General features: G+C 51.2%; 41 protein-coding genes (1 of these 41 only partly in view). 16 read left to right on the forward strand and 25 right to left on the reverse strand.

Translation table 11 applies throughout. The features are described 5' to 3' along the window. From speE to GAP13_RS02435, 13 genes are all read right to left on the reverse strand, one after another. Positions 1 to 350, reverse strand: the 5' end (the start) of a protein-coding gene (speE, locus tag GAP13_RS02375) for a polyamine aminopropyltransferase (RefSeq protein WP_158905801.1). Its footprint begins 571 nt before the window's first position; 350 of the gene's 921 nt are visible here — the first part of the coding sequence; it begins with the start codon at positions 348 to 350; its stop codon lies off the left edge, out of view. Between the two features lie 27 nt (positions 351 to 377). After that, positions 378 to 1,205 carry an adenosylmethionine decarboxylase gene (speD, locus tag GAP13_RS02380; RefSeq protein ID WP_158905803.1) on the reverse strand — a complete coding sequence of 276 codons (828 nt, stop codon included), beginning with the start codon at positions 1,203 to 1,205 and terminating at the stop codon, positions 378 to 380. A gap of 102 nt (positions 1,206 to 1,307) precedes the next feature. Then, entirely contained in the window at positions 1,308 to 2,429 is a 1,122-nt protein-coding gene (locus tag GAP13_RS02385; protein ID WP_158905804.1) for an ABC transporter ATP-binding protein, read from the reverse strand. An 8-nt stretch (positions 2,430 to 2,437) separates the two neighbouring features. After that, positions 2,438 to 4,129: an ABC transporter permease gene (locus GAP13_RS02390; protein WP_158905806.1), complete on the reverse strand. Its 1,692-nt coding sequence runs from the start codon at positions 4,127 to 4,129 to the stop codon at positions 2,438 to 2,440. Between the two features lie 7 nt (positions 4,130 to 4,136). Further along, a complete protein-coding gene (locus tag GAP13_RS02395; RefSeq protein ID WP_222126125.1) occupies positions 4,137 to 5,144 on the reverse strand; it encodes an ABC transporter substrate-binding protein in 1,008 nt (335 codons plus the stop codon). A 79-nt stretch (positions 5,145 to 5,223) separates the two neighbouring features. Further along, the gene (locus GAP13_RS02400) at positions 5,224 to 6,459 is read right to left on the reverse strand and encodes a serine hydrolase domain-containing protein (protein WP_158905808.1); all 1,236 of its coding nucleotides are present in this window, start codon (positions 6,457 to 6,459) and stop codon (positions 5,224 to 5,226) included. A 2-nt stretch (positions 6,460 to 6,461) separates the two neighbouring features. Further along, the gene (locus tag GAP13_RS02405) at positions 6,462 to 6,968 is read right to left on the reverse strand and encodes a GNAT family N-acetyltransferase (RefSeq protein ID WP_158905810.1); all 507 of its coding nucleotides are present in this window, start codon (positions 6,966 to 6,968) and stop codon (positions 6,462 to 6,464) included. Then, positions 6,952 to 7,980 carry an ABC transporter ATP-binding protein gene (locus GAP13_RS02410; protein ID WP_158905812.1) on the reverse strand — a complete coding sequence of 343 codons (1,029 nt, stop codon included), beginning with the start codon at positions 7,978 to 7,980 and terminating at the stop codon, positions 6,952 to 6,954. The genes GAP13_RS02405 and GAP13_RS02410 overlap by 17 nt, the downstream gene beginning before the upstream one ends. Further along, positions 7,977 to 8,993, reverse strand: a complete 1,017-nt coding sequence (locus tag GAP13_RS02415; protein WP_158905814.1) for an ABC transporter ATP-binding protein — start codon at positions 8,991 to 8,993, stop codon at positions 7,977 to 7,979. The genes GAP13_RS02410 and GAP13_RS02415 overlap by 4 nt, the downstream gene beginning before the upstream one ends. Positions 8,994 to 9,002: 9 nt before the next feature. After that, positions 9,003 to 9,833: an ABC transporter permease gene (locus tag GAP13_RS02420; RefSeq protein ID WP_158905816.1), complete on the reverse strand. Its 831-nt coding sequence runs from the start codon at positions 9,831 to 9,833 to the stop codon at positions 9,003 to 9,005. Between the two features lie 3 nt (positions 9,834 to 9,836). Then, on the reverse strand, positions 9,837 to 10,799 hold the full coding sequence (locus GAP13_RS02425; protein ID WP_158905818.1) for an ABC transporter permease: 963 nt from the start codon (positions 10,797 to 10,799) through the stop codon (positions 9,837 to 9,839). Positions 10,800 to 10,888: 89 nt separating this feature from the next. Beyond that, entirely contained in the window at positions 10,889 to 12,400 is a 1,512-nt protein-coding gene (locus GAP13_RS02430) for an ABC transporter substrate-binding protein (protein ID WP_158905820.1), read from the reverse strand. Positions 12,401 to 12,497: 97 nt separating this feature from the next. Continuing rightward, positions 12,498 to 13,739 (reverse strand): anhydro-N-acetylmuramic acid kinase, encoded by a 1,242-nt coding sequence (locus GAP13_RS02435; protein WP_158905822.1) that lies wholly within the window; start codon positions 13,737 to 13,739, stop codon positions 12,498 to 12,500. A gap of 353 nt (positions 13,740 to 14,092) precedes the next feature. Here GAP13_RS02435 and rbp point away from each other — a divergent pair, with 353 nt between their 5' ends. The 5 genes from rbp to GAP13_RS02455 all read left to right on the forward strand — a co-directional run bounded on the left by rbp (position 14,093) and on the right by GAP13_RS02455 (position 18,533). Next, positions 14,093 to 14,392 (forward strand): RNA-binding regulator, encoded by a 300-nt coding sequence (gene rbp / locus GAP13_RS02440; RefSeq protein ID WP_158905824.1) that lies wholly within the window; start codon positions 14,093 to 14,095, stop codon positions 14,390 to 14,392. Between the two features lie 184 nt (positions 14,393 to 14,576). After that, complete coding sequence (locus GAP13_RS13010) at positions 14,577 to 14,717, forward strand: hypothetical protein (protein WP_186338812.1); 141 nt, start codon at positions 14,577 to 14,579, stop codon at positions 14,715 to 14,717. A 287-nt stretch (positions 14,718 to 15,004) separates the two neighbouring features. Continuing rightward, a complete protein-coding gene (locus GAP13_RS02445; RefSeq protein ID WP_241864272.1) occupies positions 15,005 to 15,532 on the forward strand; it encodes an NADH-quinone oxidoreductase subunit NuoE family protein in 528 nt (175 codons plus the stop codon). Then, entirely contained in the window at positions 15,529 to 16,788 is a 1,260-nt protein-coding gene (locus GAP13_RS02450) for a complex I 51 kDa subunit family protein (protein ID WP_158905826.1), read from the forward strand. The genes GAP13_RS02445 and GAP13_RS02450 overlap by 4 nt, the downstream gene beginning before the upstream one ends. Next, entirely contained in the window at positions 16,785 to 18,533 is a 1,749-nt protein-coding gene (locus tag GAP13_RS02455; protein WP_158905828.1) for an NADH-dependent [FeFe] hydrogenase, group A6, read from the forward strand. Before GAP13_RS02450 ends, GAP13_RS02455 begins: the two co-directional genes overlap by 4 nt. Positions 18,534 to 18,618: 85 nt before the next feature. Here GAP13_RS02455 and GAP13_RS02460 read toward each other — a convergent pair whose 3' ends face one another. Together GAP13_RS02460 and GAP13_RS02465 are read right to left on the reverse strand one after the other, a co-directional pair. Next, a complete protein-coding gene (locus tag GAP13_RS02460) occupies positions 18,619 to 19,017 on the reverse strand; it encodes a type II toxin-antitoxin system VapC family toxin (RefSeq protein ID WP_158905830.1) in 399 nt (132 codons plus the stop codon). Beyond that, positions 19,014 to 19,268: a hypothetical protein gene (locus GAP13_RS02465; RefSeq protein ID WP_158905832.1), complete on the reverse strand. Its 255-nt coding sequence runs from the start codon at positions 19,266 to 19,268 to the stop codon at positions 19,014 to 19,016. The genes GAP13_RS02460 and GAP13_RS02465 overlap by 4 nt, the downstream gene beginning before the upstream one ends. Positions 19,269 to 19,447: 179 nt before the next feature. Here GAP13_RS02465 and GAP13_RS02470 point away from each other — a divergent pair, with 179 nt between their 5' ends. Continuing rightward, positions 19,448 to 19,600 (forward strand): hypothetical protein, encoded by a 153-nt coding sequence (locus tag GAP13_RS02470; protein ID WP_158905834.1) that lies wholly within the window; start codon positions 19,448 to 19,450, stop codon positions 19,598 to 19,600. After that, complete coding sequence (locus GAP13_RS02475; protein ID WP_222126126.1) at positions 19,597 to 20,064, forward strand: flavodoxin family protein; 468 nt, start codon at positions 19,597 to 19,599, stop codon at positions 20,062 to 20,064. Before GAP13_RS02470 ends, GAP13_RS02475 begins: the two co-directional genes overlap by 4 nt. A gap of 198 nt (positions 20,065 to 20,262) precedes the next feature. On the opposite strand, the gene GAP13_RS02480 is transcribed toward GAP13_RS02475, so the two are convergent. The 5 genes from GAP13_RS02480 to GAP13_RS02500 all read right to left on the reverse strand — a co-directional run bounded on the left by GAP13_RS02480 (position 20,263) and on the right by GAP13_RS02500 (position 26,714). After that, positions 20,263 to 21,336, reverse strand: coding sequence for an ABC transporter ATP-binding protein (locus GAP13_RS02480; protein ID WP_158905838.1), 1,074 nt, complete (start codon positions 21,334 to 21,336; stop codon positions 20,263 to 20,265). Between the two features lie 4 nt (positions 21,337 to 21,340). Next, positions 21,341 to 23,041, reverse strand: coding sequence for an ABC transporter permease (locus GAP13_RS02485; protein WP_158905840.1), 1,701 nt, complete (start codon positions 23,039 to 23,041; stop codon positions 21,341 to 21,343). Further along, positions 23,038 to 24,153, reverse strand: coding sequence for an ABC transporter ATP-binding protein (locus tag GAP13_RS02490; RefSeq protein WP_158905842.1), 1,116 nt, complete (start codon positions 24,151 to 24,153; stop codon positions 23,038 to 23,040). The genes GAP13_RS02485 and GAP13_RS02490 overlap by 4 nt, the downstream gene beginning before the upstream one ends. 118 nt (positions 24,154 to 24,271) lie before the next feature. Beyond that, positions 24,272 to 25,261 carry an ABC transporter substrate-binding protein gene (locus GAP13_RS02495; protein WP_158905844.1) on the reverse strand — a complete coding sequence of 330 codons (990 nt, stop codon included), beginning with the start codon at positions 25,259 to 25,261 and terminating at the stop codon, positions 24,272 to 24,274. A gap of 97 nt (positions 25,262 to 25,358) precedes the next feature. Beyond that, a complete protein-coding gene (locus GAP13_RS02500; RefSeq protein ID WP_158905846.1) occupies positions 25,359 to 26,714 on the reverse strand; it encodes a response regulator transcription factor in 1,356 nt (451 codons plus the stop codon). Between the two features lie 146 nt (positions 26,715 to 26,860). Between GAP13_RS02500 and GAP13_RS02505 the strand changes: the two genes are divergently transcribed. The 5 genes from GAP13_RS02505 to GAP13_RS02525 are packed head-to-tail and all read left to right on the forward strand — an operon-like array spanning position 26,861 to position 32,207. After that, on the forward strand, positions 26,861 to 27,604 hold the full coding sequence (locus GAP13_RS02505; protein WP_158905848.1) for a hypothetical protein: 744 nt from the start codon (positions 26,861 to 26,863) through the stop codon (positions 27,602 to 27,604). After that, positions 27,601 to 29,313 carry a hypothetical protein gene (locus tag GAP13_RS02510; RefSeq protein ID WP_158905850.1) on the forward strand — a complete coding sequence of 571 codons (1,713 nt, stop codon included), beginning with the start codon at positions 27,601 to 27,603 and terminating at the stop codon, positions 29,311 to 29,313. The genes GAP13_RS02505 and GAP13_RS02510 overlap by 4 nt, the downstream gene beginning before the upstream one ends. Then, positions 29,310 to 30,686: a radical SAM/SPASM domain-containing protein gene (locus tag GAP13_RS02515; RefSeq protein WP_158905852.1), complete on the forward strand. Its 1,377-nt coding sequence runs from the start codon at positions 29,310 to 29,312 to the stop codon at positions 30,684 to 30,686. The genes GAP13_RS02510 and GAP13_RS02515 overlap by 4 nt, the downstream gene beginning before the upstream one ends. Before the next feature lie 10 nt (positions 30,687 to 30,696). Then, positions 30,697 to 31,584 (forward strand): hypothetical protein, encoded by an 888-nt coding sequence (locus GAP13_RS02520; RefSeq protein ID WP_158905854.1) that lies wholly within the window; start codon positions 30,697 to 30,699, stop codon positions 31,582 to 31,584. Between the two features lie 56 nt (positions 31,585 to 31,640). Further along, on the forward strand, positions 31,641 to 32,207 hold the full coding sequence (locus tag GAP13_RS02525) for an NlpC/P60 family protein (protein WP_158905855.1): 567 nt from the start codon (positions 31,641 to 31,643) through the stop codon (positions 32,205 to 32,207). Positions 32,208 to 32,243: 36 nt separating this feature from the next. Here the strand turns inward: GAP13_RS02525 and GAP13_RS02530 are convergent, their stop codons facing one another. The 3 genes from GAP13_RS02530 to GAP13_RS02540 form a co-directional block, all read right to left on the reverse strand. Next, positions 32,244 to 33,371: a M23 family metallopeptidase gene (locus GAP13_RS02530; protein WP_158905857.1), complete on the reverse strand. Its 1,128-nt coding sequence runs from the start codon at positions 33,369 to 33,371 to the stop codon at positions 32,244 to 32,246. A gap of 345 nt (positions 33,372 to 33,716) precedes the next feature. Then, positions 33,717 to 35,192, reverse strand: coding sequence for a radical SAM protein (locus tag GAP13_RS02535; RefSeq protein ID WP_158905859.1), 1,476 nt, complete (start codon positions 35,190 to 35,192; stop codon positions 33,717 to 33,719). A gap of 91 nt (positions 35,193 to 35,283) precedes the next feature. Continuing rightward, positions 35,284 to 35,862 carry a TetR/AcrR family transcriptional regulator gene (locus tag GAP13_RS02540; RefSeq protein WP_158905861.1) on the reverse strand — a complete coding sequence of 193 codons (579 nt, stop codon included), beginning with the start codon at positions 35,860 to 35,862 and terminating at the stop codon, positions 35,284 to 35,286. Between the two features lie 258 nt (positions 35,863 to 36,120). Between GAP13_RS02540 and GAP13_RS02545 the strand changes: the two genes are divergently transcribed. The 3 genes from GAP13_RS02545 to GAP13_RS02555 all read left to right on the forward strand — a co-directional run bounded on the left by GAP13_RS02545 (position 36,121) and on the right by GAP13_RS02555 (position 39,188). Further along, entirely contained in the window at positions 36,121 to 36,807 is a 687-nt protein-coding gene (locus tag GAP13_RS02545) for a hypothetical protein (RefSeq protein WP_158905863.1), read from the forward strand. Continuing rightward, entirely contained in the window at positions 36,804 to 38,081 is a 1,278-nt protein-coding gene (locus GAP13_RS02550; protein WP_158905865.1) for a patatin-like phospholipase family protein, read from the forward strand. Before GAP13_RS02545 ends, GAP13_RS02550 begins: the two co-directional genes overlap by 4 nt. 186 nt (positions 38,082 to 38,267) lie before the next feature. Continuing rightward, positions 38,268 to 39,188 carry a lysophospholipid acyltransferase family protein gene (locus tag GAP13_RS02555; protein WP_158905867.1) on the forward strand — a complete coding sequence of 307 codons (921 nt, stop codon included), beginning with the start codon at positions 38,268 to 38,270 and terminating at the stop codon, positions 39,186 to 39,188. A 20-nt stretch (positions 39,189 to 39,208) separates the two neighbouring features. Here GAP13_RS02555 and GAP13_RS02560 read toward each other — a convergent pair whose 3' ends face one another. Both GAP13_RS02560 and GAP13_RS02565 read right to left on the reverse strand, forming a co-directional pair. Continuing rightward, entirely contained in the window at positions 39,209 to 39,637 is a 429-nt protein-coding gene (locus tag GAP13_RS02560; protein ID WP_158905869.1) for a GtrA family protein, read from the reverse strand. Next, a complete protein-coding gene (locus GAP13_RS02565) occupies positions 39,634 to 40,371 on the reverse strand; it encodes a CDP-alcohol phosphatidyltransferase family protein (protein ID WP_158905871.1) in 738 nt (245 codons plus the stop codon). The genes GAP13_RS02560 and GAP13_RS02565 overlap by 4 nt, the downstream gene beginning before the upstream one ends. A 219-nt stretch (positions 40,372 to 40,590) precedes the next feature. Between GAP13_RS02565 and GAP13_RS13235 the strand changes: the two genes are divergently transcribed. After that, positions 40,591 to 40,725 (forward strand): hypothetical protein, encoded by a 135-nt coding sequence (locus GAP13_RS13235; RefSeq protein ID WP_306769186.1) that lies wholly within the window; start codon positions 40,591 to 40,593, stop codon positions 40,723 to 40,725. Positions 40,726 to 40,919 lie beyond the last annotated feature (194 nt).

The following is a 40,919-nucleotide window of genomic DNA, read 5'->3' on the forward strand; positions in this document are numbered from 1 at the left end:
TACTGCTTCGAGAATGAGATGACCGCCTCATCGAGCTCAACCATGACGGCGTTCCTGACGGTTCCGAAGGTGAGCACTTCGCGCAGCACTCCTCCGTCACCACCGCCGATGACCAGCACGCGCTGCGGATCGGGGTGCGAGAGCATTGCTGGGATGACCAGCGATTCATGATAGCGCTCCTCTCCCTTGAGTGCGACCTGGGTAATGCCGTCGAGGAGGAGCACCTTGCCGAATTCGGGGCTCTCGGCAAGCTCGATTGTCTGCCATGCGCTCCGCACGCGCACGAGAACCTTAGTGATATCGTAAAAGAAGCCGCAGTGGGGATTGAGGCGCTCGATTATCTTTTTCATGTGGCAGCTCCTGCGCACCAGCGTGGCTCAGAGCCTGCCAGAGCGCATGTTCAGGTTCCTGCACTCGAAGATTTCCTGGATTTCGTGCAAGAGGGCGCGCCTGATCCGTTCCTTTTCCTTGGGATCGAGGCTGGTCACCTCGTCGCCGAACAGAAAATCCTTGAGGCGAATCTCCTTCTTGCGCATTTTGGTATGGAAGTTGTTGTCCGACAGGATATTGATGTCATAGGTGATGTAGCGCTCGAGGATGTCCTGGTCGATGTAGTCCTGTATGGATGAAATGTCATGGTCGATAAAGACCTTGCGCCCCTTGTGGTCCCGTGTGAAGCCTCGCACGCGGTAATCAATGATGACCACCTCGGAATCGAAGCTCTCGATAAGGTAATTGAGGGCGGAAAGCGGGGAGATCATACCGCAGGTCGATATGTCGATGTCGACACGGAAGCTCGCAAGCCCCGTCAGGCGGTGGTATTCAGGATAGGTATGGATGGCGATATGGCTCTTGTCGAGATGGCCGATAACGAAGGGAGCAGGTCCTGTCTGCTCTTTGTCGGACTTGATGTGCTCATCCGCTACAGGTGATCCTTCGTTGATGAGTGCCACGACGCTAGCACCACGCGGATCGTAATCCTGCGTGGAGACGCTTACCAGCTTCGCGTTGATCATGCGCGTGACATTCTCGACGATCTCTTCTAGACGCTTGGAATTGTATTCTTCATCGACATATTCGAGATACTCAATCTGCGATTCCCGCGAGCGGGCATAACAGATGTCATAGATGTTGAAGCTGATCGATTTCGTCAGGTTGTTGAATCCCTCGAGCTTGAGCGTCTTCCCTTTTACCCGTCTGACCAATCCGCAGCTCCTTCCCAAGGATTGCCGCCTCGAGCCGTTGCCGGTACAAGCACAGCAGGCGTACAGTATACACGTTCGAGGCGCCAAGGTAAAGAATTGGGCCTATTCGCTCTCGGGAGGTAGAAGATGCGCTGCACGCGGGCTGTAGCGGAGCACGACGCGGTCGCTGGTCCGCCAGAAGCCGGCATTGACGGGGTCATGCGACACAGCAAGGATGGGGCGTTCATAGCCCGCGTCAATCTCGTATTCGACGGTCGCGCCAAGGTAGACAGTCTTGTCGATGACGCCCTGCGCAAAGGCCATCCGGCCTTCTGCCGCGGGCGCCGCCCCCGCGCTGCTCTCGACCGAGAGTGACTCCGGCCGCACCATCAGCAATGCTTTGCCTCCTTCGGCAACCCCAGACGCGGCGGAAGCCGCTTCGTACCGGCTGCCATCTGTGCCGCGCACGATGTTCTTCTCCTGCTCCAGGCGCTCGACCGTAACAGACAGGAGATTCACGCGCCCGATAAAATCGGCCACGAACCGGTTCGCGGGGCGGGAGTAGATCTCGAAGGGCGAGCCGACCTGCATCATCTGGCCTTTGCTCATGACCACGATGCGGTCCGACACGGTCATCGCCTCGGCCTGGTCGTGCGTCACGTACACGCTCGTGATCTTGAACGTCTGCTGGATGCGCCGGATTTCCACGCGCATCTGCTCGCGCAGCTTGGCATCGAGGTTCGAGAGCGGCTCGTCGAAGAGCAGGACACTCGGCCTGTTCACGATGGCACGCGCAAGGGCGACGCGCTGCTGCTGTCCGCCGGAGAGCTGGTCTGGCCTTCGGTGCGCCAGGTCCGCGATGCCCATCACTTCCATGATCTGCCGCACTTCGCGGGTGATTTCGGCCTTAGGACGCCCTTTGAGCTCGAGCCCGAATCCCACGTTCTGCTCGACCGACATGTGCGGGAAGATGGCGTAGCTCTGGAAGACCATCGACGTGTCGCGCTTGTTGGGCGGATCGTTGCTCACGTTCTTCCCGCCGATCCAGACCTCGCCTATCGTGGGCATCTCAAAGCCGGCGATCATGCGCAGGGTCGTTGTCTTGCCGCAGCCCGACGGGCCAAGCAGGGTGACGAACTCGCCATCCTGTATTTCGAGATTAAAATCCCTGACTGCGACCAGCTTTCCTCCTTCGCGCTCGGGATCAGCAAATTCTTTTGTTATATTGACTAATCGAACACTCATGTAAGCTCCTAGAAATGCAGCATGGCTCCGCCATATTTGCTGTACTGCGATTTCAGCGCCACGCGGATAAGCGAAATCGCCGCGGCGACGATCAGGACCAGAAGGAGACTGTACGCGGCCGCCGCCCCCAAATTCCCCGATTCGACCTGCGCCATGATATGCACTGTCATCAGGTTCCACCTGGACGAAACAAGGAAAATCGCCGCGCTCACCGCCGTCATCGCCCGCACAAAGGCGAACACGAGCCCCGAAAAGAATGCTGGCAATATCATCGGCAGAGTAATTCTGCTGAATGTCTTGCGCGAATCAGCGCCGAGGTTCACTGCAGCCTCTTCGATGGAAGGATCGATAGACGCGAGCAGCGCCTTGCCCGACTCGATGCCCACGGGAATGTACCTAAATACAAAGTTCAGAAGCAGGATCGCGAGCGTACCGGTGAGGGCAAGCGGCTTATGGTTGAACGCGAGGATGTAGCCGATGCCGATGACCGTACCTGGAACCGCAAAACTCAGCATGCTCACGCCCTCGACAAACTTCCGCCCTGGGAACTTCACGCGCACCACCAAAAATGCAATGACCATGCCCAAAAGCCCTGCAAACGGCGTCGCGATGCCTGCGATCATGAGCGTATCCCTGACCGCCTTGAACCCCACCCCGAACACGAACTTGAAGTGGTCGAGCGTGAGGTGGTGATCGAAGCCCCACACCTTCGCGAACGCCCCCACCACGATCGAAAAATAGATCAGCCCCACGACGAGCGCCACAAACAGACAGAAGACAAACAGCGCAATTCGCGCCCCCGGGCTCACGATCTGGGTTGTCGATTGCTGGGGCTTGCCGGTTACCGTCGTGTATTTCCGCCGGTTCACCAGCGCCCTCTGCGCATAGAAGAAAATGAGCGAAGGCACCAGCAGGAGCACCGAAATCGCCGCCCCCTTCGGGAGGTCGTACATCCCGACAATCTGCAGGTAGGCCTGTACCGACAAAATCGGGAACTTGCTCCCCGCCAGAATCAGCGGGTTTCCGAAATCAGCCAGCGTCTCAACAAAGAGCAAAAGCACCGAACTCGCAATCCCGGGAAAGGCGAGCGGCAGAGTCACCTTCGTGAACACCTTCCAGCGCGAGCCGCCCAGGTCCAGCGCCGCGTCCTCGAGCACAGGGTTCATCGATTCAAGAACACCCTTGAGCGTCAGGTACGCAACCGGGAAGAACGTGACTACCTGCGCAAGGAATAGCCCATTGAACCCGTAAATCGGAAAATTTTGAATTTTAAGCAGGTTCCACGTAATGAGCCCGTTGTTCCCGAACAGCATGATTATGGCGAGGGCGCCGATGAACGGTGGCGACACAATAGGTATAATCGCCAAAATATTGAAGAATTTCGAAAGCGGCACCTTCGCCCGCGTCACCGCGAACGCGAACAGAAAGCCGATCAGCGTACCGACAAGCGCGGTCAGCGTACTCATCATGAGACTGTTGTAGAAAGCTTTCCGCAAATATGCCGAGCGGATGACATCCCGGTAGACGCCAAGCCCCGTCTTTCCCCCGCCCACATCGAGGCTTGCCGCGCCCACCGATATCAGAGGATACAAAACAAAAACAATCAAGGATCCGGCGACAAGGAGAATCACTCCCAGGAGCACCGGATCCCGGGCGGCACGCCTGAGCTCGGCGGCCGCCTTCGAGATTCCATGAGCCATCAATATCTCACTTTGCGGTAAGGACTTCGTTCACCCAGCGCTCGACAAGCCTCTTTTTCTGCTCGCCAGCCCAAATCGCATCGACATCGATGGTTTTGAGCGACTCGAATGCCGGCATGCCCGCACCGAGCGGAACACCGGGTAGAACCGGGTAGAAGTAGGTTTTCTTTTCGGTATATACCGATTGTCCCTTCGTTGTGGTCAGCCAGTCGACAAGCGTCTGGGCCGCTTCAAGGTTTTTCGCACCCTTCAGGATGGAAACAGCGGGCGCTTCGAACCAGACTCCTTCCTTCGGGAAGATGACCTCGATGGGGAAGCCCTTATCGATCGCTTCGAAGAATGCAGGCGTGAACTGAATGCCAATTGCGCACTGGCCCAGCTGCACTGCTTTGGATGGCGCGGTTCCGGATGAGGTATAGGTCTGGACATTCGGCGACAGCTTTTTCATGTAATCGAAGGCCTTGTCCTCGCCCATCATCACGACGAGGGATGCAACGATGTTATAGGCGGTGCCGGAGGACTGCGGCGATGGCATCTGGATCTGTCCCTTGTAGGCGGGATTCAGGAGGTCGGCCCAGCTCGTCGGCTTGGGAGCGCCTATACGGGCGAGCACTTCCTTGTTCACCGCGAAGGCCATCGGATTCATGTAGAAACTGCGCCAGTAGCCGTCGGGATCCTTGAATTCCTTGCTGAGCTTGTCGAAATTCGGGCCCTTGTAGGGCACTGTCAGCTTCTCTTCTTTGGCGATGATGTGGTTTTCGCTGGGAGCGCCGAACCAGACATCGGCCTGAGGATTGGAAGCCTCGGCCTTGATTCTTGCATATGCCGGTCCAGAGGAAAGCTGGACGAACTGCACGGTAATGCCGGTATCAGCGGTAAATGCGTCGAAAATTTTCTTGGCGTTCACCTCATCCACGCTGGAATAGACAACAAGCGTCTGCCCAGGCTTTGCGAATGCTGGAACCGCGATCGCAATAATTGCCAGCATGTAGAGAATCATGCGCCTTGCTTTCATGAATGCACCTCCAAAAAAAAAGGATAGTTTACACAGTCATTGTATGCTTAAACTGAAAAATCCGCAACAAAAACAATATTCAAATTGTAATGATTGCAAGCTCCGCAATTGCCTTTCTGAATGGATCGATATCGCGAGGCTCGGGGACATGCAGCCTGTTTGTGAGAATGCTCAGGCTAAGATGCCGGTTACGGCTTACAAAAAGATAGGCGCCGGTAAAGCCGGTGTGTCCACAGCCTTGCGGATAGCGGGGCCCGAACTGAAAACCAAGTCCCCGTCCGTTGCCGTGGTCGGTTACCGCTTCTTCGAGCAAGTCGTCTGCAATGTAATTGGCATTGTCGACCCCGGCGTACAGGTTCCCCAGCCGGCAGAGGTCCCGCGCTGTAGTAAAAATGCCAGCATGACCCGCCACGCCATGAAAGAAATAGTGGCAGTTGCCATCGTTCGGAGCGCTGACAATTGGCTGGTCTATAGACCTCCAGCCGGAAAAATGAAGGCCAAGGTCTGCTACCATTTTCATTTCGATGCGGTTGCCGAATTCTGTTGCAGCATATGTGGAGTCTCCGCCGGCTTCGAAAGCGTTCCGCGCACTGGATGCATCCTTCAAATAGGCACAGCGCTCTAGGCCAAGCGGAACGCATACCAGCTTGGGAATTGCCTCATGCAGCGGCAAACCGCTCACCGTCTCCACAATGAACCCTGCAAGCATGAAATTGATGTCCGAATAGATCGTTGTGTGTTGCAGCGGAAAGCGAGCGAGCACTGTTTCAAAAATAGAGTCGAAGGCGCTGTAGGGCTCCCCTGCTGGACTGGCGGCAGGGTTCTCCACAGGACTCCCCGCAGGGCTCCCTGCAATGCTCCTGGCAGACGCTTTTATAGACTCCCGCGCCGCGTAGAACGGATACCAATAATGAATGCCGCTACTATGGGTAAGCAGGGCGCGTGTCGATACCTTTTCGAGCACATCGGCAACGCGCCGGTTGCTCCCTGACTCTTCCGCTCCAAGCAATACCGCAAGCTTGCCATCTGCAACAGTCACGAGCGGCGCATCCAGATCGAGCCTGCCCTCGCTTACTAGCTTTAAAATGGCGGTCGTTGTAAATAGCTTTGTAAGCGAGGCAATATCGAATTGCGTTGTGGCACTCATCGGCGCCTGCAGCTGAGCAGTTTTTATGGCAGATCCGAAGGCGCCTTCATACAGCACCTCACCTTCCTGCTCGAGGCGAATCACCGCGCCGGCAAACCATTGATGCTCAATTGCGTCGATAGTGAGCCTTTGAATTTCATTCGACATCGAGGAGACTGTACTGCGCATTGCTATGCCTCCTGCCGCTTGTACATGATGAGCTCCGTAATGCCATCCTTTGCAAAATCAGGTAGTGTCCCGACTACGGCATAGCCATGTTTTTTGTAAAAATGAATAGCCCGATCATTGAAATCTGAAACAAGCAAAAACCATGCGCGCCCAGCTCCTCTTGTTCTCTCTTCGAAGGCTGAAAGAAGCAGGGAGCCTGCGCCGGTGCTCCGCCTGCTCGCATCGATAGCGATGAGCTTGAGATAGGGAGCCTGACCGAAGCCGCCCTTTGTGTCGATCCAGGCAAAGCCGATGATGTCGCTGGGTGCGCCATTCGAGCTGGACGCAGATTCTATTGCACCCATATCCCGCGCCACCAAAACCACATCCCCTTCCTGCAGGCGCATCTGTATACGAGCTGCAAGCGTTTCTTCCACGAACCCATAGCGCTGGCCGATTTCGCTGTCGCATGCAATCCGGGCGCATTGCGCAATGTCGCCGGGGACAGCATCTTCAATTTTTATTTGCATGCGAATCGCCCTCTCTTGCATATAAATGACAAGCTACCATATGCCCCGCCCCAGCTTCGCGAAGAAGCGGGCGCTGAGCGTTGCAGATATCCATTGCAGAGGGGCATCGCTCAAAAAATGGACAGCCAACGCGTTCTTCGCTCGGAGAAGGGACATCGCCTTTGAGAAGAATGCGCGATCTTTGCCGTTCCCGAGGAGGATCCGGGATGGGGACTGCCGAGAGGAGGGCCTTTGTGTACGGATGCAATGGCTCATGATAGAGCATTTCGGATGGAGCAATCTCAGCAATGGTGCCGAGGTACATGACCACAATCCGACCGCAGAAATATTCCACTACAGCAAGATTATGTGCTATAAAGAGATAGGTAAGTCCAAGCTCTGCCTGCAGGTCCTTCATGAGATTGAGGATCTGCGACTGGATAGACACATCCAGCGCGCTTACCGGCTCATCGGCGATAACAAGCTTCGGCGAGAGCGCAAGAGCCCGCGCAATGCCTATGCGCTGACGCTGACCTCCGGAAAATTCATGCGGATAGCGGTGAGCAAAGGTCCGGGAGAGGCCTGCTTTGTCCATCAAATCCAACACTTTTTTGCGAATATCCGCTTCGCTCAGATTAAGAGAACCGCGCCGTACCTGAATTCTGAGCGGCTCAGCGATCGAATCGAATGCTGTCATGCGCGGATCGAGCGATGAATACGGGTCCTGGAACACCATCTGGAAATTGCGTCGTTCGGCATACAACTCGCTAGGAGGCAAAGCGCTCAGGTTTCTGCCTTCGAACAGTATCTGTCCGTTTGTAATACGCTGCAGCTGCGCAATTGCAAGCGCAGTTGTTGATTTTCCGCAGCCGGATTCGCCTACAAGACCTACGGCCTCGCCTTTCTGCACCAAAAAACTCACATCATCGACGGCTTTGAGCCAGCCAATGCGCTTTCGTATAACAATTCCTTTTTCTATTGGAAAATAAACCTTGAGGTTCTTTACTTCGAGCAAAGGTTGTATGGTATTCATCGGTGTACTCCGGGAACATTGTCTGCATGGAGCCAGCAGCGTACTGTTCGTTTGTTGCCAGATCCGTCATCCATTTCGATCTGAGGCGGATATGACTGCGAACAGATGGGCATGGCATGTTCGCAGCGCGGAGCAAAGGCACACCCAGGAGGCAAGTCAACGAGGTTGGGAGGTGCTCCAGGTATGGAATACAACCGTTCGCTCCACGCCCTGTCGATGCGCGGCACTGATGCAAGCAGGCCCTGTGTGTAAGGGTGCTTTGGCTCTCGGAAAAGCGGGTCTACCGAAGCCTGTTCGACAATTTTGCCTGCGTACATAACGGCTACGGTATCACACATGCCGGCGACGACCCCCAGATCATGCGTCACAAGAATAACCGACATGGTGCGCGTATCAGAAAGGCGACGTATAAGGTCCAGAATCTGAGCCTGAATCGTCACATCGAGGGCGGTGGTCGGCTCATCCGCGATAAGAAGGTCAGGATTGCAGCCAATTGCCATAGCGATCATGACGCGCTGGCGCATGCCACCTGAGAACTGATGCGGATATTCCTGAGCGCGGCGTTCAGCATCGGGAATGCCGACCGCTTTCAAAAGTTCCACTGCCTTCTTTTCAGCCTCTTTGCGCGAAAGTCCATGATGCAGTTCGAGCGCTTCCGCAATCTGCAATGATACGCGCAAAAGTGGATTGAGCGAGGTCATAGGGTCTTGGAAAATCATGGAAATACTGCCACCCCGCACCATCTGCAGCTCATGCTCGTTTGCGGCAAGGAGGTTCTTTCCATAGAGCATAATTTCCCCCTCGGCGATCTGCCCCGGAGGCATGGGTATAAGGCGCAGTATCGAGAGGTTGGTGACGCTCTTGCCCGAACCCGATTCCCCGACAATGCCAAAAATCTCTCCTTTGCGCACATCGAAGGACACGCCATCCACTGCTTTGACTGTTCCTGAGGAAGTCATAAAGCGGGTGCTGAGATTGCGGACGCTGAGTACTGGTTCTGTTCCGATAATCATGCGCTCCCCCTACTTTATGTTCCGAAGGCGCGGATCGAGGATGTCGCGCAATCCATCGCCGAGCAGATTGAATCCAAGCACGAGGCCCATAATCGCAAGCCCAGGATAGATGGCCGTCCACGGCGCCAGCATCATTACTTTGCGTGCGCTGCTCAGCATATTCCCCCATGATGGATGCGGCGGCTGCACGCCAAGCCCAAGAAAACTGAGCGCTGATTCGAGCAGAATGGCGACGCTCAGCGAAAGCGAACTCTGCACGATGATAGGCATCATGATATTCGGCAAAAGATGACGTGAAAGCACAAAACGTCGGTCTGCGCCGCTCGAAAAAGCAGCCCTTACAAATTCATTGTTTTTGATGGCGAGCACAGCTCCGCGGCTCACCCGCGCGAATTGCGGGATGTATACAATGGAAATCGCAATTATCACGTTATAGGTATTTTCGCCGAGAATCGCCATCACAAAAATAGCAAGCAGCAGTGAAGGGAAAGAAAAGAGGACATCGGCGAGCCTCATGATCCAGTGATCCCACGCGCCGCCGAGAAATCCCGCCCATACACCCATAAACGTGCCGATGGTCGCGCCTATCGCCGTTGCCAATACCGCTATCAGGAGCGATATGCCCGTGCCTTTCATGATTCTACTCAGAATGTCGCGCCCGAATTCGTCTGTACCGAACAGATGCCCCGTCCTGAACGATGGAGATTCGAGAATATGCGCAACATCCATCTGCAAGGGGTCGAAAGGCAGCCAGAACTGAGAAATAATCACTATGAGCGTATACAGAGCGATGATTGCAAGGCCAACAAGTGCAATAGGATTTTTCAAAAGCCGCGCCATATGTCAGCCCTCCCTCGTCTCGAGACGAATCCGGGGATCCACTGCAGCATAGATGAGATCAGTGACCAGATTGACAAGAACAAAAAGCGTGGCAATGACGAGAACAATACCCTGTATCAGCGAATAATCCCTCTGGTAGATCGCATAGAGCGCAAGGCGCCCCATGCCTGGCAAGGCGAACACTTCTTCTATGACGATTGCGCCGCCAAGAAGATAGCCCGTATTGAAGCCGGCTACCGTAATCACCGGGAGAATCGCATTTCTGAGGGCATGCCGAACAATCACAATACGCTTGGCCAGCCCTTTTGCCTGCGCAGTCCTTATATAGTCCATCTGGAGCACTTCGAGCATGCTGTTGCGCGTGTAGCGCATGATAACCGCTGCCAACCCAATACCGATGGCAAGCGACGGGAAAAAGAGCATGCGCAAATTATCGAGCGGCGCCTTGAAAAGGCCGACATAGTTGCCCATAGGAATCCAGCCGCGAAATCCGGAAAACGCGATCACCATGAGCGATGCGAGCCAAAATTGCGGCAAAGAAAGACCCAAAAGACCCGTAATGCGAATCGACACATCGGTAACGGGATCATGCTTCAGCGCGGAGAGAATGCCGAGCGGGATCCCTATAATCAGCGAAAGAAAAAGTGCATAGAATGTCAGTTCTATACTTAAGGGAAGCCTCTGCAGGATATCGGGCAGAACTTCACGTCCAGTGCGAAGAGAATACCCCAAGTCACCCCGCAACAATCGTCCCAGCCATTCGACATAGAGCACAGGGACCGGCCTGTCCTCCCCAAAAATGCGGCGCAATTCTTCCATTTGTTCGGGAGTTGCTTCGACCTGTGTACCCAAATACATCTGCAGTGCCGAGCCTGGTATCAATCGCACAAGAAAAAACACAATTATGGAAACTCCAAGCAGTACAGGTATGAGCGAAAGCAGTCTTCTGAAAATATAGCGACCCATCAGTATTCATCCTTGCAAGATATGAAAGAATCGCCGGCATTGCCGGCGATTCTTATGAGCCGTAATGCTCACGGTCTAATGCAATTAGCCTATTTCTGCGTCTGGATCAGATAATAGAGACTCCCATAGCCTACCTGCTTGAATCCTTTGACTTGCTTGCTCAGAACATGTGTTTCGAATGGGCAATAGAGGAAAATGATAGGTGCTTTTTCAGCAAGGACCACCTGCAGCTCATCATAAACCGGTTTGCGCTCGGCATACGTGGTAAGCACTCGCCCTTTGTCCAGCAGGCGGTCCACATCGGCATCCTTGAAGAGGAAGTTATTGACGCCACCTGTTGAATGGATTGTGCGATACAGGAAGCGGTCGGGCTCACCACTACCGCCGCGCAGCTCGACCATCGAATCAAAGTCGCGCTTGACCCAGCGATCGATATAAATGCCCCATTCAACGACTTCAAGCTCGGCGTTCACACCAATTTTCTTGAGCTGATTCTGGATAACCTGGGCAACCGAAAGACCGCCTTCGAAAGAATTGGCGGTCACAATCTTGAATGTAAAGCCATTCGGGAAACCGGCTTCAGCAAGCAGCGCTTTTGCTTTTGCATAATCCGGAGTGTAATAGGGAAGTTTGCTGAGCGGCAAAGCCCATTGCGTTGCACCGGCAGGAATGGGGCCGGTCGGCTGTGCCATACCAAATTCCGCCACTGTTACAATTTCATTGCGGTCAATTGCGAGCGAAAGAGCCTGGCGCACGCGCGCATCATCGAAAGGCTTACGCGTCGTGTTGAAGCCAAAAGTCCGCACATTGATGCCCGGTTTCTGCATGACGACGATATTGCTGTCTCGCTTTGCAAGCAGAATGGTGCTCGCATCGTTAATCTGCGCCATATCGAGCGTACCAGCCTTGATCCCTGCAAGCAGCGAAGCCTGTTCCGGAATGACACGGAAAATGATCTTGTCGAGATATGGCAATCCTTTTTCGAAGTAATTTGGATTCTTGACAAGCGTCATGGAATTGTCAGGTATCCATTCCTTGAGCATGAAAGCGCCGGTTCCAACGGCTACTTTCTGAAGGTTCCCATATTTTTCGACCGCTGCCTTGGACACAATCGCGCAATTGTTGCTCGCAAGACCTTCAAGGAAGGAAGCGAGCGGCGCGGACAGAGTTACCTTGACCTTGTAAGGCCCGAGCACTTCGATCGATTTGATGCTAGAAATGTAGGATCGCCCCGGAGATGCAGTCTTGGGGTCCAGAATGCGATTGAGCGAAAATTCCACATCCTGAGCGGTCAATTCGGTACCATCGTGGAATTTGACGCCCTTTCGCAGATTGAAGATGTAGGTTTGGTTGTCGGGAATCTCCCACGATTCAGCAAGGTCTGGGACAATCTTGAGATTTTCGTCATGGCGAACCAGCTTGTTGTACAGCAGATCCACACGGCGATGGGAAGAGAATGAGGTGACAATATGCGGATCCAAGCCGATCGCCTCCTGATCCACACCAATCGTGAGCACCTTTTCTTCACCCGCGGCGAATACTGCAGGGACTATGCCCGCCACCATTGCCAGGGCGAGCCCAATGGCCAGTAATCGTTTCATACACGCCTCCCAAAAATGAATAACATTTTCGAAAAAATATTTTAATACAAATGCTGGGAGCGCGCCAGTGGCAATATGCAATAAATATACAATTTTCTTACAGTGTGAGAGAGCCCAGAATGACTTCGTGCGAAGCGCCCGTCACCGCAGGGAGATTCGAGGGGTGCCCCATGAGCGCTTCGTGTCCCAAAACGGCGAATGCAATTGCCTCGCGCGCGAGTACGGGAATGCCATAGTCGGCCGTAGTCCTCAGCGTAGCATGAGCTGGCAGCCGCTCGCGAATCATCGCCATAAGGCTAGGATTGAGAGCGCCGCCGCCGCCGACAATCACATCATCGATTGGCACCAGAGGAAAGACAAAATCCCGGTATGCCCGAACAATGGTCTCTGCAGTGAACGCGGTTGCTGTCGCTATGATGTCGGCATCAGAGAGCCCCAAAGCCCTACCGCGCACTGCAAATCTTGCTGCAAATTCTGCTCCGTACACTTCGCGGCCGGTACTCTTCGGCGGCTTGCGCGAAAAATACGGGTCTTCCAGCAGCGGCTCGAGAAGCTCATGGCTCACACGCCCACGAGCAGCAAGCAGTCCATCCTTGTCATACGCAAGCGCGCCATTGCTGAATCGCTTCGCAAGCTCATCCATCACCATATTTCCGGGACCGGTATCAAAAGCGAACACTGCTTCGTTGCCTGCGCCAGCCGGTATAACCGTCGCATTCCCGATGCCCCCGATATTCTGGACAATACGCCCCCTCTCTAAGCTTCCAAAAAGGAGCGCGTCTACAAAGGGAGCCAGCGGTGCACCCTCCCCTCCTGCTGCCATATCGCGCGACCGAAAATCATAGATGACAGGAATACCAGTGCGCTCATGCAAAAGCGGCGCAGAACCGATCTGCAGTGTCCCGCGAGCAGCAACTGACTGCCCTGATGGTCCCGGAAATGCTCGGGGCACGGGGGCATGCCACACCGTCTGGCCATGAAGACAGATTGCATACACATCCTGAGCCTTTCGGCCAGCCATACCAAGAAGCCCTTCCACCGCGCCTGCATACCATTCGGCGAGCGCGGCGTGAGCATAGACAAGCTCATCAATGCGAGCCGTCTCGGGCGAACAAAGTGCAAGCAGCCGCTTTTGCAGTTCCTGAGAGTATGGCAGAGAATAGTGCCCTTCCATCGCGAGCGACGCGATATGGCCGCGCTCATCAGTTATAATGCGCACAAGCACCGCATCGATGCCGTCAAAGGAGGTGCCGGACATAATGCCTATAAGAGCGCGCTCGTGCCTTGATTGATATGCTGATAGACGAAACAAAGAGCTTGCTGTTTTTTCTGATTCCATAGATAGGCCGCCTTATGGTGCATCATACTGTCCTTGCCGCCTTTCCGCAATAAAGACATCCAAAGTGTAGCAAGGTTCGCTGCCCTATGGACATTGTGCGAAAAAAATAGTACATTTTTGTTCAGAGAGATTGAAGAGACAACGTTACCGCACCTTTTCCGTAGCTGATCGTTCAAGTTCCTGCCGAAAAGTTCCTGCCAGACCGAGTATCCGAAAGCTTTCCAGATCATCAGGCGTTTTGCGTTCTGAATGATCGTCATCCGCTGCAGGCGGGTGCATGTTATTGAAATCCGGAATGTGCCGGGTCCCATCGAGGACACACCGCACAAGATTCCGGAAAAAAGGATGCCACAATGGGCAAGAAACTGTATGTAGGAAATCTTAGCTACAACACCACGGAAGATTCGCTGAAAGAGCGCTTCGAAGCATTTGGCCACGTTGAGTCAGTGCGTATTATCACCGACCGCGATACCGGCAGCTCGAAAGGCTTTGGCTTTATCGAAATGGGCACCGATGCTGAGGCGCAGGCAGCAATCGCCAGCACAAACGGCCAGGAAGTCGATGGCCGCATGCTCAAAGTGAACGAAGCCATGGACAAACCTCGCGATGATCGCAGCCGGGACAATCGCCGCCGCGGCTCCTATTCGTACTGATATTACTCGCGAATAGCCGACGCCAGCCGGACATCGTGCCGGCCAGGCGCTGAACGAAAACCGGTCGCCTGCACCTCCATGCACTGCGGCCGGTTTTTTTATGGCGGCGCAACTGCCGCTGAGGTACAGGCGCTATCGCGGAACGCCTGACACCACCAGATCCGCTCACAAGGGGGCCCGCTGAATGAAACCGAATTACTCCTACGAAAAACGCCAGAAAGAACTTGCCCGTCAACGCAAAAAAGAAGAAAAACTACAAAAGAAGGCCGAAAAAAAGGCCATAAAAGAGGCCGGTTCCGACTCCAGTGTTGAGCCCCCGGCCTAAAACGAATGACGCCTAATCGATAGGCCGATGCCGCCATTCCATTCAAAAAATATTCAATTTGTGTCAGCAATCCTTGCTTTTTTTATCGAATGCCCCTAAAATAAAAATGATATTTTAGATGACGGGTGGCTGTCTGCGTGTTCGTGGTGTTCATGTACGCCGCACCGAGGACTCTGCTGCTCCTGATTCATGAATGCCCGCCAAACACTCTCTTTCGCGCTGTGCTGGCAAAAAAAATTGTGCATCAAGCCCGAATTTTCCTCAAAGCCGCCCGGGAGGAGCATTCTATGGCTATGAACGGTAAGGGCAAGGCGGGAGAAACTGATGATGCAGTGGGCAATGCCTCAATTTCACCAAATACAACAGCGCCTAATACGCAAATAAAATACCGCGACACCCTCCTTTTCAGGCTCCATGAAGTACAAAACCGAACTCGTGGGAAAACATGGATCACCAAAGAGGAACTCGCTGGAATCGCGCAGGACTATGGAATCCCCTTAGCTGAACTGGACGGCATCGTCAGTTTTTACACAATGTTCTCGCGCGAACGCAGAGGCCGGCATGTGATACGGCTTTGCGATTCTCTTAGCTGCCGCATCTGCGGGTCTCTCGATATCTATCAGCATCTTCGCAAAAAACTTGGCATTTCACGCGGGATGACAACGGGCGATGGAGTATTCTCCCTTGAGATTGTCAATTGTCTTGGAGCATGCAGCACATCTCCCAATATTATGATTGACGATCATTTGATCAGCGGCCTCTCTTTAGCAGAAATCGACGCCATGCTCGATCGCCTGGCGAAGGAGGGGGTATGAGCAATATTCAGTATATTACTGGATTTGCGACGCTCGAAAATCCGCTCGATATCGATAGCTTTGTTGCAAAAGGCGGATTTTCCGGTTTGCACAGCGCACTTGCCAAGACACCAGCCGAGGTTATCTCCGAAGTCAAACGTTCAGGCCTGCGCGGGCGAGGTGGAGCAGGATTCCCGACGGGCCTCAAATGGGAGTCTGTTGCAGGCGATGATGAGCGGTATCTTGTGTGCAATGCGGATGAAGGCGAACCAGGTACTTTCAAGGACAGATTTGTGCTGGAGCACGCTCCTTTTCTGGTCCTTGAAGGCATGGCTATCGCTGCATATGCGACGGGTGCGCAGACTGGATATGTCTATGTGCGCGGCGAGTATCCTCATGTGGTTGCCAGTTTATCGTCTGCAATTGCAAGCGCTGTCAAAGCCGGATACCTGGGCGAACATATTCTCGGCAGCAATTTCTCGTTCAATGTTGAGGTGCGTAAAGGCGGCGGCTCCTATGTTGTCGGCGACGAAACAGCCCTTCTCAATTCCCTGATGGGAAACAGGGGTTATCCTTTTTTGAAGCCGCCCTTCCCCACAGAAAAAGGTCTCTGGGGCAAGCCCACTATCGTGAACAACGTGGAAACACTTGCCTATGTCCCATATATCTTTACGCATGGAGCGGAAGCATTTGCTTCGATCGGGAGCTCGGGCTCGCCCGGGCTCAAGCTTTTCAGTATTAGTGGCCATATTGCGCATCCTGGAGTGTATGAATTTCCGATGGGTACAACCGTACGCGAACTGGCTGCCGCAGCGGGAGGCATCCTGGGAAATTTAAAAGCGGTTCAGATCGGCGGTACAGCAGGGCCAATATTTGATACAGCGGCTCTTGACTATCCACTCGACTTTGCTTCGATGCGAAAAGCTGGGGGAGCACTCGGCAGCGGCGCCCTTGTTTTTATGAATACCACGGTCAATATGGCGCACGTGCTCGAGGTTACCATGCGGTTCTTTGCCGAAGAATCGTGTGGCCAATGTTTCCCCTGTCGGTATGGCACACGGCAACTTGCATTCATGGCCAACAAGATCGCATCAGGGCAAGGAAGACTGGAATATCTCGATCTGATGAGAGACACAACCCATGTCATGGTCGGCGCTTCGTTCTGCCCTTTTGGACAATCCATTGCTTTTCCGCTTGAGTCGCTTCTTGACCGGTTTGGCGATGAAATTGTGTCCTTCATAAAACAGCAGGAATTCCTGAAGGAGGCGGCGGTATGAAGAACGTGACACTCACAATCAATGGGAAAAAGATCACCGTCCCCGAACACACCACCGTATTTTCAGCTGCCGAAAAGGCTGGCATATCGATCCCGGCCTTGTGCCGCCACGAAGACCTCGAACCGAAGGGCGCCTGCGGCATGTGCATCGTGAAAATCGAAGGCCAGCCCGGTTACAAACGCTCCTGCGTGACAGCAGTCGAAGAGGGCATGGAAGTTCTTACCAGCACCGCCGAGATCAGGGATATCCGTCGCGGGATTCTTGAGCTTGTTCTCGCCGCTCATCCAGCAGATTGCCTCCAGTGCATCAAGCATGGCAAATGCGAGCTGCAAACCCTTGCCGAACGTTTCGAGATCCGCGATCTGCGCTACGACAGATATACGCGAGGGCTTCCTGTGGATCGCAGCTCCTTTGGCATCGTGCGCGACATGAACAAATGCATTGGATGTGGCCGCTGTGTACAGGTATGCAACGAAGTGCAGACTGTCGCTTCTATTTTCTTCCATGGACGAGGCTCGAACACCATTGTTTCTCCTGCGTACGGAACCACAATGGGCGACAGCGTGTGCGTGAACTGCGGACAGTGCATAGTGTATTGCCCTGTCGGCGCCCTGTACGAAAAAGAAGCCATCGAAGAAGTGTGGAAAGCGATCGATGACCCGGACAAGATTGTGGTGACACAGATCGCCCCTGCAGTTCGCGTTGCAATCGGCGAAGAATTCGGGCTGGAACCGGGCGAGCTCAGCATCGGCAAGCTGTACAGCGCCTTGAAAGCCCTGGGCATCGATGTCGTGTTCGACACCAATTTTTCAGCTGACCTTACTATTGTCGAAGAAGCCACGGAATTCCTCGAGCGACTGAAAGAGTCTGGACCATTCCCGCTCATCACGTCCTGTTCTCCTGGCTGGATAAAGTTCGGCGAAACCTTCTATCCTGAGCTTCTTGAAAATGTATCGAGCTGCAAATCACCCCAGCAGATGCTCGGAGCACTCATCAAAACGCACTATGCCGAAAGCCGGGGGCTTGATCGGAACAAGATAGTCTCGCTTTCGATAATGCCTTGCACAGCAAAGAAATTTGAAGCAGGCAGGCCCGAAATGCGCAGTTCTGGTGCTCGCGATGTCGACTATGTCTTGACGACAAGAGAGATCGCCCGGATGATCCGCCAGGTAGGCATCGATTTCAGAAATCTTCCCGACGGAACGCCAGATCCTCTGCTGTCACGGTACAGCGGCGCCGCTACCATTTTCGGCGCCTCGGGCGGCGTCATGGAGGCTGCCCTTCGGACTGCGTACGAGCTTGCGACTGGTAAGGCCCTCGAGAAGGTCGATTTTGTCGATGTGCGCGGCATGACAGGAGTAAAAGAAGCCGAGATCGATGTCGACGGCACTCCTATCAAGGTCGCGGTAACCAATGGCCTTGCAAATGCCAGAAAGATACTGGATCGCGTTGCCGAAGATAAGCGACGCGGGCGGTCAAGCTATCACTTTATCGAAATCATGGCCTGTGCAGGCGGCTGTGTCGGAGGCGGCGGGCAGCCTATACCAAACACATTAGCTCGCCGGGCTCGGCGCATCGAGGGGTTGTATCGCGAAGATCGCAGTCTGCCACTGCGCAAATCGCACGAAAACCCTGAAATTAGAGCACTGTACGCTGAATTCCTGGGCTCACCCGGAAGCGAAAAGGCACATGCACTGCTCCATACAAAGTATAGCCCACGAGAACAGTATCAATTTTCAGAATAAACATATCGGGCTTGCTGGTCTGCAGAACTTTGCATTGGATAGGCCAAGGAGCGCGCCGCAGAAAAATGCTCTCATGGAGGATACATCAATTCAAATATTCCCAGATACGCACGCCATCTATGTTTTTGAAATGCTCATCATAGGTAATGAGCTTTGAGCCATATTCTATTGCATGCGCTGCAATCCATATATCATTTAAGGGAATCATTCTACCTTTCCTGGCTAGCGCCGATTTCAATTCACCAAATATTTCCGCTGTTTCCATAGTGACATCAATAATCTTGATACTGTCTTTGCTCAGGAATATTTTTAGCTCCTCTTTGTTCTGAAGTACTTTGTCTCCTCCATAAAATCCTGCAAACAGTTCTCCAATTACTATGGTTGAAATGTAGACAACTTCGGAGTCAACCATATACGAAAGAACATGTTGGTCTCCCGCCATGAATGCAGTGTATGCATTTGTATCAAGTAGTATTTTTGTCATTTTGCCCAATCCGAATCATTCAGTTCTTCCAGATCAATTATCCGCTTCTCGAACGCAGCCCTTTCCTCTGGTTTCCATTTCCCGAATAGATCGGAAAACATTTCTTTTCTGGCAGCTTTATTATCAGATTGCAGTGCATTCTGGAGAATTGCCTTGACAGTACGATTTTGGCTTAATCCATATTCTTTTGATTTCTCTGATATTTTTCTATCCAGATCTGGGTCAATGCTGTGGATTGTGATTGATTTCATAAAAGCCTCCTGTTTGAACCATTTTCTGATATAATATAGTTCATTTTATGGTTAATAGCAATAAATGAGTAGATGGGTTTTTATTCTTTTTTCTTGTAAAAGCTGATTCATGCCGGCTTCTCCACAAAAATCGGCTCCTCGCAATTAGCCAAAGCGCACCGGATTGCATTATATTCGATATGGTCAAAGCAAAAAAGACGAAGGAGAAAATTGTGAAACAAAAGTTATTCATCGCAGCGGCGCTGGCGCTGGTCATGGTTGCGCTGGCGCTGGGCGTCGCAGGGGCGCAGACTCGCAAGCCGCTCGTGCCGCAGAAGGCAAGGGGAAAATGATGAAGCCAGCTATTGTGTATGTAACCCGCACAGGGCATTGCAGAACGCTTGCCGAAATGGTGTCGCGCGTTGTGGGCGGCAAGGTGTGGGAAATCGGTGACAAGGAACGCCGCAGCGGGTTCTTCGGATTCATACGAAGCGGCCGACAATCGACATTCAACATGGCTACACCCATCGAGGACCCCAACGCCGACTTGCGCGACATCGATACGCTCATCCTCGTTACGCCGATCTGGGCAGGAAAACTCGCCCCGCCTGTCAGGACATGGATGAGGTCGCATGTTGAAGAAGTCCGCGGCAAGCGCATTTTTCTTATCGCATCGAACAGCGGCGGGAGCACGGTCCGCCTTCAGCAGTCATTCGAAAAGGAATTTCTTCCGATCGATGAGCTGCTTTCGGTTCCCATTCAGCTGAGCGAGGAGCAAAAGCTGAATAAACTGGAAGCGTTTTTGGGCAAAAGCTGATTGAGAGCGCTGCGCGGGGATTATATTGCGCTTTTTCACCAATCAAAGGCGAATTTTTATTCACACCCAAGGCGACTGCAGCATTCATGATGCGCATTTTGTCTTCTTCCTCTTTTTCGCGCATTTCAGAACCCGCTGGACCCCGCCCTTCCACACTTCTATGCTCGCTTCTTTGTTATGAGCGGGTTCCGGAAGACTTCATTCCAGAGGATACCACAGCGTGCGGTTGATTCGAATTGTGCACAATGAGCCTTCGATAGGCCCTTGCACTCGCCTTGGCTTTTGAATCCTGATTTCGGCATTGCCTACGGCTACTTTATAATCGACTATATCCCCGAGATAGGTTCTTCTGGCGACCCTTGCTCTGATAGCTGGTGGTAACTGATTCGCCCCGGTATAGGGCTCCTCGACGAAGTCGACTTCGGAAGGACGGCATGCGAGAAATGCTTTTTTGCCTAATTCTAATGGAGCTTCAAAACTTGCTGTTTCATTGCTGCCGTCGATAACCGCTTTTCCTTCTTCTATATTGACAGGTATGAAATTGGAAAGCCCGATAAACGAAAAGACAAATTTGTTGGCAGGCTTGTTGTAGATTTCCAGCGGGTGACCAACCTGCTGGACTATGCCATGATCCATGACCAGCATGCGGTCGGATAGCGCCATCGCTTCTGCTTGATCATGGGTGACATAAATAATAGTAAAGCCGAATTTTTTCTGAAGGTCTTTGATTTCGAATCTCATCTCTTCACGGAGTTTGGCATCGAGGTTGGAAAGCGGTTCATCCAGCAGCATGACCTTGGGATTGATTGCGATAGCTCGAGCGAGCGCTATGCGCTGTTGTTCACCTCCCGAAAGCTTTCCCGGATAACTTTCTTCCCTGTGGGTGAGCCCGGTGCTCTGCAGGGCCATCTTGACGCGTTTTGCAATTTCATGCCGGGGAATTTTGCGGATTTGCAGGGGGAAGGCGACATTATCGTAGACTGTCAAATGCGGCCACACTGCGAATGCCTGAAACACCATGCCGAAATCGCGATGTTCAGGAGGCAGATAATATTTTTTAAAGCTCGAAGAAAAAACCTTGCCGTCAACAGAGAGCTCGCCCTCATCCAAATCTTCAAAACCTGCGATCATTCTCAATGTGGTGGTTTTGCCGCATCCGGAAGGCCCCAGAAACGAAAAACACTCCCCTTTTTCCACCTCGAGATTGAGCTTGTTCACCGCGATGACATCTCCGAACTTTTTTGTTACATCTACCAGTTTCAATTGTGCCATCGTTTTACTCCTGTACCTTGACTTTTGCCTGATCGAGCCGCGCGAGGAATTTTCTGATGATTGTTTCGCCTGCGAAAATGATCACGAGTGCTATGCTTGCAAGCGCAGCGGCGCGGACTGTTTCGCCATCCTCATTGAGTGCATAAATTGCTACGCCGATTGTCCGGGTAGTCGGGCCATACAGCAGGACAGATGTGGTCAATTCGCGAAGCGCTGGCAGAAAAATAAGGAAGAAAGCGCTTATCATGCCTGGCTTTATAAGCGGTATGACAATATTTTTCAGGCTCTGCCAGTGCGTGGCACCGCATGCCCGCGAAGCTTCCTCAAGTGAATCGGAAACTTGCGATAGTGAAGCTGAATTAGACTTGATCGAGAATGCCATGTATCGCGCAATATAGGCAACAAAAATAATCCATGGCGTGTTGTAGAGATTAATGCCGAACCTGCCGCTCCATGTAAGAATTACGCCCAACGCGATAACCGTTCCCGGCAGGGAAAACGGCAGAACTCCAAGGAATTGCAGAATAAATTTCCCGCGCACTTTCATTTTCACAATAACATAGGAAATCATGGTTCCAGCCAGCATGGTCACAAAAGCAGCCCCGAGCGAAAGATACAAGGAATTCCAGATTGCATCTTTCGTCATTTTCCATTGGAAAATTTTCAAATAGTTATTCCAGGTCATGTTTTTGAGCTCGAAAGAAAGGCCATAGGTCTTGAGCCCGCCAACAAGAAATATAGTGACTGTCGGAAGGATAACGGTAATGCCAATATACAGAATGCTTATGATGAGCAATGGAATTTTCAATCCACGCAATTTCATGACCATAGGGCGCATGCTCTTGCCGGCAATAATCTGATATTGGCCCTTTTTCAAGAGCATGTCCTGCAGTTTGAGTATGAGGGCAGCAGAGATGACAAGAATGGTCGAAAGTATTGTCCCCACTCTGATTGCATTAAAAGAGCCGCCAGATGCATAAATGCGCTCATAAATCTTGGTTGGTATATTGTAGATGCCTTTTTCGGTTCCTAGAATTGCAGGCACACCGAAATGCGCAAGGGAATACAAAGCGACAAGGAGAGCTCCTGCGAGAATGCTCGGCATGACAAGAGGCAGAGTTATTTTTCTCGTTATAGTAAAGAGATTTGCGCCCGATATGCGCGCCGATTCCTCCAATGTCGGATCCATGCGCTCAAGCGAGCCCTCCACCTGCAAAAATACAAAAGGGAACAGATACATGCTTTCGATAGCAATAATTCCACCTATGGTAAGAATATCAATTGGAGCCTTCGACAGGCCGAATATCGCCATCAAAAGCTTGTTGATATAGCCTGCCCGAGGAGACAGCAATACTTTCCAGGCAAGAGCGCCAATAAATGAAGGAAGCATGAACGGGACAAGAAACAGCGCTTTCATGGTCTTTTTCAGCGGCAAATCGGTTCGCGCTACAAGCCAGGCAAAAAATGTCCCCACGGTCGTAGAAACGAGTGTCGTACCAGCAGCGATAATGAGGGAGTTCAGAAGCGCCTGATAGGTGTCCGGATCGGACAAAATCTTGGCGATGCCTGCAATATTGAACTTGCCATTTTCAAAAAATGCGGTGATAAAAATGAGTATGACCGGAACTGCAACTATTACCACCAAAATAAGTATTGAAAACAAGAGCACTATATTGGCTGTACTTAATTTATTGCCTGTATTCATCGTATTGCCTCCCCATCTTCCGAAAACCATTTTGGCTCAGCAAACCTCACTCCGCATTCTTGTCCCTCTTCGATAAGCAGATCCTGAGCCATGGCTGCCTCAGTCTGCATCTGTGCTCGAATTGCTATACCACCGATATCGAGCAGATAATCCACAATCGGCCCAAGCAGGGACAACCTGACTATTTTTGCCTTTACCATTGTTTCAGGATGTATCGACCTGGACAGGATGACATCCATAGGCCGGCAGGCAAGCTTGCCTTTTGGGCCCGGAAATCTCTGGCTTGGGAAATCAGCCAGTGCCTGCAGGGGAAGCTCTGCGGCGCCCTGGACAGCATCAGTATCGATGAATGCTTGCCCAGATTTAATTGCAACAGGAATAAAATTGGGAATACCGAGAAACTGATAGACAAATGCATCGATAGGCCGTTCATATACCTCGTCCGGACTTCCTATCTGCCGTATGATACCTTTATCATCCATGACAGCCATTTTGTCGGAAATCGCGAGAGCCACTTCCTGATCATGCGTCACATAAAAAATTGTAGTACCCGTTTTGCGCTGCAACTCTTTTATTTCAAAACGCATTTCCTCACGGAGATTTGCATCGAGATTGGTCAGGGGCTCATCAAGCAGCATGACATCCGGTTTTGTTACCAAAGCACGAGCCAGAGCGACTCTCTGCTGCTGACCGCCTGACAGCTGATAGGGGTAGCGCTGTGCCAAACCAGCAAGATTTACCTGGTCTATTGCATCGCTCACTGCGGATTTAATTTGTTCGTGTGGCATTTTTGCTATTTCAAGCGGATAGGCTATATTCTCGTATACTGTTTTGTGCGGCCACACTGCATAATCCTGGAACACCACGCCGATGTGGCGTTCCTCCGGCGGCAATGAATGCTTTGCTGTTGCAACAACATGCCCGCCAATCGATACTTCGCCCTCATCAGGGGACTCGAATCCGGCAATCAAGCGCAAAATAACCGTTTTTCCGCATCCTGACGGGCCAAGCAAGGTAAAGCATTCCCCCGAATTGACTTTAAAAGTTATCTTGTCGAGAACCCTGTGGGTCCCATACGATTTGGAAACTGCTGAAAGCTGTAAATCAGCCACCTCGTTTTCTCCTCTTGTTTTGCGAAAATAGATCAGCAATTTGAAGGCTTTTGATACGATAGCGAAATAATCTGCCCGGGGGTGTGCTCCTGGCTCTCCCCTGGGCAGCAATACTCAATTATTTCTTCTGCATGATCTCCGTGAATTTATCGATTACGGCTTGCTTTTCGACCATGAGCTTCAGGTAATCGATTTTCATGGCTCTTTTGACCGCTTCATCAGGTGCTACAAGACCAACACCCTGCACTATCGGAACATCTTTTCTGACGGGCAGGGTGTAGTTATTTGCAATAATGGTCTGGCCTTCTTTCGAAAGAAGGAAATCGACAAATTTCTGGGCAGCGGCAAGATTCGGGGTGCCTTTGAAGATTGCAACTGGACTCGGGATGACCAGCATCTCTTTGGGGTAGGCAAATCCAAGTGGGGCCCCGAGTTTGATCTTGTCAATGGTAATGTAATCGACGCCAATGCATGCAGCAAGATCCCCTGCTGCTGTATCATCGACAACCTGTCCTGAACCTTGGCCCATTTTTGCTCCATTTGCTCTCAGCTTCTGGATGAAATCCCAGCCAAGATTATTTGCTATCATGCCTACAGAAACCATTGAGGTGCCCGACAAGGCAGGGTTGGCAATGGCAAAACCGTCTTTATACGCAGGACCAAGCAGATCGCTCCATTGGGTCGGAGGAGTCTTTATCTTGTTTGTATTATAGGTAATGCCAAGAGTCCCAAGCCGGGCCGGTGTAAATTCATAATCAGGGTCATTCAAGGGGCTGACGACATATTTTGCTTCGGGTGATTCATATCTCTGCAAAACGCCTTCTTTCTTGAGTGAATAAAAATCAGGAATTTCGCTGGTCCACAAAACATCGACCACCAGTTTGCCCGACTGCCGCTCAGCTGCGATCTTTGCCATTATCTTGCCAGCTCCGGCTGAATAATAATCGAACTGGATATTCGGATACTTCTTGGTAAAAGCATCGCGAATTTCTCCAATGAGAACTTCCTTCATGGAAGTATACACCATGAGTTTTTCCTTTGGCTGCGCAATAACGGGAACAATGCCCGTAACGAGGAGCGCCATCAGGACCAGTAGTGCACGTCTCATACCTCTATCCTCCTTGTGAGTGAAATAAAGAATAGAAGAATTTTGGATGCCTTTTTTGCATACACGCAATGAGTACTTTGGTACTAAAAAGCCGTTATTATGCAAGAATGTCGATGGAGACTGAAAATTCGGATGGATTTTTCTCGGCGTAGTCTTTAATAGTTTCTATATTGAGATGTGCATTTTGCATCAAAAGAAGAGCAGAAAACCTGTCCTGGACGCCTAGCTTCTTATAGATGCCGTGGAGATAATTCTTCACGGTTTGTTCACGAATGGCCAAGTGATAGGCAATCTCCTTATTGCTGAGGCCTTTCAAAAGCAAGACCATAACCACTTTTTCGCGGGGCGCAAGGGCTTTGAACCAATCGGGGATAGCTTCAAGATGTTGCGCTGGAGGCTGCGATTGGTCGGGCGTGGCTTCTCCTCCTCTTAGCACAGACAAAATAAGCCATACAGAAGCAGCAAAGCCAGCAATTATGAAAATTCTGAAAAAGAGAGGAAGCGGATCGACCGAGACTGGCAAAATCGAGACGAGAGTCCATAACCTGTCCGGAACCCTTTCATAAATGACCCAGAACAAGCCTTGGGTGGCTTTTGCTCCTGACAGAGCTCTGGCTTTATACTTGCCCGATGGAGATGCAGCTTTATTGAGCGGGAAATGTTCGGAAAATCCGGGAACTTGTGCCTGAGCCTGAAGGCCAATTTGCGAAAGGCTGGCTGAAACCAAAATTTTGCTATTTTCATCTATAAGAAGTGTATAGTCGGTTTTTGGTGCAGCATTGGCATCCTCATCCCAGGAGCTGCCACTCACAGCCCTCGCTATTCGATCAGGGTTGACCAAAAGAACAAGGACACCCAGTGGCACATGAGTATCAATATTGGTGATAAGCCGAGCACAAACAAGCAGCTTGTTCACATTTTGTGCCGCGCTCTTCGAGGCGCCCATACATACATCCCAGACAGATTTTCCTGAAGCGGCTATTGCTTTTTGCATAATTATGCTTCTTACCGGCTGGTACGTCGCCCGCGTAAGCGAGTCGGTCATCATCAGCGGAATTTTATTGGGATCCGGAATGGCAAAAAAAATAGCATCTTCAATTTCAGGGACTGTCTGAGCCAAGCCTTCCATATGCTGCGAAAACACTGTATTCCATTTGGAGATGTCATAACGCTCAGCATCATTTACATATGCTGAAAGTGTGGTATTCAATAATCTGTTCATAAAAAATTGAAATGAAATTGCTTCAATAGATGCTGCAAGCTCTGCTATCCTGCGCGAACGCAAAACCAGAATTTTTGCAGCATACGCAGCGGGATCTTCTTGTTTTATTGAGCGCTGGATGTCCACCACCATTACTGCGAAAGAAATGAGAGCAAGGCTAATGCCTGCTACAATTCTTTTGGAGAAAGGTTTTTTCTCGAGGCCACGCAGTACAGCTATTCCGAGCGCCATCGGCATAGTATAGCAGATTATGCATGCAGAATCAAAATCGGGGGTTTCGCACAATTCAGTTCAAGACAATACAAAGCGGTGCATGCTTCAAAAGCTATGGATTGTCCCGCTATCATGGCAATGGTACAATTTTTCAGGTTCTGCAAATGAAAGATTTTCTGGTAAAGTTTATCCGTTCTCCGCTGGCTGTTGGGCTGGTATCCGCGAATGCGGTGCTGGGGGCGGCGGCTGGGGCAGCGGGATTTCTGCCATGGCTTGTGGTCGTCCCCCTGTTTCTGGTGATTTCCGGGGTAGAGCTTCTGCTCACGCTCCGATCCGAAGCGGGCGCGAAAGCGATTCTTGCCGAAGAAGACAGGGAACGCAAAGAGCGCGATGCCGCGATTCTCGCGGATGTGGCTCAGGCTCGAAAGCGGCTTGCTTTACTCCGTATCGCTGAGCCTGAGGTAAAGGCGGCGGTAGAACGGCTTGTGTATGCCGCGGGGATGTATCTCGAGTCCTGCGCAAAGGGAAATGAGCGGGATCCTTTTGCCGAGGATGCCGTCCTTAGTGTCACGAAGATTGTTGATGAATATCTTCGGCTTGCAGATGCCGAGCGAATGGGCGCGCGCCTCAAGTCTGAGTCGCTGGAGGATTTCGTGAGAGCTAGTGAGTTCAGCAGCGAAATCGGGCCAAGCTCAAGCAGCAATCCAGACAAGCCTGACCGGAGCGCCACAACTGATAACGATAGCGCGGCCCAAGAGCCAGAGCCTTCGCTCGCCCAAAGGATGGTGCGCCTTTTGGACAAAGCCGCCAGCACTATCAGCGAGCGGCTTGCTCTGCCTCTGGGCGGTATGGAAGGGGATCACGCGGTGCTCGATGCAATGAAGGCACGGGAGGAGCTTGAAGAATGAAACGCGCTGGAATAGTGTTTGTGGTTTTGTTCATTTTCGGAATGGTTCTTCAGCCTCTCGGCGCGCTCGAGGCGCGGCTTGTATCTGCCGAGATCTACCTCACGCTCGGAAGCGATGGGAAAGCCGTGGTGCAGCATTCTCTGGTCTGGAATGTGAGTTCGGGCACAATGGGAGGCTTTTATTTCCAGGGCGAAAAGGCTCCTTTTGTGTGGGACATGGAGCGCTGCTGGGCTGACCTGCCCGATGGTACTCGCCAGCCGCTGGAAATCAAACGAGCAGGGGACAAATGGGATATTCTGCTTGCCCGTGGCAAGCGCACGAATGGGCTTTCGACCTGGGTGCTGACCTATGGCACAGACCTTCTTGCAGCGGATATGGCGGGGCTTACACAAAAAGCCGATGGTGAGAAGCTTTTCTTCTTCCATTGGGCGCCTCCGGAATGGGACCAGGCGCTCGATCATCGGACTGTGACGATCATCCTTCCCATCGAAGTGAGCCGTGGAGAGAGCGGCGACAGCAGGTCCGAGCGGCTTGCTGATCTTGGCTTTGCAACGGAAAAACAGGTAAACGAAAAAAACAAAATAGACTGGTATGCCGCCGATGGCTCGGATGGCAAGAGTTACCTCGCGATTCGGTTTCATCAAGAAAAGCCTGCGGCCTATGCGAGCCAGGAATTGCAGTTTTATTTGTCCGCTAGCAAGGTGGAGGCGGCTTTTGGCCCACTATTCGGGGCGTTGGCACAGACGGGGACTGGCGCTGCCAGCGGAGGTGCAGCGCGCTCGACATCCGCGAGCGGTTCTAGCGCCAATGCTGGTAAGGGGCGTAGTGCCAGTCCTGGCGCCTCGACGCAAAACTTCGACTGGCAGCGCTATCCCCTCCTCGCGCTTTTCCTCTGTGGAGGCGTTGCGGTCCTCGGTGTCCTTCTTTACCGGAAAAAGGTCCTCGGATTTCCAAAAGCGGTCGCAAAAGCCGAAGGGATTGCCTGGGCTGGCGATTCCTGGACGCCGCCGCGCATTGTTGAAGGAACCTATGCAGTACCCGGCAAAGTCGCCGAGGACCTCCATCCTGTCGAAGTCGCCCTCCTCTTCGAGCTTCCATTGCCGCGGGTTGCTGTTGTCATGATAAAAATTCTGGAAGATGAGGGTACTGCGCGGATCGTGCAGGAAGCCCCCTTGCGCCTCGAGATTCTGAAAGCATCGAGCGCCGACCCCTACGGCGATATTTTTCTCAAAGCCTTCGATTCGGAAGGCTGGGTGCTTTCGGGCTTTATGGCTGATTTCTTCGAGGAGGCTTTGAAGCGCCTGCAGGAGAAGACCTGGGACTGTGATATCGAGGCAACTAAAGCCTTCTACAGAAAGAAAATTGAGGAAGAAGAGGCCGCCGCTGGCGCTGAGAGTGAAGCCGCAGCCGATGCAAGACGAAGGCGTTCATATTGGTATCCCTTCATGTACGTCTATTCGCATCCTTATTATTGCGCAAATCTTGGACTGCCTAAGGAATTTTCCGGCAGCTATGCCTCTTTTATGGCTTCTTCAGCCTGTTTTTCGGGCTGCTTTTCGCCAAAGAATCTGTCTGGCACAGCGGGCGCCTGCTATTCGGCCTGTCACAATGCCTGCCACAGTGCATGCCATCAAGCATGCCATAGTGCCTGTCATTCAGCCTGCCACTCGGCCTGTCACAGCGCCTGCGTTTCGGGAGGCCCGCATTGAGCCTGCGTATTGGACGGTCTGGGCTGGTTGGGCGAGCTTCAGCATCTTTCCCAATTCCAGGAAGCCCTGAGGGCACTGGGACCGACCTCGCCTGGATTGACGACTTCTGGTCCAAGGCGGGCGAGCACATTTTCTGCCGGGAAGACGATGGCGCCCTCATTCTTCCTCCAAACCGCGTCTATAAAGTGAATGCGACTGCCGCGTCGCTCATCGCATATCTCAAGCGCGGCGGGAAGGTGGCAAAGCTCAAACTACCCTCTGCCGAAGCCCAGCGCGACACCGCCCTCTTTTTTGGCGACCTAGCCTCCCTCTACCGCGGCGATGAGCCTGTAAACGGGACAGTATCCGCAGAAACCTATTCGTTTTCCTTCACGCGCCTGCCAGTGCTCGGCGAAATCGCACTCACCTATCGGTGCAACAATGCCTGCAGGTTCTGCTATGCTGGCTGCGGATTAACAAAGAGCTTGACCCCTTTTTTAACTCGCCGCCCGGCACGCCCAACTGCGGACTACAAACACATCATCGACATCTTCGCCGATGAAGCCCAAATTCCCTTTTTCTCTTTTACTGGCGGCGAGCCCACACTTCGGTCGGACCTCGAGGAGCTCATCGCCTATGCTCAGCAGAAAAAGCTCATCACGAACCTAGTCACCAACGGCACCCTGATCGATGCGGCGCGAGCGCACGCCCTCAAGGAAGCCGGGCTCGGAAGCGCCCAGGTTTCCATCGAAGGCCCGTCTGCCGACATCCACGACAACCTTGCGGGCCGCCCCGGCGCCTTTACCGAAACTCTCGCAGGCATCAAAGCCCTGCAGGAAGCGAAAATTCCCACTCAGACCAACACGACCATCACGAGGGCGAACCTTGCAGTCATTCATCAAATGCCCGCATACCTCGCCTCGATAGGCATCCATCGCTTTGCCATGAATCTTTTCATTCCCACCATTCTCGGCGAGGAAGCCGATCGACTCTTCGTTTCCTACGAAGAAATTGGCCCCTATGTCGACGCAGTCGCCAAAGAAGCCAAAAAACTGGGCATGACCTTCTTTTGGTACAGCCCTACCCCCTTCTGCAACTACAACCCGATAGCCCGAGGCCATGGCAACAAGAGCTGTGCCGCCGCTGACGGCCTTCTGTCGGTCGCTCCTGATGGCTCGGTACTGCCCTGCTCGTCCTGGGACGAGCCTATTGGCAACCTTTTCAGCCAGAGCTTCCGCGATCTGTGGTTCTCCGAGGCTGCGCGCTTCTATAAAGAAAAGCGCTTTGCTCCCGCGCCATGCACATCCTGCGAAAGCTTTGTAGCCTGCCAGGGAGCTTGCCCGCTCTACTGGCGATATACCCATTCCGAGCCTTCCGGCTTCAAGAAAACCTGAGGAGAAGCCTATGAATCCTGTGACGGTACAATACCGAATTCGAGGGCTGAGCACCGAAGCACGCCTCATTCTCTTTGGCGCTGCAAGCCTCTGCGGCATCCTGCTGCAGGTTTTCTGGCCTGTCGCAGGCCCGCTTGTGGGCACCCTGCTGCTCCTCTTACCTCTATTTCTTTTATCCGCACAACCATGGAGCAACAAGCCAAAGGACAAGGGCGAGGAAGACTGGCAGCCTGTCGGAGACGCCGAGCTGGACAGAATCGCCGATGCATTCAAATCAGCGCGAGAGATAAAGATACCGCTATGGTATCGGCCGGGTTTCGGCATTCCCTTTACCGTTGCGCTCGCTATTCTAACCTCCATATTCGGCACCGGGCTCACCCTGCCCGGGCTTCTTGCCATGGACGCTCTCATTCTGTTCTGGCCCGCGCTCAATTTCCTTAAAATCAAAATATGGGTCCCCAAAGAATTCGAAATGGTCATGCAGGCAATTCAGGCCGCCCGTTCTGTTCCCCTTCCCGACGGCATTCTCTGTACGCCCTACCTCCGCCTCGACCGCGACGACCAGGGCTTGCGCATCCCCGAAAATGCCCGCCTCATGCTCGAACCCCGCCGCAAACCCGAAGACCTCGTCGGCGCCCAGCTCCAGGTGGCCATCAACAAAGGACCCAACGGACCCGTGCCCTACCTCTACGCAGTCGTGCTCACACACGGCAAAGGCCAAAGCTGGCAGAAAGCCCGCTCGCTCCGCATCCCCGGCTTCGAAGTCGAACCCGGCGGCGACGCTGACTACGGCACCGTCGTCATTCGCCAGAGCACTGACCGCGGCGGCTACCACACCAAGCCCGAAGATTGCAGAAGGCTCGTGCAGGTGGTGGTTCAGGTTTTGAAGGAATTGTGAAGGGAGAGGATGCGGGCTTGCTGTACCCGAGGAGCTGCGTGCCCAATTATTTGATTGTGCCAAAAATAGTTATGAAAGTGCTAGCGAGCCTTGCAGCTAAAAGCATCGATGCCTTGCGCCTGGCAGCGCTGGGCATAGCTGTGTGCCTCTTCGCCAGTTCTTGCAGCATTTTTATTTCCTATGAAATAGTCCCTGCAAGCGTCGAAATAAGAACCGCGGCAATCCGGTACGCCCAAAAATATGCTGAATTAGGCGCAGTCTATGAATGGGGCGGTCAGGATCCCCTACCCCGCAAAATCGCGGTGGACTGTTCGGGACTCGTCATCAGGTGCTACGAATATGCATGCGGCGATTATGGCGCTTCCTTGCTGTTCAAGGATACCACTGCAAAAGGCCTTCGGCAGTATTCCAGTTTGATAGCCAGCCCGGAAAAAGGCGACCTTATCATGATAGGCGACAATAACGAAATATCCCATGTCGCCCTCTTTACCAGAAAAGAAGATGGCAGGCTTTACTTTATCGACGCCACATCGCTGACAGGCATGGTTTCGATGCGTTCCTATGCTGAGAATGACCCGAAATTCATCGAGTTCCGGCGCATGAATGTAATAAACAAAAAGTGAGCATCAGATTGCGCAGGTATCTGAGTTGACAGCCCATTACCTTGTATAATACTTCGCATTTTCCGTGAATGATGGATTGTCGATATTCCCATCGAACAACTCGACCTTGATTTTATTTTCCTCCACCACCTGCGCCAGCAGGGTATACTTTATGTCCGAAGTCGCTGGAAGTGAACTCAGGCCTTCCATGGCATCGGCGAGTTTGTACCTGACGGGATCGCTGCCTGTCCTAGCTGCCGTATAGTCGGGCCCCTCAACAGGCTGTGTGAGAATGCCGTTTGATTTACCGATCGTTGTGCCAAGCTCGACGCCGATGCTAATGCGCCTGGACTCGGGGTAATACATATCGTATGAAAATGAAAGCCAATAATTCCAGGGATTGGGGCTGGAAATGACATTTGACCCTTCCACAATCCAGTTCCCCGAGAGCGTTCCTGCCACATCGAAATCGATCTTTCCGCCACGTGGTTCCGCGGTTCTTTTTATATACGCAAAGAGCTGAGTTTTTATATCATTTCGGAAATAATCAAATGCAAACACGGCATGCGCGCCGAAAGGCCCGTATTTTTCAGGATTGATGAAGTCCAGAGTCTTTTCCTTGTCATAGGCATACATACCCAGCCCTGTCACTTGCTCCGATGAGGCGGCAGTCTTTCCGAATACATCTCCTGCTTTGACGGGAACATATGCCTTGGTCCAACCTTCCGCGAGCGTACCAGTCTTTGCAAGGATCGTGTCATCAATTGCGGAAAGGTGATCATACCACGTTATGAAGGTATTGGTGTGATATATTCTGACAGCATAATCCGGAAAACTCTTCGTCCCATCAACATTGAACACATGGGTATATCGGATTGCCGTGATGACACCATCAGCCGGTGCTTTTACCGGCTGGGAATATCCATTGCTCAAGAAACTGAAGCCGCCAGCACTAGTTGGAATAGGGTGCTGCGGCAAATTCATATGTCCCATTGGCGTGATTTCATTGAATGTTCCATCCTCGAGAGGCACGACCTTGAATTCCACAGGCCCTGTTCCAAGCTCGGGATAGTTGCCCCAGGTCCAGATGTCGTCCTCATTGTTATTCATTGTACAGGCTGTAAGCAGCATGACCATTGCAAGAATTGCCCAGAAGAGCGATTCGGGTTTCGACGGCAGTCTCATGCAATTCCTCCTTATTGCTGCTGGGCTAAAACTCAAATTGCTGATGTTCTGAAAATACCTTATAATCTATATGAGAAATATAGCATATTCTTAATCGAATTTGAAAGTTTTCTGGCGATTTTTTAGGCACACCCAGGAATAGCCATAAGCCTTTTCGACAGCACAACCACCACAAGCGGCATGCATGCTGACATGTAAAAATCTCGCACAAAATTGACTGCCTAGTCGGCCGCCCAGAAAAGCGGCACATGTACAGCTGATCCTAAAAAGCCAGAAGGACAGAAGAAAATAGTATTTCGAGCAGAATCCGCTTCTTGTGCTGCTTCTGCTTGATCAACAATTTGACTATAGGCGAAGGCTAAAAATTTTCTTTTTATCCTCTTTTGTTTTAAGAGGCCTCATTGTCTTGAGCTGTTTCATTATCTGTTCCTGGGTTTTCCGCTCTTCCTCTTCCCTTCTTGCTTTTGCCTTGCTATATTCCGGTAATTCTTCAGCCCACAGCCCGTCTGCAACAGGAGCCCATTCTTTGGCTGCCTTTTCGCATTTGGCTGTTAGTTCATCAACATCTTCCTTATCGATCGGCTGAGTTGAATGAGCCCCAGATGCCTTCACCATAGCTGAAAGAGCTTCGGGATTGTCCAGCAAGGGACAGGGGCGCAAGTGGTTTTTATTGAACGGCTGGAGCTCTTTATATTGCTTGAAGAGTGGCGACTTGAGAGCTTCGAGCAGGGATACATTCCTTATATTGACATTGGAATAGTGAATAAATGCACAGGGCTCAACATCGCCTGCCGAGTTGATATGCAGGTAGCTCCTGCCGCCAGCGATACATCCATCGACATACTGCCCATCATTCCAAAAGTCGAGAAGGAATATCGGCTTCTTGTCCCGCATTTCCCTTACCCAGTGGAACATATACTCTCTCTGAGAGGGAGAAGCAATCAATGCGGTATCGGCATCTTTTCCTAAAGGAATGTAAGTAAAATACCATCCGAACATGCAGCCTTGTTCGATGAGAAAGTCTAGAAATGCTTCATTGCCGACCTGTTCTGTATTTTTGCCGTGATAGACGGCACTGAAACCGAATGGGGCTCCTATCTGCTTCATGTATTGCATAGCTTCGATTACCTTTGTATACGTGCCGGCGCCGCGCCGGAAATCTGTCGCTTCTTCAAAGCCTTCGATGCTGAATGCAAGTGCAAAATTGCCCACCTCGCCAAGAGCGAGTGCAAAATCCTGGTCAACCAGTGTGCCATTTGTGAAGGCAAGGAACATGCAGTCATTGTGCACCTGCGCAAGCTTGATGAGATCATTTTTGCGGATGGTGGGCTCTCCTCCGGAATAGATATAGAAATAGACACCTAATTCTTTGCCCTCGCGAATGATGCGATCGAGCAGCGCATAATCCATTGAATCTGTTTTGTTGTATTCTGCCGCCCAGCAGCCTTTGCAGTGCAGGTTACATGCGCTCGTCGGATCCATAAGAATCGCCCACGGTATATTGCAGTCGTGCTTGTATTTGAGCATTTGCGCGCGGTCAGGCCCTATCATGCTCGCATTGACAACGAAATTCGTTACAAATCTCCGTCGCACATTCGGCGCAATTTCATGGAACACCCTCAGAATAAGATTCCGATAAGGATTGTCTTTTTCCGCCATAATTTGTTTTGCAGACTCAAGTTGGCGCTTGATTCCATCGCGCTTTGCGAGCGGCATGAGAGCATTGACTGCCTTCGACAGGTTCTCTTGCGGATCCCCTTCCAGATATCTCAGTGTGAGATTTACTGCTCTTTTTGCAAATACCTTCTTTAAGCCGTCCATAGACACCTCCATTATTATCGGGTTTTATGCTGACGTATTGTCAAATTAAAATCAAAATTAACCTATTTTTTCTCCTCTTTCTAACAGTTCGTTATACGAAGCTTTCCAAGTTCAGCAGGGATGCAATGTTGTTCTGTATAAATCCTTTGTCGATAAAAAGAGAATGCGAAATACTGCTTTCGACGAGAGAAAAGAATAGCGTTGCTATAACAGGAACCTGCGGCGCGAGTATTGGATTCCCTTCTCTATAAAGCAGGGATTCGATTTTCTGCCGCAACGCCTTTGCTGCCTCTTGAAGCTTTGCAAGGAATTCGGCGTTTTCGTTTTTGAGCTTCTGCGCAAGTTCTGTAATTATAAAGGAATAGCGTCCAATTGCTGAATTATCCGTAAAAATTTCATAAATACTGGAGAGCTTCCGGACAATCGATACATTCTTCTGGCGAGCTATTCTATCGATTTCAACCGAAATCCGGTTGAAAATATCTTCGACAGCATAGAAAAAAATCTCTTCTTTGCTTTTGAAATAGTTGTACATATTCGTCCGGCTAAGACCGCATGATTCAGCGATTTCCGCAAAACTCGACGCATGAAAGCCGCCCAGAGAAAACAATTCCAATGCCTTTTCGAGAATTTCGCGCTTGCGGTTGTCATGATCGACAATTTTAGGCATACGAGGCTCCCTTTAAAACAAAACCCTATTCAAACAATGCAAGCAAGTTTATCTGACACTGTGTCAACAATAATAGTATATACTTTCTTTTTTGTCAATATTTTTTTTGCATTGCGCCATTCCAATATCGTTCTGCTGCAACTTTTGAATATTCCGCCATACAAGAATATTGGCTTATTGTAATTGATCACCCCTCTTGACTTGTTCAAAATAATGATTAATCTGACATTATGTCAATAATATTTTATGAGGATAGATATGCAAAGGCGAAATTTGTTGTTCGCAGCGGTTTTTGCAATTGCAATGGCATATCTGGAAGCTGCAATAGTGGTGGATCTTCGCAAGCTATATGGAATTACTGATATCATGGCAAGCCTCTCTTCTTTTGACGCACAAATAAGCAGAATAGAAATCGGGCGTGAGGCAGCAACGCTCGTTATGCTTTGGGCGCTTGGATGGATAGCAGGCAAAAAGCTGCAATCCCGAATTGGATTTTTTATCTTTGCATTCGGAGTATGGGATATTTTCTATTATATCTGGCTGCATATTTTCATAGGCTGGCCACATTCCCTGCTCGATTGGGATTTGCTTTTTTTGATCCCCTTGCCATGGTGGGGGCCGATCCTTTCTCCTGTGCTGATTGCTCTTATTATGGCGATAATTGGTGTTCAGCTTGTAGTGTCCGAAGCCCGAGGCATTGCAATACAACCCAAAACCGCAGAATGGTTGCTGCTTGTTTCGGGTATTCTTGCAATGCTCTATGCTTTCATGGCGGACGCCCTCGCAGTGCGGCATTTAAATCTGGAAATGTTAGGCATGCTCCGCCCGTCATCGTTTCAATGGCCCATATTTCTTGTAGGATTTATCCTTTCAGTAGCATCATGCGGGAAGTTCCTGGCCGCTGTAAAAAGCGACGATAAAGCTGGGGGGAGAATCACAACATGATGCTACAAAAAGAAACAAAGACCGATGATACTGAAGCATTTTGCCTGGTTCTCGGCGGCGGTGGAGCAAAAGGAGTATACCACATTGGTGTATGGCGTGCGCTCAAGAAGCTCGGCATACATGTCGATTGCTTTATCGGTACGTCAATCGGCGCGGTAATCGCTGCCTTTCTTGCACAAGGTTCGGATGAGATTCTTGAACAAATCGGGCACATAATTTCGCTCGACAATATTCTTGATTTGCCTGAAGACTTCATCAAGAACGGTGAGCTAAAATTCAACCTTCAGTCTTTGCGCAGCCTTCCTGATTTTTTCATTTCTGTTATTAACAACAGAGGACTCGACACTAAGCCTTTCAGACAGCTTATCGAGTCAAACCTTGATGAAAAAGCACTTCGAAACAGCGGGAAGGACTTCGGTGTCGTCACAATAAATGTCAGTGATTTGAAACATCAGGAAGTCTTTATCGAAGATATGGAACAAGGGAGTGTTGTCGACTATCTTTTGGCGAGTTCTGCCTTCCCCGGATTCAAAAATCCAAAAATTGAGGGTAAGTCATTTATAGATGGAGGAATATATGACAATATCCCCTATGCGATGGCCAGAAAGCGCGGTTATCGTCGCATAATTGTCTCAGACCTTTCCGGAATGGGCAGAACGAGAAAACCGGATATTGCCGGTTGCATTACAGTCTATATAAAAAATTCGATAGATATGGGGTGGGTGCTCGATCTTAACAGGAACTTCCTGGATTCATTCATGCTTTTAGGCTACCTAGACACACTACGCACCTTTGGACATCTCGCAGGATATTCATATTTCATTGAATTCGATACCAATGCCGAGAAAAACTTTGCACCAAAAATCTCCATACCTTTTTCGCAGTCCCCAAAATATATGTGCTATGATAGAAGGAAGCTCTTGATCGCACTTGAATGTGCTGCTTCTGTTCTAAATGTCGAAAGGATACGAACCTATACCTATGCAGAACTTCGTACAGCAATTGCTGAGCACCGATATGAAGTGGAGAACAAAATAGCAGCAGCAACTGCTTCATCCCGCAAAGGAATCATGAACCTCGCAAAAGTAGTTAGCGAAGCAGTTGCAACAAGGCAATTTACTGAATGCCCGTATTATTATTATTGTCTTGTCAACAAATTATTCCCTAAGTCAACAGCGAGGATACTAAAAAATACTCTTGTGAGAATCTTTCCGGAGTTGCCAGTTGGTGCGGCATTTATTGAGGGCATGGAATCAGATTCTTTGAACTTCTGAGCCAAATGATATTGGGGTTTTCCGGAATTTTAGCGGGCAGCGTGACAAAAACGAGCACTCCGCCTTCACTCCCCAATAATCTTCACCAGCACCCTAAAAATGGCGCCTTGTGTAAAGCGGCCCATCGTCTTCTATTGAATCCTCAGCGCAAGTATTTTAAAATAGCCGGCAGGAGCAATACCGATCATGTCCTTCGACGTTGTGCATACCGAAAAGAGAATAGCACAATCGGCTGGCGTATCAGGGCCTCGCAACGCAGAAGATTATGACCCCGAAAAAGAACTGGACGCAAACCGTTATGCCCTCATCGTACAGCAGAGCAAAGTTCCGATTATTGCGCTTTTCAATGCAGCAGTAAAAGAAGATACGAGCTTTCTTCTGCCTCTCATGCTCCTTGCGACAATCCGGACCATGCGCCGAATACCCCGCACTTTTTTTATCAGAAATGGCACGGAATACGAGCGTTATGTTTTTAAGACAATCCATTGGTGGGCGCGTCGCATCTGCAGAATCGGCAGAATCAGGCTCCAAGTATCTGGAGCGGAGAAGATCAGGCCCGATCGGGCATATCTGTTCGTTTCCAATCACAGATCGCCCGCCGACATTCCCGTACTCTTCGACGCTATCCCGCAGAATGCTGCATTCGTCGCCAATGGCATGTTCCGCATGATTCCAGCGTTTTCGTTCTGGATGCGTGCAAGCGGCACGGTATTCATCGAACAAGGCAACCAGAAAGCAGAGCTTGCCGCCTTCAAAACCATGATACGGCGGCTCAAACAGGGCCGCAGTCTCATTCTCTTTCCGGAAGGACACACGCACCAGGGCCCGGGAATCGACACGTTCAGCCGTGGCGGCATTTATGCGGCAGTCCTTGCCGGCGTTCCCATCGTGCCAGTCTGCCTATCCGGAACCGACAAAGTCATACGGCCTGGCAGCCTGCATATCAACCGCCGCTCGCGCGTCATTGTCGAGTTCGGCGCGCCCATCGAGACCAGACATCTCGGGATGGCTGCAAAAAAGAATATCGATACAATCTTGCACGATACCATAGCCGGGATGCTTGATCGTCAGACATCAAAACAAGGTGGCCGGCCAAGGCAGGCATGACTCATGCCCTGAAAATTCGCTTAATGCTTCTTTTCAAAACTGCGCACTTTTTTGAAGACCCATCGCTTCTGCATCTGATAATTAAATGCAAGAGAAATAATTGCGTCAACAGCGAGGCGGCTGATCCGGTAATCCAGTGAGACAGCCTGCACAAGCCAATAGGTGCCCGTCGCTTTCATGGCGATACTCGCCATGCACACCGGAATAAACTTCATTCCCTGAACGGTGACCGGATCGCTGTAGCGCCCCTTGGGCGAGTAGAACGACCAGTATCTGTTTATGGCAAAATTCACCGCAGCACCGACAATGCCGCCCGCAATAATGCCAATTGCATAATGGATATGAAACAACTGAACAAAAAGAATCATCACGGAGTAATCGACGATCCCCCCCAGAAATGCCGAGACCTGTGCTTTGGCAAAACCAGCTATGACACGTGCCGCGTTCATCTTTTTTCTGCACGCTTCAGTTCAACAATATTCTTGGATTCCCGATCTTGGGCGCGCTTTTCTTCCCGATCCTGTGCGTCCGCGGCATCGAGCAGCTTTTTCAGTTCGGAAAAACTCGAAATAATAAGCACAGCAACTGCTACAAGGGCCATATACTGCAGTGTCCCTTTGAAGACAATTTCTATCAGCAAAAACAGCGAAATGGCAATTCTTGCCTCGGTAGGGCCCAGAAGTCCCGCATCGATCGAGTAATTGCCGGTAATTTTGTATCTCATGAGCGCGATAATGATTTCAAGCCCGTAGAATGTGATGAACGCATATCCGACAATTTTGAGATAGCCGTTTGCATACAGTATGAATCCCAGCCCTATCAGGACAATACCCAGCCAATCGACGGCAATATCGAGCGCAAACCCATACCACTTTCTCGGCTTGTTGCGATAATAGGCAATCCGCCCGTCGAGCGAGTCTCCGAACCAGCTGATCGCAAAGCCCGCAATTCCCAGAAACAGCCAATAGCCGCTGATTTTTGCCGCTAGCACAAAGCTCAGGAAAACCAGCACATTCCCCAAAAACCCGACCGCAGTGAGCATATTCGAAGAAACCCACGAAGGAATGAACCTGACCAAAAACGCAATGAATCTCTGCTCATATTTCCTGAGGAGATTCGTCCTTTGTCTGCCCTGCGCGATTGCATCCAGAATCTCTGTGACTGAATGAATTGGTCTTTTCATGGGATCCGCCCTTTTGTTTTCGATTACTCTTGCCAATTTAAGAATAACGATTATGCGGACAAAGCGTCAATAAAATGCAAAAAAGGGTTCCCTCAAGCAGAGATGAAGTGAGCAGCGGAGGATTCTTTGTCAAGGTTGGCTATTAATTTCTGGTTTTAGTCTGAACTAACCTTGATATCACCACCAACCTTGAGTTCTCGAAGTAGGGGTACGATCCACATGGATTACCAGATGGCGGCTACTATCGATCCACTCGCGCACCATGGTCATATTCTCTTGATTGAAGGCGGTAACTATCGCAGGAAACATACGCTGATACAGCAGAAGGACCAGATAAAAGTGCCCATGGTCTGATAAGAATTTTTGCACGATTTTTGGGAGATTCTGGGTTGACGAAATGAGCCTGTAAAAAAATCTGTGTAAACAACTATACTCAAAGAAGGAGAGAGTATGGCTATTACGAAAGAAGTATTGGATGAGCTTCTGAAGGAGTACAAGGGGCCAGAGGATCTGACAGGCCCTGAAGGACTTCTGAAGCAGCTGACAAA

The organism is Rectinema subterraneum (assembly GCA_009768935.1).
GTDB lineage: Bacteria > Spirochaetota > Spirochaetia > Treponematales > Rectinemataceae > Rectinema > Rectinema subterraneum.

Coding starts and splice junctions, on each gene's coding strand:
- GAP13_RS02405 (WP_158905810.1), bottom strand. CDS start 6,968: ATGCAAATAAAAATTGAAGATGCTGTCCCCGGCGACATTGCGCAATGC.
- GAP13_RS02425 (WP_158905818.1), bottom strand. CDS start 10,799: ATGGGTCGCTATATTTTCAGAAGACTGCTTTCGCTCATACCTGTACTG.
- GAP13_RS02505 (WP_158905848.1), top strand. CDS start 26,861: ATGAAAGATTTTCTGGTAAAGTTTATCCGTTCTCCGCTGGCTGTTGGG.
- GAP13_RS13235 (WP_306769186.1), top strand. CDS start 40,591: ATGGATTACCAGATGGCGGCTACTATCGATCCACTCGCGCACCATGGT.
- GAP13_RS02395 (WP_222126125.1), bottom strand. CDS start 5,144: ATGAAAGCAAGGCGCATGATTCTCTACATGCTGGCAATTATTGCGATC.
- GAP13_RS02540 (WP_158905861.1), bottom strand. CDS start 35,862: ATGCCTAAAATTGTCGATCATGACAACCGCAAGCGCGAAATTCTCGAA.
- GAP13_RS02555 (WP_158905867.1), top strand. CDS start 38,268: ATGTCCTTCGACGTTGTGCATACCGAAAAGAGAATAGCACAATCGGCT.
- GAP13_RS02445 (WP_241864272.1), top strand. CDS start 15,005: ATGGCTATGAACGGTAAGGGCAAGGCGGGAGAAACTGATGATGCAGTG.
- GAP13_RS02420 (WP_158905816.1), bottom strand. CDS start 9,833: ATGGCGCGGCTTTTGAAAAATCCTATTGCACTTGTTGGCCTTGCAATC.
- rbp (WP_158905824.1), top strand. CDS start 14,093: ATGGGCAAGAAACTGTATGTAGGAAATCTTAGCTACAACACCACGGAA.
- GAP13_RS02460 (WP_158905830.1), bottom strand. CDS start 19,017: ATGACAAAAATACTACTTGATACAAATGCATACACTGCATTCATGGCG.
- GAP13_RS13010 (WP_186338812.1), top strand. CDS start 14,577: ATGAAACCGAATTACTCCTACGAAAAACGCCAGAAAGAACTTGCCCGT.
- GAP13_RS02390 (WP_158905806.1), bottom strand. CDS start 4,129: ATGGCTCATGGAATCTCGAAGGCGGCCGCCGAGCTCAGGCGTGCCGCC.
- GAP13_RS02415 (WP_158905814.1), bottom strand. CDS start 8,993: ATGATTATCGGAACAGAACCAGTACTCAGCGTCCGCAATCTCAGCACC.
- GAP13_RS02495 (WP_158905844.1), bottom strand. CDS start 25,261: ATGAGACGTGCACTACTGGTCCTGATGGCGCTCCTCGTTACGGGCATT.
- GAP13_RS02435 (WP_158905822.1), bottom strand. CDS start 13,739: ATGGAATCAGAAAAAACAGCAAGCTCTTTGTTTCGTCTATCAGCATAT.
- GAP13_RS02545 (WP_158905863.1), top strand. CDS start 36,121: ATGCAAAGGCGAAATTTGTTGTTCGCAGCGGTTTTTGCAATTGCAATG.
- GAP13_RS02455 (WP_158905828.1), top strand. CDS start 16,785: ATGAAGAACGTGACACTCACAATCAATGGGAAAAAGATCACCGTCCCC.
- GAP13_RS02510 (WP_158905850.1), top strand. CDS start 27,601: ATGAAACGCGCTGGAATAGTGTTTGTGGTTTTGTTCATTTTCGGAATG.
- GAP13_RS02550 (WP_158905865.1), top strand. CDS start 36,804: ATGATGCTACAAAAAGAAACAAAGACCGATGATACTGAAGCATTTTGC.
- GAP13_RS02565 (WP_158905871.1), bottom strand. CDS start 40,371: ATGAAAAGACCAATTCATTCAGTCACAGAGATTCTGGATGCAATCGCG.
- GAP13_RS02430 (WP_158905820.1), bottom strand. CDS start 12,400: ATGAAACGATTACTGGCCATTGGGCTCGCCCTGGCAATGGTGGCGGGC.
- GAP13_RS02475 (WP_222126126.1), top strand. CDS start 19,597: ATGATGAAGCCAGCTATTGTGTATGTAACCCGCACAGGGCATTGCAGA.
- GAP13_RS02535 (WP_158905859.1), bottom strand. CDS start 35,192: ATGGACGGCTTAAAGAAGGTATTTGCAAAAAGAGCAGTAAATCTCACA.
- GAP13_RS02530 (WP_158905857.1), bottom strand. CDS start 33,371: ATGAGACTGCCGTCGAAACCCGAATCGCTCTTCTGGGCAATTCTTGCA.
- GAP13_RS02485 (WP_158905840.1), bottom strand. CDS start 23,041: ATGAATACAGGCAATAAATTAAGTACAGCCAATATAGTGCTCTTGTTT.
- GAP13_RS02465 (WP_158905832.1), bottom strand. CDS start 19,268: ATGAAATCAATCACAATCCACAGCATTGACCCAGATCTGGATAGAAAA.
- GAP13_RS02500 (WP_158905846.1), bottom strand. CDS start 26,714: ATGGCGCTCGGAATAGCTGTACTGCGTGGCCTCGAGAAAAAACCTTTC.
- GAP13_RS02385 (WP_158905804.1), bottom strand. CDS start 2,429: ATGAGTGTTCGATTAGTCAATATAACAAAAGAATTTGCTGATCCCGAG.
- GAP13_RS02560 (WP_158905869.1), bottom strand. CDS start 39,637: ATGAACGCGGCACGTGTCATAGCTGGTTTTGCCAAAGCACAGGTCTCG.
- GAP13_RS02520 (WP_158905854.1), top strand. CDS start 30,697: ATGAATCCTGTGACGGTACAATACCGAATTCGAGGGCTGAGCACCGAA.
- GAP13_RS02470 (WP_158905834.1), top strand. CDS start 19,448: ATGGTCAAAGCAAAAAAGACGAAGGAGAAAATTGTGAAACAAAAGTTA.
- GAP13_RS02480 (WP_158905838.1), bottom strand. CDS start 21,336: ATGGCACAATTGAAACTGGTAGATGTAACAAAAAAGTTCGGAGATGTC.
- GAP13_RS02400 (WP_158905808.1), bottom strand. CDS start 6,459: ATGCGCAGTACAGTCTCCTCGATGTCGAATGAAATTCAAAGGCTCACT.
- GAP13_RS02410 (WP_158905812.1), bottom strand. CDS start 7,980: ATGAATACCATACAACCTTTGCTCGAAGTAAAGAACCTCAAGGTTTAT.
- GAP13_RS02450 (WP_158905826.1), top strand. CDS start 15,529: ATGAGCAATATTCAGTATATTACTGGATTTGCGACGCTCGAAAATCCG.